The sequence below is a fragment of the Halomonas rhizosphaerae genome (assembly GCF_030012485.1).
GTDB lineage: Bacteria > Pseudomonadota > Gammaproteobacteria > Pseudomonadales > Halomonadaceae > Halomonas > Halomonas rhizosphaerae.
Genome location: NZ_JASCQQ010000037.1, coordinates 1 through 56225, shown reverse-complemented (window position 1 = coordinate 56225; position 56225 = coordinate 1). Strand labels below are relative to the sequence as shown.

Sequence of the window (56225 nt, the reverse complement as noted above, 5' to 3'; positions counted from 1 at the left end):
ATCGTGCGGCTGGGCCCGCTGTTCGCCCTGGAGGGCAGCCAGGCCTGGCTGAGCGAGCTGCTTGACACCCTGATGGATGGTGGCGAGGTGCGGGCCGAGTCCGACGTGATCTTCTGCCCGACCTCGGCGGATGCCGTGGCCATGGCGCTGATCGGCATGCTCCAGCAGCAGCACTGCGGGGCCGAGGCTTGGGGCAGCTATCACCTGGCCGGCACCGAGCCGGTGAGCGCCTACACCTTCGTCTCCATGGTGCGTACCCAACTCGCCACGCGGCTCGAAGGCCGTGGCGAACGGGTCGCGCTGGGCAGCGTCAAGGCGCTGAACCACCATCATGACCAGCCGCTGCGTCGCGTGCTGAACTGCCGGCGGGTACTGGACGTGTTCGGCGTCCATCAGAAGCCCTGGCGCCTGGAGGTCGGGCGCATGCTGGATACCTGGTGCCTGGCGAGGGATGACGGCAAGGCGCAAGAGGAGTCGATGTCACGATGAACGTTATCCGCAGCCTGGTCTTCTATGCCGGCTACTTCCTGGCCATGCTGGTCTGCGGCGTGCTCTTCCTGCCGCCGGCGCCCTTCCTGCCGTTGCGCTCCCGCTATCGCCTGCTCAACCTCTACAACCACTTCATCATCGCCTGGTTCCGCCTGGTCTGCGGGGTGCGCTACGACTTCCACGGCCATGAGCGGTTGCCCGAGGGCCCCTGCGTCATCCTCGCCAACCACCAGTCCGAGTGGGAGACCGTCTATCTGCAGCTGCTCCATCCGCCGGTCTGCACGGTCCTCAAGCGGGAGCTGCTGAACATCCCGATCTTCGGCTGGGGGCTGCAGCTGTTGCATCCCATCGCTCTGGATCGCAGCAGGCCTGCCCGGGCCATGAAGCAGGTGCTCACCCAGGGCAAGTCTCGTCTCGACGAGGGGCTCTCGGTGCTGATCTTCCCCGAGGGTACCCGGGTGGCACCGGGAAGCCGGCGGCGTTACAGCAAGAGTGGTGTGGTGATTGCCTGCCGCGCCGGCGTGCCGGTGGTGCCGGTGGCCCACAATGCCGGGGAACGCTGGCCGGGACGTCACTGGGTCAAGCGCCCGGGGCGTCTGTCGCTGGAGGTGGGCGAGCCCATCGAGACCGCCGGCCGCACCTCCGAGGAGGTGCTGGTCGAGGTGGAGGCGTGGATCGAGGCTCGGCTGGCCGAGATCTCCGAAGTGCCGCGCCCGGCCACGGCCGCACCGCCGGCCACAGAGCAGCCGCTGGCCTGACGCTGATCGCCCCCGCAACGCAAGAGGCGCCCCATGGGGCGCCTCTTGCGTTGTGGTCGGAGCAGCGTGAGGGATCAGTCGCGGAACTTCTCCAGCACCAGGCAGGCGTTGGTGCCGCCGAAGCCGAAGCTGTTGGAGAGGACCCGCTCGACCGTCACGCCATCGCGGCGCTGGGTGACGATATCGAAGCCGTCGGCCTGCTCGTCGAGGGTCTCGACGTTGGCGGAGGCGGCGATGAAGTCGTTCTCCATCATCAGCAGCGAGTAGATCGCCTCCTGCACGCCGGTGGCGCCCAGGGAGTGGCCCGTCAGCGACTTGGTGGAGCTCATCGCCGGCGTGGAGTTGCCGAAGACCTCGCGGATCGCCTTGAGCTCGGCCACGTCGCCCACCGGCGTCGAGGTGCCGTGGGTGTTGATGTAGTCGATCTTGCCGTCGACGGTGGCCATGGCCTGGCGCATGCAGCGCACCGCCCCCTCGCCGGAAGGGGCGACCATGTCGTGGCCGTCGGAGGTGGCGCCGTAGCCGGTCACCTCGGCATAGATCTTCGCGCCGCGGGCCCGGGCGTGCTCCAGCTCCTCGAGCACCAGCATGCCGCCACCGCCGGCGATGACGAAACCGTCGCGGGCCTGGTCATAGGGCCGTGAGGCCTTGTCGGGGGTGTCGTTGTAGTGGGTCGAGAGGGCGCCCATGGCGTCGAACAGGCAGGAGAGGGTCCAGTGCTCCTCCTCGCCACCGCCGGCGAAGACCACGTCCTGCTTGCCCATCTGGATCTGCTCCACGGCGCTGCCGATGCAGTGGGCCGAGGTGGCGCAGGCCGAGGAGATGGAGTAGTTCACGCCCTTGATCCTGAACGGGGTCGCCAGGCAGGCCGAGACGGTGCTGCCCATGGTGCGGGTGACCCGGTAGGGACCCACACGGCGCAGCCCCTTCTCGCGCATCAGATCGGCGGCCTCCACCTGGTTGGCGCTGGAGGCGCCGCCGGAGCCGGCGATCAGCCCGGTGCGCTCGCTGGAGACCATCTCCGGCGCCAGCCCCGAGTCCTCGATGGCCTGGGCCATGGAGACATAGGCGAACGCCGCGGCGTCGCCCATGAAGCGGCGCAGCTTGCGGTCGATCAGGGCGTCCAGGTCGATGTCGACGCTGCCGGCCACCTGGCTGCGGAAGCCTCGCTCGGCATAGTCTTCCTTGAAGCGGATGCCCGAGCGCCCGCTCCTGAGCGCCTCCAGAACCTGTTGTGCGTCGTTGCCCAGGCAGGACACGATGCCCAGGCCGGTGACTACCACTCGTCGCATGGGAGCCTCCTGTTCAGAAATTCGCGGTGGAGGTGAACAGGCCGACGCGCAGGTCGTTGGCCTGGTAGATGTCGCGGCCGTCGACGGATACGGTGCCGTCGGCCATGCCCAGGATCAGGCGCCGGGTGATGATGCGCTTGATATTGATCCGGTAGGTGACCTTCCGGGCGTCGGGCAGGATCTGGCCGCTGAACTTGACCTCGCCGCAGCCCAGGGCGCGGCCCCGACCGGGGTGGCCGAGCCAGCCCAGGTAGAACCCCACCAGTTGCCACATGGCGTCCAGGCCCAGGCAGCCGGGCATCACCGGATCCCCGGGGAAGTGGCAGCCAAAGAACCACAGGTTGGGGTGGATATCCAGCTCGGCGATCAGCTCGCCCTTGCCGTGATCGCCGCCTTCCTCATGGATGTGCATGATGCGATCGAGCATCAGCATGTTGGGGGCCGGCAACTGGGCATTGCCCGGACCGAACAGCTCGCCGCGTGAGCAGGCCAGCAGTTCTTCGCGATCAAAGGAGTGTTGCTTGGTCACTGAATCGTTCCGAGAGTCGAGATCATTGTGTGCCGAAAGCGGCCCGGGGCCGCCGGGCGGCTGTGCCTAGTCTACTGTCCACACACGATGAATGCACGCCGTAGGCGGGAGAGGCGGGGCTGGCCTCAGCGGGCCGGCCTTGTCAGGGCAAGCGGACTGCCGAGGCGTCGACTCAGGACCAGGCAGATCAGCGCCCAGGCCAGCGCCTCCGCGGGCAGCAGCCAGGGGGCGAGTTCCACCCCGGCGAGGCGGGCGCCGGCGTAGTAGGAGAGCGGGCCGCTGGTGGCGCCGCCGAGCACGGCCAGCCAGGGGCTTTGCCAGAGCCAGGCAAGCGAGTGGTGAATCAGGGTCGCGAAGAGGGGCCAGAGCAGCCACAGCCATGGCGGTAGCCCGCCGAGCAGGGGCGACCCGTCAGCGAAGTCGAAGCCGCCGGCCAGCGTCAGGCCGCCGTCCACCACCAGCCCCAGCGCGGCGAAGCCCGCCAGCCAGCGCCATTCCCCGGGGCGCGCCAGCCAGGCCAGGTGCAGGGTGAGGATCACCGCGGCCACCAGCAGGCCGACCCCCGAGCCGCCCAGCACGCAGGCGAACCAGCCCGCCTGGAAGGCGGCCAGGTTGGCCAGCATCTTCACGGGGCTATCGGATCGGGTGACCATCGCGGATCACGCCGCCCCGGTGAGCGGCGCCGGCCGTGCGCCGGGCTTGGCCAGCAGCAGCTGGCAGGTGCCGATGGTGCGCTCCATGAAGCCGCCCTCGCAGTAGCAGAGATAGTAGCGCCACATGCGGATGAAGCGCTCGTCATAGCCGAGTCGGCGCACGGTCTCCAGGCTGGCCTCGAAGCGATGACGCCACTCGCGCAGGGTGCGGGCGTAGTGCTGGCCGATCTCGTCCAGGTCGACGACGTTGAGCGAGGTGTGGCGGGTCAGTCCGTCGAGGATGGCGCGGTGCGACGGCAGGAAGCCCCCCGGGAAGATGTAGCGCTTGATGAAGTCCATCTCGCGCTTAGCCTCCTCGTAGCGCTGGTCGCGTATGGTGATCGCCTGCAGCATCGCCTGGCCGTCATCGGTGAGCAGCCGGTCCAGGGTCGCCAGGTAGGTGCCCAGGTACTGGTGGCCCACCGCCTCGATCATCTCCACCGAGATCAGCCGGTCGTACTGGCCCTCGAGCTCACGGTAATCCTGCTGGAGCAGGGTGATGCGCTCGCCCAGCCCCTCCTCCTCGATGCTCCGCGCCGTGAAGGCATACTGTTCCGCGGAGATGGTGGTGGTGGTCACGCGGCAGCCGCGGGTCTTCGCCGCATGGATGGCCAGCCCGCCCCAGCCGGTGCCGATCTCCAGCAGGTGGTGGTGGGGCTGGACATCGAGCTTCTCGAGCATCAGGTCGAGCTTGTGGGTCGAGGCCTCCTCCAGGCTCGCCTCGGGGTGCGGGAAGACCGCGCTGGAGTACATGCGGTGGTCACGGTCGAGGAAGGTGGCGAACAGCGCATTGCCGATGTCGTAGTGGGCGGCGATGTTGCGCTTCGATCCGCTCAGGCTGTTGCGCTGCAGGCCGTAGAGGGCGCCGAGCAGCCAGCGTCCGAGGCGTGCGGGGCCGTTCTCGATCTCGCCATTGACCCGTTCCAAGTTGGCGGCGAACAGTCGCACCAGGGCCACCGGGTCGTCGGCATCCCAGTCCCCCTCCATGTAGGCCTCGGCCGCGCCCACGGTGCCGCCCAGTGCCAGGCGTTTCCAGGCCCGGTGGTGGCGCACCACCAGGGTGGCCCGCAGCGGCCCTCCCTGGCCCAGGTGATGGCGCTTGTGACCGTCGATCAGGGTGATGTTGCCGCCCTCCAGGCGGTCGAGCTGGGCCAGCACCCGGGGTTTGAGCCAGCGGGTCAGCCGGTCGCCCTCGGGGGCCAGGGGGCGGGCAGTGGCGGAGCGAAGGGTGTTCACGACGAGCTCTCCTCACGGGAAGGGGGGTCCTGGCCGGGATGGTCATGGACGGGAATGCGCTTGAGCCAGAGTCGCAGCGCCTCGAAATGGATGCCGGCGAGGGTCTTCAGGCTCATCCATGGCTGGCGGGCCAGGGTGGCCAGCAGCACGCCGCGGGTGGCCGGTCGGGCCTGCAGGGTCAGGGTGGCGTCGAAGTGGCGCTCGCCGTCCTTCCAGTTCTCCATGTGCATCGACAGGGTCTTGCCGGGGGTGTCGAAGCGCCAGCGGTAGGTCATGTCCATGGGGTTGAAGGGCGAGACGTGCATGACCTTGTCGAACTCGGCGACATGGCCGTGGCGCCGAGGCGACACGGCGCAGGCATAGCGGGTGCGCTCCCCCCAGGGCGTGTTGCTCACCTCGCCGAGCACCGCGCGCAGCTCGCCGCGGGCATCATAGGCGTAGTAGAGCGATACCGGGTTGAAGCCCAGCCCCAGGGTGCGCAGCTGGGTCAGCACGCAGATCCGCCCGTCCGGGGCGCTGCCCAGCTGGCGCTCCAGCTCCTCGCGCACCGCCTGCTTGAGGGGGCGGTCGTGGGGGCCCAGGTAGTCCTCGCGGCGAAAGCGCGCCAGCGCCGGGCGTAGGGCGCTGAAGCCGGGCACGCCGTCGAACAGCTCGGGGAGCTCGTCGAGGTCGAGCCAGGCCATCCAGAGGCCGTACTCGAAGGCATGCGGTCGTGGCAGGAAACGGCGATGGCGCAGGGTGCCACGATAGATGCGCGAGCGCGGCGAGCGGGTCATGCCACGTGCTCCTCGGCGGCCGGTGCCGGCATGGCCGGCTGCACCTCGTGATGGTCGTCCTCGTCGCAGCCCAGGGCGCGGGCCACCCGCAGGGCACTCCAGACACCGTCCTCGTGGAAGCCGTTGCGCCAGTAGGCGCCGCAGTAGTGGGTGCGCTGCTCGGGCCCGGAGATCTCGGCATGGCGGGCCTGGGCCGCCTGGCCGGCCAGGGTGAACTGGGGATGGGCATAGGTGAAGCGGCCCAGCACCCTGGCGGGGTCGATGGCGGCGCTGTCGTTGAGGGTCACGCAAAAGGTATGCGGGGCGGTGATGCGCTGCAGGATGTTCATGTCGTAGGTCACCGAGACCCGGGCGTCGTCGCCGCGTCCATCGAGGCGGTAGTTCCAGCTCGCCCAGGCGCGCCGGCGGCGTGGCAGCAGCCGGGTGTCGGTATGCAGCACCACCTCGTTGTCGGCGTAGGGCAGGGCGCCGAGGATCTCGCGTTCGGCGGCGCTCGGGTCGTCGAGCATCGCCAGCGCCTGGTCGGCGTGGCAGGCCAGCACCACCTGGTCGAAGGCCTGGATGCCGCCCGCGGTGCGCACCTCGACCCAGTCGGCATGGCGGCGGATGCCGCGCACCGGGGTGGCCAGGTGGATGCGGCCGGCGCAGGGCGCGGTCAGCGCCGGGATGTAGCTGCGCGAGCCGCCCACCAGGGTGTGCCACTGGGGCCGGTCGTTGACCGACAGCAGGCCGTGGTGGCGGAAGAAGCGCACGAAGAACAGCAGCGGGAAGTCGCGCAGGTCGCGGATGCTGGCCGACCAGATCGCCGCGCCCATGGGCAGCAGGTAGTGGTGCTGGAAGTCGTCGTTGAAGCCGTTGGCCTCAAGCCAGCCGCCCAGGGTCATGGCGGGGTCGAGCCGGCCCTCCTCCAGTGCCCGGGTCGCCTCGCGGTTGAAGCGCAGGATATCGCGCAGCAGGCGATGGAAGCTGGGTCGCAGCAGGTTGCGCCGCTGGGCGAACAGGCTCGCCAGGGTGTGGCCGTTGTACTCGAAGTCGCGTGCCGTCTCGTGCACCGAGAAGCTCATCTCCGTGGGCTGGCTGGCCACGTCGAGTCTCGCCATCAGCCGCTGGAAATGCGGGTAGGTCCAGTCGTTGAAGACGATGAAGCCGGTGTCTATCGCGTAGTGCCTGCCCGCCAGCTCGACATCGACGGTGGCGGTATGGCCGCCCAGGCGGTCGGCGGCCTCGAACAGCGTCACCTCGTGGCGGCTCGACAGGTACCAGGCGGCGGCCATGCCACCGATGCCACTGCCGATCACGGCAATGCGTCGGGCAGCATGCCGGCGGGCAGCGTCACGGGGCGGGTGCGGCGGTGTGAACGAGGCGGTCATCGGCGGGTCTCCTGGCGTGTCATGCGCCGTCCCAGGCGGAGGCGCAGGCCCGGGGGCAGGATGCCCGCCAGCCGCACCAGCAGCGTGAAGCGTCGCGGGAAGTGGATGTCCAGGCGGCGCCTGGCGAGGCCTTCGAGGATCGCCGTGGCGGCCTCGTCGACGGTCACGCGCATGGGCATGGCGAAGTCGTTGCGGTCGGTCAGCGGGGTCTTGACGAAGCCGGGGTGGATCAGGCTCACGTCGATGCCTTCGGCGGCCAGGTCGAGGCGCAGCGACTCCAGGAAGTGGCTCAGTGCGGCCTTGGAGGCGCCGTAGGCCTCGGCGCGCGGCAGCGGCAGGTAGGCCGCGGCGCTGGAGGTGGCGGCCAGCAGCGGGCGCCCGCCCTCGGCGCGGGCCCGGCGCAGCAGGGGCAGGGCGGCCGCGACGCCGTAGACGGCACCGAAGAAGTTGGGGGCGAAGACCCGCTCGACGAGGTCGACATCGAAGTCGCGGACGTCCAGGTACTCGCAGGTCCCGGCATTGAGGATCACCAGGTCCAGGCCGCCGAATGCCTCGCCCAGCCGCTCGCCGGCTTGGCGCACGGCCTGGCGGTCGGCCACGTCCAGGGGCAGCAGCAGGGCGTTGTCGCGACCGGCGGCGAGTTCACCAAGCGCCGTCTCGCTGCGCGCGCTGAGCGCCACCCGGTGCCCCTCGTCGAGCAGGCGTTCGGCCAGGGCACGGCCGATGCCCGAGGTGGCCCCTGTCAGCCAGATGCGCTGCCTGTCGCTCGCTGTGCTCATGGTCTCTCCCCGTTCTCGGCGGCCGTCAGCGGGCCAGTTGTCGCTTCACCAGTCGTATCGCGCCCCCCAGCAGGGGCAGGCGCTCGTAGAGCAGGGCGCCGGCATCGAAGTAGTCGCGGTGCCTGGCCACCCGGCCGTCCTCCGCGAAGCGCAGGTGCGAGCATCCCTCGACCTCCACCTCGCGTCCGCCGTCGAGGCGGGGATGCACCAGGTGCATCGTCCAGGTGACGAATGCCGTGTCGTGCCGTTGCAGCGTCTCGTGGAAGGTGAAGCGGCACGATGTCACGTTCTCGTACAGGGTGCGGAAGTAGGCCTCCAGCGCCTCCCGACCCCTGATCTGGTGCAGCGGGTCGATGAAGTCGACGTCGTCAGTGTATACCTCGTATAACTTCGTTGTACAGGTCTTGTCCAGTTTATTGAAGAAGGCGCAGAAGGCCTCCAGGTCAGGTGCCTGGCGCATGGCAGGGTCTCCCTTGTCAGATGGCCATTATGCCGCGTTCAGGGCCTTGAAGGCCTCCAGGGCGCGGGCCCGGGCCGCCCGGTGGTCGACGATGGGGGCCGGGTAGTCGAGGCCGCCCAGCAGGTCGCGTGAGGGGGCATGACGGGCCTTCGCCGGCAGCCCGGCCAGCGCCGGCAGCCACTCGGCGAGGAAGCGGCCGTCGGGGTCGAAGCGCGTCGACTGGGTCGTGGGGTTGAAGATACGGAAGTAGGGGGCGGCATCGGTACCGGTGGAGGCGGCCCACTGCCAGCCGCCGTTGTTGGCGCAGAACTCGCCATCCACCAGGTGGCGCAGGAAGAAAGCCTCGCCGCGGCGCCAGTCGATCAGCAGGTGCTTCGCGAGGAACATGGCGGTGACCATGCGCAGGCGGTTGTGCATCCAGCCGGTGGCGACGAGCTGGCGCATGGCGGCATCGACGATGGGATAGCCGGTGCGACCCTCGCACCAGGCGGCGAAACCGGCCTCGTCGTCGCGCCAGGCCAGCCGCTCGGTGTGGCGCTGGAAGGGGCGATGGCGACAGACTCGCGGGAAGCCGACGGCCACGTGGCGATAGAACTCCCGCCACACCAGTTCGTTGACCCAGGCCGTGAGCCCGGCGTCGCCCTCGGCCAGGGCGCCGTCGTTCTCGGCCAGCACCGCCTGCAGGCACTGGCGGTGGGAGATCATGCCCAGCGCCAGGTAGGGCGAGAGCTCGCTGGTGCCGCGGATGGCCGGGAAGTCGCGCTGCGCGGCGTAGTGGCGTCCCCGGAAGCGCAGGAAGCGCTCCAGGCGGTCGGCGGCGGGTCCCTCGCCGGCCGGCCACTGGCGGCCGTCGACGGGCGTGTCCTTCAGTCCGGGAAGCTCGGGCAGCGGGTCAGACGCGATGTCGAGCCGTCCCTGGGGCGGCGGGGTGTCGTGCAGGGCGATCCGTTCCGGCGTCAGCTGGCGGTGCCAGGCCCTGGCGAAGGGGGTGAAGACCCCGTAGTAGTCGCCCTTGCCGGTGAGCAGCTCGCCGGGCGCAAAGGCCACGGCGTCATGGTGGCCGGTGGCGGTGAGGCCCGCCGCGTCGAAGGCCTCGATCACCGCGGCGTCGCGGGCCCGCTCGTCCACCGGGTACTCGCGGTTGAAGTGCAGGGCGGCGGCATCGGTCTCCCGGGCGATGGCCAGCAGGGCCGCCGGGGCCTCGCCGAAGTCGTCGATGTCGCGGTGCAGCAGCGGAATGCCGAGGCCGCCCAGGCTGTCGTGCAGGGCGGCCACCCCGCGGCCCCAGAAGTCGAGCTTGTTGGCGCCGTGCCCGTGGCGCTGCCAGTGGGGGAGGCTGCGCAGGAAGACGGCGATCACGGGCCCCTGGCGGGCGGCCGCGGCCAGGGCGGCGTTGTCCTGGAGGCGCAGGTCGCTGCGGAACCAGGCGATCACGGGGCGGGTCATGGACGGCTCCGGTTCAGCGCACGGGAAGGTGGGCCTGGAGGCGCTCCATGGCCTCGCCGAGGTCATCGCCCAGCAGCTCCACCCGGGTCTCTTCCAGGTCGGCCTCGCGGATGCGGGCCATGGGGCCGCAGGCCATCAGCGGCACCTCGAGCTGCTCGGCGAGGCGCGGCAGCTGGCGCCTTACCAGCTCGGCCTTCTCGGCCTTGCCGCTGGCCAGCAGCAGGGCCGTCGCCTGGAAGCGTTCCACCGCCAGCGGAAGTTCGCTGCAGGGCAGCGGGGCGTCGAAGAGGTGCACCCGATAGCCGCGGTCGCTGGCGGCCAGGGCCGTGAGCAGCACCCACAGCGGGGACGGGTCGTCGGGCAGGGGCGCGACCAGCAGCGTCGGGCCCCTGCCCAGCCGGTTGGCATGCAGGAGCCGGGTGCCGATGCGGGTGCGCAGGAAGGTCTCCAGGGTGCGGCGCTGCAGCACGTCGCCGAGCTGCTCCCCCCAGCCCTCCTCGAGCTGACGGACCACCGGCTGCCAGAGCTCGGCCAGGCAGGTCGGCACCGGGTAGAGCGCCAGCGACTGGTTGAACAGCTCCTCCAGGCGCGTCAGGTCCAGGGCCTGCACGGCGCTCACCAGCAGGCGACGCTGGCCGGGCCAATCACCGGCCGCCGGCGCCGGGGCCTCCGCGGTCTCCGGCTGGTCGAGCAGTTCGCGGACCTGGCTGACCGGCACCCCGCGATTCAGCCACTGCAGGATGCGCTCGACGCGCTCGATATCCTCGCGCGCATAGAGGCGGTGCCCCTTGGGGGTTCGCTGCGGCTTGATCAGGCCGTAGCGTCGCTCCCAGGCGCGCAGGGTGACGGAGTTCACCCCGGTCAGCCGGGAGACCTCGCGGATCGGGTAGAGCGGGGTGTCGGCCGGACGCCTTGCCTCGTCATTCATGAGCGTGCCGACTCCCTTGCCTGCTCGGCGCAGTGTGGGAAGGGGGCCCGCCAGTGCGGGGCGCCGGAGCCGTGGGCGAGCAGGATCTGGGCATAGGACATGGGAGTCTCCAGTCGCGATGGGATCAGGGGGTGTCGGCCGCCAGGGCCTCGCCGAGATGGTGGCCGGAGAGCCAGGCATCCTCGACCCGGGGCCCGCGCCAGCCGTCGCCGCACAGTGCCAGCCCCGAGGACGAGCGGCGGTAGTCGAGGTTGACGGCCTCGCCCGCGGCGAAGACGTCCGGCTGGGCGTGGCGCCATAGGTGGCCCCCCAGGTCGGTGGGCTCGGGCAGCGCGACGCCGCGTGGCAGGCGCCCTCGGAAGGCGTCGAGCAGCGCCCGGGCCACGGCCTCGGCATCGCGCTCGAGGTGGGCCTCGCTCCACTCCAGTCTCGCCAGCAGGCTGAGGCTCTCGCCCTGGCCGTGCCGGCCGGGCTTGTGGTCGTTGCGGCTGACGAAGCGCAGCGCATCGGCGGCCGGCGCCCGGTCCTGGTCGAGGTCCAGGCGTACCGCCTGCCAGTCGTCGTCGACCCCCGGCAGGGACGGCAGCGGCGCATCGAAGCGCGCCCAGGCCGTCCAGCAGGGACGCTGGATCACCGCCTCGCAGGCCTCCGCCAGGGTCGGCTCGTGCCCGGCCAGCAGCGTCGCGGCCTGGGGCGTCGGTACGGCGATGACCACCCGTGCGAAGGGGCCGTGGCGCTCGTCGTGCTGGTCCAGCAGCCACCACTGGCCGTCACGGGATTCGAGGCGCTCGATGCGCGTGTCGGTGGCGACCTCGAGCCCCTCGGCCAGCCGGCGGGTCACGGCACTCATGCGCGGGCTGCCGATGAAACGCTCGACGTCGTCCCGGTGACGCTGCCAGCCCGTCTCGCTCACCTGCCAGAGGGTCTCGGGCCAGGGGGCGACGTGGCCCGCGTCCTGCCAGGCGGTGACCCGGCGACGGAAGGCCGGGTCGCGCACGCTGAAGAACTGCGCGCCCAGGTCGACCACGGCGCCCGGCAGGCGTCGGCTGGACATGCGCCCCCCGGGGCCGCGACCCTTGTCGAAGAGGCGCACCGGCAGGCCGGCCGCTCGCAGGGCCTGGCCGCAGGCGAGGCCGGCGATACCGGCGCCGATGATGGCGGTGGAAACGGGAGGCTGGGGCATGGTCATCTCGTGCAGTCAACGGCGTTCATCGCTAGACTAGCAGAAGTGTACAACGGCTGTATAACTCACGGTGGCTTGGGAGGGATTCCGGATGCGAGTGCTGATCACGGGCGGCAGCGGTTTCGTCGGGCAGCGGCTCTGCCGGCGGCTGAAGGAGGCCGGGCATCGCCTGCTGGTGGTGTCGCGGGAGCCGGAGCAGGTGCGCGACCGCCTACCGGAGGGCTGCGATATCCGCCGTTCGGTGCTGGACTTCGTCGACACGCCGCCGGACGCCATCGTCAACCTGGCCGGCGAGTCGATCGCCGCCCGGCGCTGGAGCGACAACCAGAAGAAGCGCCTGATCGATTCCCGGGTCAACGTCACCGGCGACCTGGTGATGCTCTGCGAGCAGCTCCAGGCCAGCCAGGGCCGGACACCCCGGGTGATGGTCTCGGCCTCGGCGATGGGCTACTACGGCGACCAGGGCGATCGCGAGGTCACCGAAGAGACTCCGCCCCATGACGAGTTCGCCCACCGCCTCTGCAAGCGCTGGGAGGACACCGCCCGGGAGGCGGCGGATTTCGGCGTGCGAGTGGCCCTGCTGCGCATCGGCCTGGTGCTCGATGCCGGCGGCGGCAGCCTGCAGAAGATGCTGCCGCCCTTCAAGCTGGGGCTGGGCGGTCGCTTCGGCGACGGCACGCAGTTCATGCCCTGGGTCCACCGCGAGGACCTGGTCAGCGCGATCCTCTTCCTGCTCGAGCGCGAGGACCTGGAGGGCCCCTTCAACGGCAGCGCGCCCCATCCCGTCACCAATGCCGAGTTCACCCGCACCCTGGCCAAGCAGCTGGGGCGTCCCGCCCTGATGCCGGTGCCGGCCATTGCCCTGGAGACCGCCTTCGGCGAGATGTCGCGGCTGCTGTTGACCGGTGCCGACATGCGCCCGGCCCGGCTGCTCGAGGCGGGCTTCGAGTTCAGGTTCCCGACGCTGGAAAAGGCCCTGGCCGATATTCTGGGCTAGCGGCCAAGCGGCCAAGCGGCCAAGCCGCCAAGTGGGACCGGTAAGCGTCAGGGCGCCGGGCATGACCCTCCGGCTGCGACTTTGGCTTATCCAGCCTACAAGACCTCCCGAAACGCATCGAGGGGCGCCGGGGACAGGTCGAAGAGGAGGTCCTATGCCAGGGATGGCATCGGTAGCGCCCATGGAAGGGTTCACAGCGCCTCCTCGCAGGCCTGTCCCCGGATCAGCCCCGACCCGCGGCGTCAGCGCGTCTCGTCACCAACGGTGACGATCACCCGTACCGCATCGAGGCGTAGCCGGGTGCCCTCGATCGCCTCGTCCAGGGCGGCGCGCTCGGCGCGCAGCGCCTTGAGCTCGTCGGCGCGTACCGCCGGGTTGAGCCGCGAGAGCGCCTCGAGGCGGCTGAGCTCGGCATCGAGCTCGGCCCGCATGCGCACCTGGGCGGCCTCGACGATGCTCGGCAACTCCCGCTCGGCCTCGGTCTCGGCGCCGTCGAGCAGCTCGCGCAGCCGGTCGTGGCGGCTCTTGATCAGGTCGCGGGCGACCGCCTTCTTGACCTTCTGCACCGCCCTGGAAAGGCCGGTAAAGGAGATCTTGTCGGTCAGGTTGGCGCCGGACTCGTCGAGCAGCACGCGCACCGCGGTGGGCGGCAGGAAGCGGTTGAGGTGCAGGCGCTTCGGCGCGGGACAGTGGGTGCGGAAGACCAGCTCGACCATCAGGCGACCGGCGGGAATCGCCGGGTGCCTGAGCAGCGCCAGGGCGGTGTTGCCCATGGGGCCGTCGAGGATCCGGCCCATCATCTCGCGCAGCAGCGGATGCTCCCAGGAGAGGCGCTGGACGTCGTCCCGGGCCAGCGCGCGGGCGCGGGAGAAGGTGGCCGAGAAGCCCTCCTCGCCTTTCACCAGGCCCGGCAGGCCGTCGAGCATCTGCGGGCTCGGCTGCAGGTGCAGGATGTCGCCGCCCAGTTCCTGGCTGTCGACGCCGAAGATGTCCAGCGCCTGGTCCAGGTAGCGGGTCAGGGCCTTGTCGGCGTCGAGCTCGCGGATCGCCTCGATGACCGCATCGGCGCGTTCGTGACGGCAGGCGTTGAGCTCCAGCAGGCGGTTGCGGCCGGCGTCGCGCTCGGCCAGGCGCGCCTCGAACAGCGCCCGCGTCTCCGCGATCACCTCCTCGAGGCTCTCGTCGTCGAGCAGGCTGTCGGCCAGGGCGTCGCCGAAGGCCGCATGGATCTCGCTGCCCAGGCCATGGGGCGCGCTGAAGGCGTCCATGCCCTGGTGGTACCAGCGCAGCAGCTTCTCGCCGGGGCTGCCAGCGAACACCGGCACATGCAGCTCGATGGCGTAACGCTGGCCGATGCGGTCGAGCCGGCCGATGCGCTGTTCGAGCTGGTCGGGGTGCAGCGGTAGGTCGAACATCACCAGGTGGCGGCAGAACTGGAAGTTTCGCCCCTCGGAGCCGATCTCCGAGCAGACCAGCACCTGGCAGCCCTCCTCCTGGTCGGCGAAGGCCGCCGCGGCGCGGTCGCGCTCCACCAGCGAGAGCCCCTCGTGGAACACCGGGGCCTGGTAGCCGCCGAGCACCCGCAGCCCCTCGGCCAGGCCCAGGGCGGTCTCGCGGTCATGGGCGATCACCAGCACCTTGTCATCGGCGAAGCCGCCCTCGCCGTCGTCGGCGAGGCGCTCCAGCAGCCAGGTCACCCGCGGGTCGAACTGCCACCAGGGCTCGGTGTTGAGCGGGTCGTCGGTCAGCGCCCGGTACATGGCATCGGGGTAGATCAGCACCTCGGGATGGTCGAGGCCGGTCTCGATCAGCAGCTCGTCGAGGTAGTCCTCGTCACGCGCCAGGCGGCGCAGCACCCGGCGGTAGGAGGAGGGCGCCTCGAGTTCGGCGATGTACAGGCGGCGCTCCGGGAAGCCGCCCACGTGGCGGCGGCTGTTGCGGAACATCACCCGGCCGGTGCCATGGCGGTCCAGCAGCTGGTCGCGCAGCTGGTCGCGGGCGGCGGCGTGCTGGTCGTCGCCGCGCTCGGGGTCGGCCAGGGTATCGAGCAGGGCCAGGCTGTCGGGCTCGGCGATCACCGCGGCGACCCGCGAGCGGTCGGCGTCATCGCCCGGCAGGCGCTCCAGGGCGTCGATCGCCTCGGCGACCTCCACGTAGTGCTGCTCCTCCTCGCGGAAGGCCTCGAGGCTGTGGTAGCGATCCGGGTCGAGCAGGCGCAGGCGGGCGAAGTGGCTTTCCAGGCCCATCTGCTCCGGGGTGGCGGTGAGCAGCAGGATGCCGGGCACCTGGGCGGCCAGGCGCCCCACGCAGGCATAGCCGGGGCCGCTCTGTTCCGGGCTCCAGTCCAGGTGGTGGGCCTCGTCGACGATCAGCAGGTCCCAGTCGCAGGCCAGCGCCTGCTGCTGGCGATGGGGGTTGGCGAACAGCCAGTCCTGGCTGGCCAGTACCAGCTGGCCGGCGTCGAAGGGGTTGGCGTCGCCGTGGGCCTGGCTCTGCTGCTCGTCGAGCAGGGTGACCTCGAGGGCGAAGCGGCGCAGCAGCTCCACCAGCCACTGGTGGGTCAGGCTCGCGGGCACCAGGATCAGCGCCCGCTCGGCGCGACCGGTGAGCAGCAGGCGATGCAGGATCAGCCCCGCCTCGATGGTCTTGCCCAGCCCCACCTCGTCGGCCAGCAGCACCCTTGGCGCGTGGCGACGGGCCACCTCGTCGGCGATGTAGAGCTGGTGGGGGATCAGGTCGATGCGCGGGCCGGCCAGCCCGAGCGCCGGGTTCTGCTCGATGCGGTGGAAGTGGTGCAGGGTGCGAAAGCGCAGGTCGAACCAGTCGTTGCGGTCGACCTGGCCGGTGAGCAGGCGGTCGCGGGCCTGGTCGAACTGCATGGTGTCGGCGAGCCGCGCCTCGGGCAGCTCGCACAGTTCGCCGGCGTCGTCCTCGCCGATGTAGACGATCAGGCCGCCGACCTCCTTGCTGTCGTCGACGGTCATCTGCCAGCCCTCGGTGGACTGGATGCGGTCGCCGCCGGCGAAGGCCACCCGGGTCAGGGGGGCGTTGCGGCTGCTGTAGGTGCGGGTTTCCTGACTGGCGCCGAAGAGCACGGTGACGCTGCGGGCGTCGACGTTGAGGATAGTGCCCAGGCCGAGTTCGGCCTCGCCGTCGCTGATCCAGCGCTGGCCGGGAGAGTAGTCGCTCATGGTGCCTCGGGGATGCTTGGGATCGGTTCGGTGCCGCTGGCCACACCCGGCCCGGCGGCGACAGGGCGCGGTATCTTACAGCAAAGCCCGGCGCGGCTTAAGCACTCCCTCCGATCAGCGCTCCTCCAGCCATGTCGACAGCTGCGCCCGGGTGAGCTCCCCCACGTGCTGATCCAGGGCGCGCCCCTCGCCATCGAACAGCAGGGTGGTAGGCAGGCCCGGCGACTCGGCCAGCACCATCAGCCGCTGGCGCGGGTCGAGCAGGGCATGGCCGAAGTCGAGGCCCTGGTCGTCGAGGTAGCGCACCACCTGCAGCAGCTCCTCGCCCTGGTTGACGATCACCACGGTGACCCCCTCCCGGGTGTCGGCCTCGGCCAGCAGCGGCATCTCGCGACGGCAGGGTGGGCACCAGGTCGCCCAGAGGTTGACCACCACCCGTTCGCCGGACAGAGACTGCAGGTTCACCTCTTCGCCGTCGAGGTTCTCCAGGGCGAGGTCGGGCAGCTCGCGCAGGGCCATGCCGCCGCCGAGCGGGGCCAGGGTGACCAGCGTCAGCCACAGCAGCGAGGCGCCCAGCGCCAGGCCCATGCCGCCCAGCATCGCCCCGAGCCGGTCGCGCAGCGACCAGGCGGTCCAGCCCAGCGCGGCCAGCAGGCCCCAGAGGCCATGGTAGCCGGGCTGCCACAACTTGAGGATGTCCAGGGGCGCCTCGACATAGGTGCCCAGGTTCATCAGCCCATGCCCCAGGCGGGCGCCGACCAGCCAGGCCAGCAGCAGGCCGTTGAACCAGCGGGCATGGCGGCGCCGGGGCAGGCCGAGCAGGAAGGCGCTGGCCGCCAGCAGGGCCAGGGCGGCAATGAAGGCATAGAGGCGCGGCAGCGCGATCAGCACGGGCCCCAGGGCGATGGCATCCATGTCGTGGCGGTGACTCCCGAGAGGTCGGCGGCGGGCGCCGCAGCGGTTACACTGGGCGAGTTCGATTCGCCAAGCCTACTGCCGGCGGGCAGGGCTGTCATCCAGCGGGAGCACTCATGGCACGACCGGCCTTCGATACCCTGCGCGCCCTGGCGATCGCCAGCCAGGCGACGGGCTTCATCCTGATCATCACCCTGGAGACCCTGATGGGGGATGCCGCGCGCCCCTGGCAGGGCTGGACCCTGGCGGCCATGGTGACGGCCGCCCTGTGGATCGCCCTGGTGCGCCTCTACCGCCGCAACAAGGCGCGCAAGGCCATGGCCAGGCGCCTGGCCGACGATGATGGCGATGTGGACTGACCGGGTCGCAGGGTGCCTGTGGCGGGGTGGGCTGCTGGCGCTGACCCTGCTGCTGGCCGGCTGTGCGGTCTCCCCGGTCGCCCGGGAACACGCCTCGGCCCTGCCCCCCGAGGCGATCGCCTCCACCGCCCTGGGCCGCTGGGCCCTCGACCAGGCCGCGCCCCATGGTCGGCTGAACGGCCTGGCGCTGCTCGCCGACGGCCGCGATGCCTTCGCCGTGCGCTCGCTGCTCGCCGCCCGGGCCGAGCGGCGCCTGGACATCCAGACCTACCTGATGGGCGATGGCATCACCACCCGGGCCCTGCTGCACCGAGTGCTGGAGGCCGCCGAGCGCGGCGTGACGGTGAGGCTGCTGCTCGACGACATCGGGGCCGTCGGCCAGGATGCGCGCCTGGCCGCCCTGGACAGCCACCCGCGCATCCAGGTGCGGGTCTACAACGCCGTGCCGCTGGGGCGGGGCCACTTGGCCAGCCGGGTACTGGTCTCGCTGCCGGTGGCCGGCCGCCAGCACCGGCGCATGCACAACAAGCTGTGGCTCGCCGACAACGCCCTGGGCATCGTCGGCGGGCGCAACCTGGGCGACGAGTATTTCAGCGCGGGCTCTCCGCGCAACTTCGCCGACCTGGACCTGCTGGTCATGGGCCCGGTGATGGAGCCGCTGTCGCGCAGCTTCGACCTCTACTGGAACCATGGCCTGGCCCAGCCCATCGGCCGCTATCGCCAGGCCGACCCCGGCGCTTGGCGGGTGCTGCGCGACCGGCTGGCCGCCTGGCTCGAGGCGCGCAGCGACTCGACCTACTTCATGGCCCTGCGCGAGCGCTACGAGAGCCGTTCCCGCACCCGGCTGGCCGATGCCCTCCACTGGGGAGGGGCCGAGGCCCTCTGGGACCCGCCCGGCAAGCCGGCGCGCCGCGGTCGGCCACCACTGGCCGAGACCATGGCCGGCCAGCTGGCGCAGCGGGTGGCCCCCGAGTCGCGGCTGCTGCTGGTCTCCGCCTATTTCGTGCCCACCGAGGCGGGCAGCCGCCGGCTGCAGGCTCTTGCCGAAGCGGGCGTCGAGGTGACGGTGGTCACCAACTCCCTGGAGGCCTCCGACATGCCGGTCGTCCACGGCGCCTACGCGCCCTACCGGGCGGCGCTGCTGGCGAGTGGCGTGGCGCTCTTCGAGCTGCGCGGCGACCTGGAGGGTGACGGCGACTCGCGCGACGAGCATCTCGGCAGCTCTGGCTCGGTGCTGCACATCAAGGCGCTGGGCATCGATCGGGATCGGCTCTTCGTGGGCTCGGCCAATGCCGATCCCCGTTCGGTGTGGTGGAACACCGAGGTGGGGGTGCTCGCCGAGAGCGGGCCGCTGTTCGACGACTTCATGGCGTTCGTGGCCGAGGGGGCGAGCCCCCAGCAGAGCTATGCCCTCGAGCTCGATGACCGGGGACGGCTGCACTGGCTGACGCTGATCGATGGCCGGCCGGTTCACCTCGAGCGTGAACCGGGCTCGTCGTGGGCGCGTCTGATCGCCTGGCTCAGCGGCGTGCTGGGGCTGGAGCCCTGGCTCTGACGCCTTCCGTCCCCCGTGTATGCTGGGAACAGCCGACGACAGGGAGGAGCCATGTCCGACTCGACGTCCGTGGATGCCCCGGAGGCATCGCCGTCACGCCTGGCGCGCCTCAAGGTCCCGCTGGGGCTGGCGCTGGGGCCGCTGGCCTTCCTGCTGCTGGCGCTGGTGGAAGCGCCGGCACAGATGCCAGCGGCGGCCTGGCAGGTGGTGGCGCTGACCGCCTGGATGGCGATCTGGTGGGTGCTGGAGCCGGTGCCCATCGCGGTCACCGCCCTGCTGCCGGTGGCCGTGCTGCCGCTCATGGGGGTGGCGCCCATCGACCAGGTGGCGGCGCCCTATGCCAATCCGCTGATCTTCCTCTTCCTCGGCGGCTTCCTGTTGGCCGAGGCGATCCAGCGCTGGAGCCTGCACCGCCGCATCGCCATGCTGGTGCTGCGCGTCTCCGGACTGCGTCCGGACCGACTGGTGGGCGGCTTCATGGTCGCCACGGCGGCCCTGAGCATGTGGGTCAGCAATACCGCCACCGCCGCGCTGATGGTGCCCATCGGTATCTCGGTACTGAGCATGCTGGAGCGGGAGGGCGGCGAGGGCGCCAGCCACCACATGGCCCTGACGTTGCTGCTGGGGATCGCCCTGGCCGCCAACATCGGTGGCATGGGCACCCTGATCGGCACGCCGCCCAATGCGCTGCTGGCCGGCTTCATGGCCGACAACTACGACATCGAGATCGGCTTCGCCCAGTGGATGCTGGTGGCCGTGCCCCCCGCCCTGCTGCTGCTGGTGCTCGCCTGGTGGCTGCTGACCCGCTGGATCTACCCGGTGAGCCACGACGAGTTGCCGGGAGTGGCTGAGATGCTCCGCGAGCAGGCCGAGGACCTGGGCCGCATGAGCCGTCCCGAGCAGCGAGTGGCGGCGGTCTTCGCCCTCGTCGCCCTGGCCTGGGTCACCCGCCCGCTGCTGGAATCCTGGCTGCAGGTGTCGCTCAGCGATGCCGGCATCGCCGTGATCGGGGCCCTGCTGCTGTTCGTGGTGCCGGCCCGCTGGCGCCAGCGCCAGTTCCTGATGGACTGGGACAGTGCCCGTCAGCTGCCCTGGGGGGTACTGGTACTGGTCGGCGGTGGGCTCAGCCTGGGCACGGCGATCGAGGGTAGCGGCCTGGCCGCGGTGGTGGCCGAGGGGCTGGGGGCCTTCGGTGCCTGGCCGACCTGGGGCATGGTGGCAATGGTCGTGGTGGTGGTGATGCTGATGAGTCACGTGACCAGCAATACCGCCACCGCGGCGGCGATCCTGCCGCTGACGGCCTCGCTGACCGTGAGCCTCGGTGCCAGCCCGCTGCTTCTCTCCGTGCCGGTGGCCATGGCGGCGAGTTGTGCCTTCATGCTGCCGGTGGCCACCCCGCCCAATGCTGTGGTCTTCGGCAGCGGCCGGCTGAGCGTGGCGGAGATGATGCGCGCCGGGGCCCTGGTGGGGCTGGCGGCGGTCCTGGTCATCACCCTGGTGGTGTTTGCCCTGGCCATGCCGGTGCTGGGTTTCGGCTGGAGCGTTTGATCCAGGACATTGCCGGATTGCCGTCAGCGTCTGGCGCCTGTCGGGTTTGACCGATCGTCGCGAGAGAGACGGATTTCGAGACAAGTTCATCGATCTGATGAGGCGAATAGCCGGCTATTTAACGAATCAGATCGAATGGATTTGGCCGAAAGACCGACCCTCGCAGTAGATTAGCGTTAAGCCCGACAGGCGCCTAGGCTAGGATTCAGGAGGGGTGCCGCGGGGTATCCCGGTATGTCACTGAAAGGACAGAAATCATGTACCAGTCAATCCTCGTTCCCATCGACGGTTCCAGCCATGCCGAGAAGGCACTCCAGGTGGCCGCCCAGCTGGCGAAGGGGACCTCCGCCGTCCTGCACCTGATGACCGTGGCCGAGTTTCCGCCGGACAACATCGGCCTGTTCACCGGTGGCACGGCGGAACCCTTCTCCGAGGAGGAGCGCGAGAAGCTGGCGGCCGGGATGAAGGAGGAGGCCCACAAGGCGATCGACAAGGCGCGCGCCACCGTCGACCTTTCCGGCATCGAGGTCAAGGAGGTGGTGCGCCAGGGGCGCCCGGCGGAGCTGATCACCGGCGAGGCCGAGGAACTCGGTGTCGATGCCATCGTCATGGGCAGCCGCGGCGTCAGCGACGTGCGTGGCATGGTGTTCGGCAGCGTCTCCCACAAGGTCAGCCATACCGCCGGTTGCACCGTCATTACCGTGACCTGATGAGTCAGGGGGCCGGATGCTCGATGGTCTTGCCCCTTCATCAGGCGGTCGGTGCCGGGGCAACGGCACGCACCTGGACATAAGCACCCGGTGCTTCTTCGGATGAGGTCGTCAGGACATGCCCGGCTCTGCTGGTGCATGGCCACGGTCCTTGCGTTCCCGGGTACCCCCACCCTGTAGACTCGCCGCAAGCCATGCGGCATGACGCCCCAGTAAGTCGGGCGACACAAGCGGACCGATAATCCGCTCAGCCAGGCTGCCGAAGCTCTCCCGTTGCCGGGCAAGTCCAGCGGCCATGGCATGAGGGCAAGTATCGGGTCGGCGAGAGTGGGCCAGCGCACCGACACAGATCGCCGGCAAGAGTATCTTGAACCAACCCTGCGTCTCGCTGACTTCAAGCCGAGGTTCAGGCGTCGATAGCCAGTCATTCTCCGGAGAAATATATTATGAAAAAGCGCAAGATCGGAGGCCGAAAGGACGAGGAGTACCAGACGAAATGACGAATAACCCGATGAATATGATGTTTGAGTGGATGAAGGTGGCCTCTTCCTACAACAGGATGACGCTTTCTGCCGGTGAGGTGATCGCCCGTCGCATGATGATGATGGCCAGTGGCGGGATGACCGGCCCCGATGCCATGGGCATGATGATGGAGAAGGCGACGATCTTCGCCACGGCGAGCGAGCGAGCGGCAGTGGCGGCGGCCAGCGGTGCCGATCCCGTACGGATCACGGCGGCGGCGCTGAAGCCCTACAGTACCAAGACGCAGTCTAACGTGCGTAAGCTGCGCCGCTGAGCGGAGTACCTTCATGCGGCGATAACCGCTACCAGGAAGACCAGTAACGCAAAACCGCCACTCGGAATGATCCGTAAGTGGCGGTTTTTTACTGTGTTCTCTGGTCGGAGTAGCAGGATTCGAACCTACGACCTCTGCCTCCCGAAGGCAGCGCTCTACCAAGCTGAGCTATACTCCGATTCTTTCTTGCGTCGGGTCTGTGCTGACCGACGGAGCGCATTATACGCAAGCCTTGCCGGCATGCAAGCCCCTCGAGCGGCTTTGCGCCGCTCAGTTCTGCCGGTCGACGGCCAGTCGGGCGAGCTCGGCCATGCTGTCACGGAAGGGACTCTCGGGCAGCGCGTCGAGCTGTGCCAGGGCCTTGTCGGCCATCTCCTCGGCGCGGGTCCGGGTGTAGTCCAGGGCGCCGGTGTCGCGCACGATGGCCAGCACCTCGTCCAGGTGGTCGAGGCCGCCCTGGCGGATGGCCTGGCGCACCAGGCTGCGCTGCGCGGGGGAGCCGGCGGCCATGGCCTGGATCAGCGGCAGGGTCGGCTTGCCCTCGGCCAGGTCGTCGCCCACGTTCTTGCCCATCGCCTCGGCGTCGCCCTGGTAGTCGAGCAGGTCGTCGATCAGCTGGAAGGCCAGGCCCAGGTAGCGGCCATAATGCTGCAGGGCCGCCTCCTGGTCGGGGCTCGCGTCGGCGAGGATGGCGCCGCTGTGGGAGGCCGCCTCGAAGAGCATGGCGGTCTTGCCCTGGATGGTCTCGAAGTAGGCCGTCTCGTCGGTATCGGGATTGCCCACGTTGGTGAGCTGCTGTACCTCGCCCTCGGCGATGGTGCAGGTGGCCCGCGAGAGCACGTCCATGATGCGCATGGAGCCCACCTCCACCATCATCTGGAAGGAGCGGGAGTAGAGGAAGTCGCCCACCAGGACCGAGGGGGCGTTGCCCCAGGCATCGTTGGCCGTGGCCTTGCCGCGTCGCATGTGGGACTCGTCGACCACGTCGTCATGCAGCAGCGTCGAGGTGTGCATGAACTCGACCAGGGTGGCCAGGGTGATGTGCCGGTCGCCGGCGTAGCCCAGCGAGCGCGCTGCCAGCAGCACCAGCAGAGGGCGCAGCCGCTTGCCGCCGCTCTCGATGATGTACTGGCCGATGGTCTCCACCAGCGGGATGCGCGAGGCGAGCTGGTCCATGATGGTGCGGTTCACGGCGAGGAAATCATCGGCCACCGCGGCATGAAGGGGCGACGCGGGAGCGGGGCGGGATGACGGGGGCGGTGAGGCGTTCGCTGGCATGGAGGCGGTTTCGCGGGTAGGTGGGGCCGGGGCGACGGGCGCCCCTTCTGGCATCGGGTTGCCGGCCATGCTATGGGGCCCCCATGGGGGCGTCAAGCCGGTGCTGGCGGGCCCTCGGCCGGGGTGCCGGCCACGCCCCCGGGAGGGCGCTCCACGGGTTGTGCGGTCGTTCGCCCGCGGTTATAATCCGCGACCCACTCATCACGCTCCCTGTCAGATGGCTGCCGGAAGGGGCGCCACTCGCAGCAGGTCGATGAAGAGCCAACACCCGATGAGTCCTGGAGAGAAAAGCATGTACGCAGTTATCAAGAGCGGTGGCAAGCAGTACCGCGTTCAGGAAGGCCAGACTCTCAAGCTCGAGAAACTGGAAGTGCCGACCGGCGACACCATCGAGTTCGACGAGGTCCTGCTGGTGGGCAATGAGGAGGACGTCACCGTTGGCGCCCCGCTGGTCGACGGTGCCAAGGTGGCGGCCGAGGTCGTCTCCCACGGTCGTGGCGACAAGGTCACCATCATCAAGTTCCGTCGTCGCAAGCACCACATGAAGCGTCAGGGCCACCGCCAGTGGTTCACTGAAGTCAAGATCACCGGGATCTCCGCGTAAGCGGCTGTTCCCCTGAACGAGCGAGGTATTTGCAATGGCTCACAAGAAGGCAGCGGGTTCCACCCGTAACGGTCGCGACAGCGAATCCAAACGCCTCGGCGTCAAGCTGTTCGGCGGCCAGGTCGTCAACCCGGGCAACATCATCGTGCGCCAGCGTGGCACCAAGTTCCACGCCGGCACCGGCGTAGGTATCGGCAAGGACCATACCCTGTTCGCGCTGGACGAGGGCGTGGTCAAGTTCGAGACCAAGGGTCCGAAGAACCGCAAGTTCGTCAGTGTCGTCTCTGCCTGAGGCCCCTGACGCTTGCAGCGAGAAGGCCCCGCCCAGGCGGGGCCTTCTTGTATCATGGCGGCATGGGCCGTCAGGAGAGTAAGAGATGCAGTTCGTCGACGAAGCCTCGATCATCGTGGAAGCCGGCAAGGGCGGCAATGGCTGCCTGAGCTTCCGGCGCGAGAAGTACGTGCCCAAGGGCGGCCCCGACGGCGGCGATGGGGGCCATGGCGGCACCGTCTACCTGATCGGGGACGATGCCCTCAACACCCTCATCGACTTCAAGTACCAGCGCTTCTACAAGGCGCAGAACGGCCAGCCCGGCATGGGTCGGCAGATGAGCGGGCGCGCCGGCGAGGACCTGCACGTCAAGGTGCCGGTGGGCACCACGGTGATCGACGAGGACACCCTCGAGGTGATCGCCGACGTCACGGAGATCGGCCAGGTGGTGCTGGTCGCCCAGGGCGGTCGCCGGGGGCTCGGCAACATCCACTTCAAGTCCTCCACCAACCGGGCGCCGCGGCGCACCACGCCGGGCACCGAGGGCGAGCGCCGCAACCTGCGCCTGGAGATGAAGGTGATGGCCGACGTGGGCCTGCTGGGCCTGCCCAATGCCGGCAAGTCGACGCTGATCCGCTCGGTCTCCGCGGCCAAGCCCAAGGTCGCCAACTACCCGTTCACCACCCTGGTGCCCAACCTGGGCGTGGTGAAGCTTGGCCTGCACGAGCACTTCGTGATGGCCGACGTGCCCGGCCTGATCGAGGGGGCCTCCGACGGCGCCGGCCTGGGGCTGCGCTTCCTCAAGCACCTGACCCGCACCCGGTTGCTGTTCCATGTGGTCGACGTGGCGCCCTTCGACGAGTCCGACCCGGTGGAGGCCGCCGAGGCGATCATCCACGAGCTGGGCGAGTTCTCCCCGGCGCTGGCCGAGCTGCCGCGCTGGCTGGTGCTCAACAAGCTCGACTTGCTGCCGGCCGATGAGCGCGAGGCGGTGGCCGACGAGATCGTCCGTCGTCTGGGCTGGGAAGGGCCGGTGTTCCGCATCTCGGCGATTTCCAGCGACGGCACCGATGCCCTGGTCCAGGCGGCCTATCGCTGGCTCACCGAGCAGCGCCGCCTCGAGAACGAGGACGAGGAGGCCGCCGAGCGGGCCCGTGAGATGCGCGCGCGCATGGAGGACGAGGCGGTGGCCCGCACCGAGGCCCGCCTGGGCCGCAAGCGCAAGCGCGACGACGAGGATGAAGACGACGATTTCGATGACGACGACTATGACGTCGAGGTCGAGTACGCCCCCTGAGGGGCGGTCGATCCGCAAGCTGGGTGCCCGTTGACGGGTGAGCCGAGGAAAGGATGGAAAGCAACGAGCAGGTGGTCGGCCGCGAGGCCCTGAAACGCGCCCGCCGGGTGGTGGTGAAGATCGGCAGCGCACTGCTGACCAACGACGGCCGCGGCCTCGACGAGGCGGCCATCGGCGGCTGGGTGGACCAGATCGCCGCGCTGCATCGCCGGGGCATCGAGGTGGTGCTGGTCTCCTCCGGGGCGGTGGCCGCCGGCATGGTGCGCCTGGGCTGGCAGGCCCGGCCCTCGGCGGTCCACGAGCTCCAGGCCGCGGCGGCGGTGGGCCAGAACGGCCTCACCGAGTGCTACGAGGGCCACTTCGCCCGCCACGGCCTGCTCACCGCCCAGGTGCTGCTCACCCACGACGACCTCTCCAACCGCAAGCGCTACCTCAATGCCCGGTCGGCGCTGCGCACCCTGGTCGCGTTGAGGGTGGTGCCGGTGGTCAACGAGAACGACACCGTGGTCACCGACGAGATCCGCTTCGGCGACAACGACACCCTGGGCGCCCTGGTCGCCAACCTGCTGGAGGCCGACGCCCTGGTGATCCTCACCGACCAGGAGGGGCTGTTCGATGCCGACCCGCGCAGCCATCCCGAGGCGCGGCTGATCGCCGAGGGGCGCGCCGACGACCCCAGCCTGGCCGCGGTGGCCGGCGGTGGCGGGGCGCTCGGTCGCGGTGGCATGACCACCAAGGTGCGCGCGGCCCAGCTGGCGGCCCGCTCCGGTGCGGTCACGGTGATCGCCAGCGGTCGCCAGCCGGACGTGCTCGGCCGCCTGGCCGAGGGCGAGCGGCTGGGTACCCTGCTGCTGCCCGAGCAGGCCCCCATGGCGGCGCGCAAGCGCTGGCTGGCGGGACAGCTGCAGGTGCGCGGCAGCCTGACCCTGGACGCCGGCGCGGTGAAGGTGCTCAAGGGCAGCGGTTCCAGCCTGCTGGCGGTGGGGGTGACCGCGGTCAGCGGCCAGTTCCGCCGCGGCGACATGGTGCTCTGCGTCGACGACCAGGGGCATCGCGTGGCCAAGGGGCTGGTCAACTACGGTGCCGACGAGGCCCGCCAGCTGGTCGGCAAGCCCAGCCACCAGATCGAGGCCATCCTCGGCTACATGGAGGCGCCGGAGTTGATCCACCGCGACAACCTGGTGGTGCTCTAGCAACTACCGGCTGAATCATCGCAGATGGTGGTGACGCTCGAAGCTGTTCCGGCGACAGGCCTGCGAGGGGGCGCTGTGAACCCCTCCTTGGGCGCTACCGACGCCATCCCTGGCGTAGGACCCCCTCTTCGACCCGTCCCCGGCGCTTCTCGCTTTGCACAATCGTTGGGCTATGGCAAGCACGGGGTTGGCGTGATAGGATACGCCATCCTCTCAGACACGGCCCCTAAGCGACTGCGCTCGACGGCGCAGCCGGCAACATGGCCAGGCCGGCGGGGATTTTTTATTTCCCTGTTGGATCATACAGTTATCAAGTGTCGCCCACAGATGGCGACCACAACTTTCTCCAAGGAGACAGTCAGTGGCGAACAGCAAGCAAGCCCGCAAGCGTGCCCGTCAGGCGGAAGGTCGTCGTGTCCTGAAGGCGAGCCAGCGCAGCATGGTCCGCACCTACATCAAGCGCGTCATCAAGGCCATCCAGGGCGGTGACCACGCCCAGGCCATGGACGCCTTCAAGCAGGCGCAGCCGGTCATCGACCGCATCGCCGACAAGGACGTGCTCTCCAAGAAGAAGGCCGCGCGCCTGAAGAGCCGCCTGAACAAGCGCATCAAGGCACTCGCGGCGTAAGTCGGGAGCGCCAGCAGAAAAACCGGCTGCGGCCGGTTTTTTTGTGTCCGCGATTCTTGCCGAGCGCCCGCCGAGGCGCCGAACGAGGAACAGACGGTGACGGATCACGAACAGCCTCCCGAGCCCCGGGACGACGAACGCCAGACACCTGAGGGCGGACCACGCCCGCCGACCGTCGACGACCACGACCGCGCGGTGGCGCCCAAGGCGGGCGGCCTGATGCGCTCCGGCCTGGTGGTCAGCGTGATGACCATGCTCTCGCGGGTGATGGGGCTGGCGCGCGACGTGGTGATCGCCACCCTGTTCGGTGCCGGCAACGGGGCGGACGCCTTCTTCGTCGCCTTCAAGATCCCCAACTTCCTGCGCCGCCTGTTCGCCGAGGGGGCCTTCAACCAGGCCTTCGTGCCGGTGCTCTCGGAATACGCCACCCGAGGCAGCAAGCGCGAGGTGAAGGAGCTGCTCGATGCGGTGGCCGGCAGCCTCACGGCGGTGCTGGCGCTGATCACGGCGCTGGCCATGCTGGCCTCCCCCTGGCTGGTGTGGGCCTTCGCGCCAGGTTTCGGCCGTGACCCGGAGAAGCTGGCGCTGACCGCCGACATGCTGCGGCTGACCTTCCCCTATCTGCTGCTGATCTCGCTCACGGCCTTCGCCGGCAGTACGCTCAACACCTGGAACCGCTTCGCCGTGCCGGCCTTCACCCCGGTGCTGCTCAACCTCTCGCTGATCGGTGCGGCGGTGCTGCTCACGCCGCTGTTCGAGGAGCCGGCCATGGCGCTGGCCTGGGGCGTGCTGATCGCCGGCGGCGCCCAGCTGGCCTTCCAGGTCCCCTTCCTGGCGCGGCTGGGGCTGCTGCCGCGGCCCTGGCCCGACTTCGCCCACAGCGGCGTGCGGCGCATCCTGCGGCTGATGGCGCCGGCGCTGTTCGGCGTCTCGGTCTCCCAGATCAACCTGCTGCTCGACACCGTGCTGGCCTCGCTGCTGGCGGCGGGCAGCGTCTCCTGGCTCTACTACTCGGACCGCCTGGTGGAGCTGCCGCTGGGGGTGTTCGGCATCGCCATCGGCACGGTGATCCTGCCGGCGCTCTCCAAGCGCCATGCCGAGCAGTCCGGCGAGCACTTCGCCGCCATGCTCGACTGGGCAATCCGCGCCGTGCTGCTGCTCGGCCTGCCCGCGGCGCTGGCCCTGGCGGTGCTCGCCGAGCCGCTGCTGATCTCGCTGTTCCACTACGGCGCCATGACCGAGCGCGACATCGCCATGGCGGCAATGAGCCTGCGGGCCTATGCCTTCGGCCTGGTGGCCTTCATGCTGATCAAGGTGCTGGCGCCGGGCTTCTTCGCCCGCCAGGACACCGCCACCCCGGTGAAGGTGGGCATCATCGCCATGGTCGCCAACATGGTGTTCAACCTGATCCTGATCTGGCCCCTGGCCCATGCCGGCCTGGCGCTGGCCACGGCGCTCTCGGCCTTCCTGAATGCCGGCCTGCTGGGCTGGCTGCTGCGCAAGCAGGGCGTACTGGTCTTCCAGCCCGGCTGGGGGCGCTACGGCGTGCAGCTGCTCGGCGGCTGCACGGTGATGGGCGTGGGGCTGGCCTGGCTGGCCCCCGAGTGGCAGGCCTGGCTCGAGTGGAGCGTCTGGACCCGCGCCAGCTGGCTGGCGGTGCTGGTCTCGGCCGGGGTGGCGGTCTACTTCGCCTGGCTGGCGGCCTTCGGGGTGCGGCTTCGCCATTTTCGGATGAAGGGCTGAAGGATGCCAACCAACCGCCGCTCCGCGACGGATCGCGACGCAAGCGTTGCTCCCACAATTCATGGACGGTGGCTGGGGGGCATGTGGGAGCGGTGCTTGCACCGCGATAGAGGCAGCTTCGGATGATCATGGCGGCAAATCGCCGTGCAAGTCGAAGCGTCGAACCGTCTGCTGCCACAATAAGCAGCCGATCACCGGCCTCCACAAGAGGCGGCGGGGAAAGACCAAGCCGCGCCGGCTGTCAAGGGCCCCCCGGTCCGTTATAATCGTGGACTTTATTTCCCAGCGTGATGACGCCCATGCGAGTGATTCGAGGACTGCACAATCTGCGTGACGAGGATCGCGGCTGCGTGGCCACCATCGGCAACTTCGATGGCGTGCACCGCGGCCACCGGGCGATCCTCGACCAGTGCCGCGAGCAGGCCGCCCGGCTCGGCCTGCCCGTCACCGTGGTGGTCTTCGAGCCCCAGCCCCGGGAGTTCTTCGCCGGCGACCAGGCGCCGCCGCGGCTGACCCGGCTGCGCGACAAGGTGGCGCTGCTCGGCGAGTGCGGGGTCGACCGCATCCTCTGCCTGCCCTTCAACGATGCCCTGCGCAGCCTCACCGCCCTGGAGTTCATCGAGCGGGTGCTGGTGGATGGCCTGGGCGTGCGCCACCTGGTGGTGGGTGACGACTTCCGCTTCGGCTGCGACCGTCGCGGCGACTTCCACCTGCTCACCGAGGTGGGCGAGACACGCGGCTTCGGCGTCGAGCATACCCGCACCTTCACCATCGACGACGAGCGGGTCTCCAGCACCCGGGTGCGCACCCTGCTGGCCAGCGGCAACTTCGCCGCCGCGGCGCGCCTGCTGGGCCGCCCCTACCGCCTGGGCGGCCGGGTGGTGCCCGACCGGCAGCTGGGCCGCACCATCGGCGTGCCCACCGCCAACCTGCCGCAGCCGGCCCGGTCGTTGGCCCTGCAGGGCGTCTATGCGGTGGTTACCGAGCTCCCCGACGGGCGCCGCCTGCCCGGCGTGGCCAACATCGGCTGGCGCCCCACGGTGGGCAGCGAGCGGCCGGTGCTCGAGGTGCACCTCTTCGATTTCGACGGCGACCTCTACGGCAGGCGGCTGACGGCGTTCCCCTGCGCCAAGCTGCGCGGCGAGGTGAAGTTCGCCCACTTCGACGAGCTCAAGGCGCAGATCCGCGCCGATCAGGCGCGCGCCCGAGCCTACTTTCGAGAGCACCCCGCTGCCGGTGCCGATTTCGCGGCCCACCCCGTCGCGGCGGATTCCGCGGGCGATGGCAGCGACGATTCTCTTCCTCTGGCATCGGCGCCGCTGGCGCGCGAGGCCGTGACTTCCGATTCCTCGGCGGGTACGCCCGCCGACCACGACGACGGCTGACCCCCAGGATATGAGCGACTACAAGCACACTCTGAACCTGCCAGAAACCGACTTCCCCATGCGCGGCATGCTCCCGAAAAAGGAGCCCGCCCGGGTGGCGCAGTGGAAGGAGATGGACCTCTACCATCGCCTGCGCGAGGAGCGCCGGGGCAGGGAGCTGTTCGTCCTTCACGACGGCCCTCCCTACGCCAACGGCAGCATCCACATCGGTCACGCCGTCAACAAGATCCTCAAGGACATCATCGTCAAGTCGAAGAACCTGGCCGGCTTCGACGCCCCCTACGTGCCCGGCTGGGACTGCCATGGCCTGCCCATCGAGCACAAGGTGGAGACCACCCACGGCAAGCACCTCGAGCCGGCGCGTGCCCGCGAGCTGTGCCGGGAGTACGCCGCCGAGCAGATCCAGGGGCAGCTCAGCGACTTCGTGCGCCTGGGCGTGATCGGCGACTGGGACAACCCCTATCGCTCCATGGACTACGCCAACGAGGCCGGCGAGATCCGCGCGCTGGCCGACATGGTCGAGGCCGGTTATGTGTTCAAGGGGCTCAAGCCCGTGAACTGGTGCTTCGACTGCGGCTCGGCGCTGGCCGAGGCCGAGGTGGAGTACCAGGACAAGAAGTCCGACGCCATCGACGTGGCCTTCCCGGTGGAGGATGCCGACGGCCTGGCCGCCGCCTTCGGCCTCGCAGAGCTGCCCAAGCCGGCGGCGATCGTCATCTGGACCACCACCCCCTGGACCATCCCCGCCAACCAGGCGCTCAATATGCACCCGGCGTTCACCTACGCCCTGGTGGACACCGGCGAGCGGCTGCTGGTGCTGGCCGAGGAGCTGGTGGAGAGCTGCCTCGAGCGCTTCGGTCTCACGGGCGAGGTGATCGCCACCGCCAAGGGCGAGGCCTTCGACGGCATCCGCTTCCGCCACCCCTTCTATGATCGCCTCTCGCCGATCTACCTGGCCGACTACGTCGAGTCCGAGGTGGGCAGCACCGGCATCGTCCACTCCGCCCCGGCCTACGGCGTCGACGACTTCGTCACCTGCCGCGCCCACGGCATGACCTTCGACGAGATCGAGAGTCCGGTGCAGGGTAATGGCGTCTACGCCGACAGCCTGCCGTTCTTCGGCGGCCAGATGATCTGGAAGGCCAACCCGCAGATCGTCGCCAAGCTCGAGGAGGTGGGGGCGCTGCTGGCCCACAAGGTGATCACCCACAGCTACATGCACTGCTGGCGCCACAAGAGCCCGGTGATCTACCGCGCCACCGCCCAGTGGTTCGTGGGCATGGATGTGCAGGGCAAGGACGGCAGGACCCTGCGCGAGCGGGCCCTGGAGGGCATCGAGGCCACCACCTTCACCCCGGCCTGGGGCAAGGCGCGCCTGCACAGCATGATCGCCAACCGCCCTGACTGGTGCATCTCCCGCCAGCGCAACTGGGGCGTGCCGATCCCCTTCTTCCTGCACAAGGCCACCGGCGAGTTGCACCCGCGCACCGTGGCCCTGATGGAAGAGGCCGCCCAGCGCGTGGAGCAGGAGGGCATCGACGCCTGGTTCCGCCTCGACCCGGCGGAGCTGCTGGGCGAGGAGGCCGCCGACTACGACAAGGTCACCGACACCCTGGACGTCTGGTTCGACTCCGGCACCACCCATCGCCACGTGCTGCGCGGCTCGCACCCCCACGGCCACGAGCAGGGGCCGATTGCCGACCTCTACCTGGAAGGCTCCGACCAGCACCGCGGCTGGTTCCACTCCTCGCTGCTGACCGGCTGCGCCATCGACGGCCACCCGCCGTACCGCGGGCTGCTGACCCATGGCTTCACCGTGGACGCCCAGGGCCGCAAGATGTCCAAGTCGGTGGGCAACGTGGTGGCGCCCCAGGAGGTGATGGACAAGCTCGGCGCCGACATCCTGCGCCTGTGGGCGGCCTCCACCGACTACTCCGGCGAGATGGCGGTCTCCGACGAGATCCTCAAGCGCACCGCCGACGTCTACCGGCGCATCCGCAACACCTCGCGCTTCCTGCTCGCCAACCTCAACGGCTTCGCGCCGGACCGCGATGCGCTGCCCTTCGGCGAGATGCTGGCCCTGGACCAGTGGGTGGTGGACCGCGCCGCCCAGTTGCAGGCGCGCATCGAGATCGCCTACGAGGAGTTCCGCTTCCTCGACGTGTACCAGCAGGTGCACGGCTTCTGTGCCCGGGAGCTGGGCGGCTTCTACCTGGACGTGATCAAGGATCGCCAGTACACCACCCAGGCCGACTCCGTGGCGCGCCGCAGCGCCCAGACCGCGCTCTACCACGTGGTGGAGGCGCTGGTGCGCTGGGTGGCGCCGATTCTGTCGTTCACCGCCGAGGAGATCTTCGAGAACATCCCGGGCAAGCGCGGCGACAGCGTGCTGCTGGCCGAGTACTACACGGGCCTCGAGACCCTCGCCGATGACGCCGCCATGGGTCGCGACTTCTGGGAGCAGGTGCTCGAGGTCAAGCAGGCGGTCAACAAGTGCCTGGAGGACGCCCGCAACGCCAAGACCATCAAGGGCAGCCTCGCCGCCGAGGTCACCCTCTACGTGGACGACGCCCTGCAGGCCACGCTCGCCAAGCTGGGCGACGAGCTGCGCTTCGTGATGCTCACCAGCGAGGTCCGCCTGGCACCGCTGGCCGAGGCCCGCGATGCCGAGGCCACCGAGCTCGAGGGGCTCAAGGTGGCCGTGGTCGAGAGCCCCAACAACAAGTGCGAGCGCTGCTGGCACCACCGCGACGACGTGGGCACCCATCCGGCGCATCCGGACCTCTGCGGGCGCTGCATCAGCAACCTGCCGGACGGCCCCGGCGAGACGCGGCAGTTTGCCTGACGGCCTGCAGGAGGAGATGTCGATGTCCGAGGGAAGCGAGGCAAGCATGAGCGACAGCCAGAGCGGCCGGCCCGAGGCCATGCCCATGCACCGCCCCCTGCGCTGGCTTTGGCTGGCGCTGGCGGTGATCGTGCTGGACCTGGCCACCAAGTACGCCGCCAGTGCCTGGCTGGCGTACGCCCGGCCGGTGGAAGTGCTGCCGTTCTTCGACCTGACGCTGCTGCACAACACCGGCGCGGCCTTCAGCTTCCTGGCCGGCCATCCCGGCTGGCAGCGCTGGTTCTTCGCCATCATCGCGGTGGGGGCGAGCATCGGCCTGACGGTCTGGATGCGCCGCCTCAGGCGCGACGAGACGCTGCTGGCCGTATCGCTGGCGCTGATCATCGGCGGGGCGCTGGGCAACCTCTACGACCGGCTGGTGCACGGCTACGTGGTGGACTTCCTCTCCTTCCACGTGGCCGGCTGGTACTACCCGGCCTTCAACGTGGCGGACATCGGCATCACCCTGGGGGCCATCGGCCTGATCTGGGAGTCGCTGTTCGCCGAGCGGCGACGCGCCCGGCGGCGTGGCTGAGGAACCCGCTCGCCGCCCGGCCGTCCAAGCCGCCACACCCTTCGCGACTTTCACGCACGCTTCGAGAGACACGCCATGAGCAACCAGGAACCCCAGGGCCTTCGCATCGACGAGGACATGGAAGTGACCCTGCACTTCACCCTCAGCCTGGAAGACGGCACCGTGGTGGATTCCACCCGTGACAAGGCCCCCGCCACCTTCCAGGTGGGTGACGGCAACCTGCCGCCCGGTTTCGAGCACCCCCTCAAGGGGCTGGCGGTCGGCGATACCGGCAGCTTCGAGATCACCCCCGAGCACGCCTTCGGCCAGCACAATCCCCAGAACATCCAGATGCTCAAGCGCGACGACTTCGAGAGCGACGAGCCGGAGGTGGGCATGGTGATGTCTTTCGCCGATGCCGCCGGCGGCGAGCTGCCCGGGGTGATCAGGAAGATCGAGGGCGAGCAGGTGGAAGTGGACTTCAACCACCCGCTGGCAGGGCGTACCCTGACCTTCGAAGTGGAAGTATTGGACGTGAAGCCCGCCACCACCCACTAGGAAAACACTGACTTCCTGCTGCGCTCGATATCCTGGCCGCCGGCGGTGCTCGTCATCCTCATGTAGCAGGCTACACTCCGGTGACTGTGCTCCGGCGGCGACCAGCCTCTCTTCGCTCACGACGGAACTCAGCGCTTTCCCGCTGTTAATTGGTAGATGCTCAAGCATCAAGGCAAGGCCCCATGCAACCCAACACCATGCAAATCAAGCTGGCCAATCCCCGCGGCTTCTGCGCTGGCGTCGACCGCGCCATCGAGATCGTCAATGGCGCCCTCGACGCCTTCGGCCCGCCGATCTATGTTCGCCACGAGGTGGTCCACAATCGCTTCGTGGTCGACAGCCTGCGCGAGCGGGGAGCGGTCTTCGTCGAGGAGCTCCATGAGGTGCCCGACGACGTCATCGTGATCTTCTCGGCCCACGGGGTCTCCCGCGCCGTGCAGGAGGAGGCCGAGCGCCGGGGCCTCAAGGTGTTCGACGCCACCTGCCCGCTGGTCACCAAGGTGCACCTGGAGGTGCTGCGCTACGCCCGCCGCGGCCAGGAGTGCATCCTGATCGGCCACGAGGGGCATCCCGAGGTGGAAGGCACCATGGGGCGCTACGACACCTCCCATGGCGGGCAGATCTACCTGGTCGAGGACGAGGCGGACGTGGCCAGGCTCGAGGTGAAGGACCCGAGCAAGCTCGCCTTCGTCACCCAGACCACCCTCTCCATGGATGACACCGCCCGGGTGATCGACGCCCTGCGCGAGAAGTTCCCCGAGATCCAGGGACCGCGCAAGGACGACATCTGCTACGCCACCCAGAACCGCCAGGACGCCGTGCGCGAGCTGGCGGACGGCGCCGACCTGGTGCTGGTGGTGGGCAGCCCCAACAGCTCCAACTCCAACCGCCTGCGCGAGCTCTCCGAGCGGGTCGGCACGCCGGCCTACCTGGTCGACAGCGCCGAGCAGGTCGACCCGGCGTGGCTCGACGGGGTCGGCGTGATCGGCGTCACCGCCGGCGCCAGCGCCCCCGAGGTGCTGGTCAAGGGCGTGATCGAGCGGCTGCAGGCCCTGGGGGCCACGGCCCCCGAGGAGCTCGCCGGCCGCGAGGAGACCATCACCTTCTCCATGCCCCGCGAACTGCGCGAGCGGGTCATCGCCAGCGAGTAACGCGCTCCTCGCCCCGCCGACACGAAGACGCCGCCGTCAGGGACCTGACGGCGGCGTTCTTTATATAGGTTAGGGGTTTGCAGGGAAGGGGGTTCGTAGGAGCTCACGGTCCGGCGTTCCGGCTTGCAGCGCGATCCATCGCGCAGCGATGGCGGATCAGAACTGCCAGCCAAGGCTGAGGGCGGCCCCCAGTTGGGACATGCTCAGCTCGATCTCCTGGCCCGGCCCCATGGGGTTCTCGCCCCGCACCGTCTCCTCCGGCGAGTAGAAGGCCATGCCGGAGAGGCTCAAGCCGCTCGGAAGCTCGCGGGTGAAGCCTCCGGTAATGTGCCACTCCTGCACGCCGGGGGCCAGGATGTTGAACAGCACCTCGCTCTCCGGGATCGGCTGCTCGCCGTAGCTCACCCCGGCCCGCCAGGTCTGGCGCGCGTCCTGCTGCCACTGCCAGCCGAGCTTCACCACCGTCATGTCGTCCCAGCCGAAGCCGGAGCCGTCGTCATCCCCCAGGCGCGTGGCGGGATCGAAGGGGTTGCCCACGCTGTTGATCTCGCTGTAGCGGATGTGCTGCACGTCCAGCAGCAGCCAGTGGTCCTCGATGCCCGACCAGGCCAGGCCGGCGTGGAACATCTGCGGGATGTCGAAGTCGCCCTGCTCGGCGAAGAGCCCGCGGTAGTCGTCGAACTCGTTCATCTTCAGTACCTTGCGCCAGCTCAGCCCGCCGCGCAGCTCGTCGGTGAGCTGGCCCTGCCAGCCGAACTGGAAGCCGTAGCCCCAGGCATCGTCGGTGCCGTTGTCGGAGAGGGCGCTCGGGTCGGAGGACATCGCCGCGAAGCTGCCCAGCCCCTCGGCGGAGAAGCGCTGGTAGGCGATCACCGGCGAGATGCCGATGGCCTGCTCCTCGGCGAAGCGCCAGGTCCAGGTGGGGGCGATGAAGCCCTGCTCCAGGTTCACCCCGGCCTTGCCCGCACCGAAGGTGCCCATGTCCTGCCCGCTGAACTCGGTGTTCATGCCGCCGTTGGCGAACACCGAGAGCCCGAGCGTCTGGGTCTCGGTGACCTGGCGGTTGTAGCCGAGATGGGGGATCAGGAAGGCCTCGTTCTCGCTCTCCCGGGTGCCGGGCCTCAGGTAGAAGGTCTGCGGGCTCTGGGGGCCGCCACCCTCGACGCTGTACTCCCGGAGCGGCGAGAAGAGCTCGGCGCCGACATCCGCACGGTCGTCGATGAAGGCCATGCCCGCCGGGTTGGTGGCCGCGACGATGCTGTCCTGGGCCAGGGCTGTGCCGGCGCCGGCCATGCCCTGGTTGATAGTGCCGTAGCCGTGGGAGAAGTAACCGTTGGTCGCCAGTGCCTGGGCCGGGGCGAGGGCCGCCAGCACCAGCAGGGAGTGCTTGAGTCGCATCGTGCTGCCTGTGGGTCAGGGGAGGGGAGTTTTGGGCCTCCTTCTACAGCATGGTGGTTATAATGAAAAGTAATCAGTTTCTATACTGATATGCCCTGAAGCCACCCACTGTGCTGCCATGCCCAAGCCTGTGCAGGGCAAAGGGGCTGCGGGGCCAGTATCGATCGCCGGTTCCTCCCGGCCCTCAGGGTCCGCCCAGACCGGCGTGTCAGCAGCCCCTCACCCGGGCAGCATGGCATTTTTGATCCTGTACACTATCGAAATGCCACATCTTGATACATACTGAAACAAATGCCTTGACCCGCAGGGAGACGCACCGCGTGACCCCCAAGAGCACACGATTCAGGCCCCAGGGCCCCTCAGGCAGCACCCGGCGAAGCGCCGGGTTTACGCTGATCGAGTTGCTGATTGCGGTAGCCGTGATCGGGATTCTGGCGGCGATCGCGATTCCCAATTACCTGAGCTATCTGGAGGGGGCCAGAAGGACGGATGCCCATGCGGGGCTGATGCAGGCTGCCCAGGAGCTGGAAAGATGTTACACGGCAAACTCGGCATATTCAGGGTGCTCGGCCATGAGTACATACCCGAAACCTTCACCAGACGAAATCTATACGATAACTCCGTCCGTTGAAGAAAGTGGTGCTGGTTTTACAGTTACTGCAAGTACAACGGAAGATGATGGTTGTAGTGATAACATTACAATTAACCATCAAGGTGTGAAAAATCCGCCAGGGTGCTGGTAGCTATGCGTCAATCTGGAATTACCTTGATAGAGCTACTGGTTACAGTCGCACTTATTGCCATAATGGCAACAATAGGGATGCCTAATTTTCAGTCGCTTCTAGGTAGCAATCGATTTGCCGGGGATTATAATGAACTGATGGCCCACCTGCACTTTGGCAGGAGTGAAGCTGTAAAGAGACGCTCGGATATTGCTGTAAACGTTTCAAGTAGTGGAGGGGTCTGGAAAGTGGAAGTGAGGGATGAAGATAACATCCTATTGAGAGAAACTAGCGGCCGTGATGGGCAGGTCTCTGTAGCGAGTGGAAGTGTCAGTTTTAACGCCCTCGGCAGAAGGACTGGCTGTACTGGAGAGTGGGATGGTACAACATGCTCTGTTATGGTCACTTCGAATAGCCGTTCCGGATCAATCACTATTACAGCAACGGGAAGGATTGAGTAATAATGATGACCAGCCTAAAACCCCTGAAGCTAACTTATGAAGGAGGGTTTACATTGTTGGAGGCCTTGCTTGCAGTGTTGGTGCTGTCCATCGGGCTCTTGGGAGTGGCTGGTATGCAACTCAAGGCTATGCAGAGCGCCCAGGTTGCCTATCAAAGGTCAATCGCAACTCTTGCTGCTCAGGATGCTGTTGAAAGATTGTGGGCCTCTGTGGCGGCGAATGACGGAATTTGTTCCAGCGCCAGCATCGACGACTGGGCTTCCCAATGGGACCCACACTTTCCCGGTACCCTTTCGGCTCCCTTGGCACAGGATGGTTGCCGATTCGCTATTGATATACAGTGGAGTGATGACCGCTTCCTAATCGACGAAGGAAGCGTGGAGAATGTCTCTAACCTCAAATACCTTGTCCGGGTGCCGGGGAGTGGGAGTTAATCATGTTTGAGCCCATTCTTATAGGCCGAAAAGAAGCTGGCGGATTTTCTCTTGTTGAGTTGATGATTGCCTTGGTTATTGGTTTGATCATCGTGCTTGGAGCTGGCCAGCTTCTGCTTATGGGTGTCCAGTCCTTTCGAGAAATGGAGAGCTTGGCTAAGAGGCAGGAAACCATTCGCTATATGGCAGACGTCTTGTCTGAAGATATTCGTTCGGCTTTCAATCGAGTTTCGCAGAATGAAGTTTCCGTGGATCCCAGCGAAGAGTCTGTTCGTGTCGAGGATGATGGAAAGGTGTTGATATTGGAATATTTCGAAGTAATTGATGATGTGGGGTTTGGACGTGAGGGAATCCCCTACTGTGTTAATGGTGATGAGTTGCGGTGGTTGCGATATACCTTTTCGCAAGGGGAGTTAAGTGTGGCTACCGTCTGTGAGTCGGATGAAGGTGCGGCAGTCGATGACCATGATGTTGCAAATCTCGACAGCGCAACAAGCGAGACCATTATCAGTGGCCTTTCCGATCTGACATTTTCAGACGCTGGCGACACCGAGCCTTCTACCTTCAACGTGCAGGTGTCTTTTCCGGCAATTGGAGATGAGTCCGTAGAAAAGACTTTTAGCTTCTTTGTCGTCAACCGAATAAAGGCGATGGCCAAGATTAACTAGATGAATTGCTGCCGATTTCAGGTGGTGGGACGGAGGTGGAAAATGAACGGTAAAGCACGCCAAGATGGTGTCGCCCTCGTCGTGACGCTTGTCTTCTTGATTGTGGCATTGGTGCTGGGTCTTTCCAGCTATCAGTCGACTCGCCTTGAAGAGTCTATGTCCGGCAACTATCGTGCAGCCAAAAGTGCAGGTATGGCGGCGGAGTATGCCGCGGCCGAAGCTTGGGCAGGTGAGTTCCGGGATAAGGTGGCTCCCGTCCGCGCCGCGGATACACTTCATGCCGTCACTCTGGATGCCTCAGATAGCGGTGATTATTCTCATCTTTCGGCCTATTACTTTTTCACCCCTTTAGTGTCCGGAGGGGAGGACAAGTTCGGTCGTTATCAGGTGGCTGCGATAGGTGAAGTGACGCAAGACCCTCCCGTGTATCGTTATATTGAGTTCCTTGCCGTGCTGGCTTTGGGGCCTGGTGCGCCTTTAGTTGCCGCTTCAGCAGAAGATGAAACGGCCGAGGAGTGTCTGGCAAAGTTTTCGTTTGACCCTCCCAGTTCAAATATGGAGATTGTTGGTGAAGAAGAGGTTTTTGGGAATATCAAAGCAGCCATGCAGGTCGGTTGTCCTGAGGCGTCTGAGGCATTGATTGAATCCATCATTCAGGGTAATAGCAATACATCTGTGGATCACGAGGATTATTCTGACCCGGTGGATGGTCAAGATATATTGGTTTGTGATGCTGGCGTTAATAATAATAGGTTTTGCAATTATCAGGGTGGAGTGCAGTCGAGTATTGATATGGAGATTTTTAAGTCTCCTTCGCTCATGGCGGAATATATAGACAGCCTTAGAAATTCGCTTGGTGAAGGTAATGTTTATAATGATCTTCCGGGCAGCTTGGAAGAAGGTGAAGTCACCTTCGTGACTCCTACTGATTTGCGAAGCTTTGATAGTGATGGTGACGGAGTTGATGATGATGAAGGTTATTTCTGGGTTGATTATTCTGGGTCTGTGATTCTCGATGGTTCTGAGGTGAATGACGGTGATAGACTTCAGAGGATAGATGATTTTGGTGTCGAGTACAGCGAGTCTGAAAACTATGAGTATGATGGATCTACTTATACAAAAGTTTCAAGGGTTACATATTCGCACTCAGGTAATTTTGGCGTTGACCCCGGTGATGATGGCGAGACCAAAGGAGGGGTTCTGATTATTGATGGAAATGTTGAATTTGCGGGGGTCCCAAGCTTTGATGGTCTGATTATCGTGCTAGGCGATTACCAAGTGACCGGTGGTGGCGGCGGCGAATTTAATGGCTCAATTGTTTCGTCCCCCTTGCTTGGTGATAATTCTCCTCAGTTTGATGGATTGTTCGGGAATTCTATTGATTGCTATTTGTCAAACTCATGTCAGTTTGATAAAAAAGTCGTGGCGATAGGCGGTGGTGGGTCATCAAGTTATAACTATGATTTAGAGAAGCTCCTTGATGCTGTCAATCTTCTCGACGCTACCGGTGCATGTGCTGGTGACCCATGCGAAAAAGCTTCAAGTCTCCTCGCGTATGGTAATGGTGAAGAGCCTCTAGGGTATTATGCAACTGACTATCGGCAGTCATTCTCCAGGCCCACTATACTGGATGGGGTGACTTTGCCGAATGATTAAGGATTTGCTTAAGGGAAGTGATGAGAGGCCATGCTATTCACCATTCAAGTGTGGTCGCTCAACACTCGGGTTTGTCGTCACTGCTGCCGGTTCTGACGCGCCCCAGGTTGTTGAGGATTACCTTCACTCCCTTGCCGTCCCGCCCGCAAATCTCGAAGGTACCGTTGTGCCCCCTTGACCAGCCTATACCGCTGTATCGGATGGGGTAGGCACGGTTAAAGGTGACGTTTGGTCGCTGGCTACCCTCGAGTACCTTAAGGATCTTGTCCCCCTCCCCCGATAGATTGCCTCCTGTCGCATGTCCCAGCACTACTGCGATGGGTAGAGACCAGTCTGAGATGTCGCACTCCGTGCTGCCAGGCGTTGAAAGCGGACACACCGAGATTGTCGTCCGCCTCGTCACCGCCGTGTTCCTCGCCAATGCCAGCGCCGTCTTGATGCGCAGCACCTCGGCGGCGACCTCGTTGCGTGCTGAGAAGCGTTGGAGGCTCGGGATAGCCCAGGTGACCATGATGGCGAGCACGGCGATGGCGACGATCAGCTCGATCAGCGTCAGGCCGTGCTGGCGAGAAGAAAGCGGGTATCTGGCAGCAGGGCGCATGGTGCCCTCCCGGCGGTGGCCTGTTCGAAGGGTCCTGTCTTCAGGCTAGCCGGGAGGTAATGCCGTGCCGTAGGCGATCGCCTACAGCGGCTGTGCGCCATCCATGCGGGAGGTCGGCGAGGTCTTCCTCGGTCGAGGGGGCAAGGGAGGGTCAAGCGGGCGAAGACACCTCCCGCCTTGGCCGTGCTTCAGTCGTCCCTTTCCTGCTTGTTCTCTTCCTTCTGCTCTTCTTTTCGTTCTGCCAGGTACTTGTCGCGGTGGTCGCCGGAGCAGAACCAGTCGCCGCGCTCGCGCAGGGCGTCCTCCTCGGGCAGGTGCACCTGGCACCAGCTACAGCGCACCATGCGGTTGCCCTGGTCTCCGTCCTGCTGCGGGCCCTCGCGGTCCAGTTTCCACTCGCGGTACATGCGGTAGAGCTTCAGGCCGGCGAAGAACAGCACGGCGAAGATGATCAGGCGAATCAGCAACAGGTTCATTCCTTGTGGAACTCCCAGGTGGGGGTGGCCGGCTTTGCCACTCGGCCGCCCTTGCGGGACAATGGCGGATATCCATCGATTCTCGAGAGATTTCCAAGCCCATGCAAGACCTGACCCTGGTGATGGCTCAGCTCGACCCGCTGGTCGGCGACATTCCCGGCAACGCCGACCTCGCCATCGAGACCGTGCGCGAGGCACGCATCGAGCATGGTGCCGATATCGTGGTGCTGCCCGAGCTCTTCCTGACCGGCTATCCGCCGGAGGACCTGCTGCTGCGCCCCTCCATGGAGACCCGCCTGCGTCATGCCCGGGCCCACATGGCCGAGAAGATGGCCCGCGACGTAATGGTCATCGTCGGCTATCCGGGGCGCCGGGAGGGGCAGAACTGGAACCTGGCCGGGGTGCTCTACAACGGCGAGTGGCTCGACGAGTACGCCAAGCAGGCGCTGCCCAACTACGAGGTGTTCGACGAGCAACGCTACTTCGCCATCGGCAACCAGCCGCTGGTGGTGGAGCACAAGGGCGCCAGGATCGGCATCCTGATCTGCGAGGACATCTGGAGCGAGAAGCCGGTCCGCCAGGCCCGCGATGCCGGCGCCCAGATCCTCGTCACCCTGAATGCCTCGCCCTTCCACCTGGACAAGCCTGCCGAGCGCCTGGCGCTGCTCGAGGCGCGTGCTCGCGAGGTGGCGCTGCCCATCGTCTACGTCAATCAGATCGGCGGCCAGGACGAGCTGGTCTTCGATGGTGGCTCGGCCTGCGTCGATGCCAAGGGCGAGCTGATGGTGCAGGCGCCCCACTGGGCGGTGGGCCTGATGCCGGTGCAGTTCGTGCGCGACCAGCACCACTGGGTGCCTCAGCCGGGCGAGACCGAGCCCGAGGTCGAGCCGGAGGAGAACCTCTACTGCGCGCTGGTCACCGGCCTGCGCGACTACGTCAACAAGAGCGGCTTCGAGGGCGTGGTGCTGGGGCTCTCCGGCGGCATCGACTCGGCGCTGTCGCTGGCCATCGCCGTGGACGCCCTGGGCCCGCAGCGCGTCCACGCGGTGATGATGCCCTACCACTACACGGCGGATATCTCCCGGCAGGATGCCGCCGAGCAGGCCGAGATGCTGGGCGTAGGCTACGAGGTGCTGCCTATCGAGCCGATGGTCGAGGCCTTCATGACGACCCTGGCCGAGAGCTTCGCCGGTACCGAGCGGGACACCACCGAGGAGAACCTGCAGTCGCGCTGCCGCGGCGTGCTGCTGATGGCCATCTCCAACAAGAAGGGCCTGATGGTGCTGACCACCGGCAACAAGAGCGAGATGGCGGTGGGCTACGCCACCCTCTACGGCGACATGGTGGGCGGCTACAACGCCATCAAGGACGTCTACAAGACCTGGGTCTACCGCCTGGCGCGCTGGCGCAACACCCAGTCGGCGGCGATTCCCGAGCGGGTCATCGAGCGGCCGCCTACCGCCGAGCTCGCCCCGGACCAGCAGGACAGCGACAGCCTGCCGGACTACGACGTGCTCGATGCCATCCTGGTGCGCTATATCGAGGGCGACATGAGCGCCGAGGCGATCATCGAGGCGGGCTTCGAGCGCGAGGATGTCTACAAGGTGGCCAAGCTGGTGGACCGCTGCGAGTACAAGCGGCGCCAGGCACCGGTGGGCGTGCGCGTCACCCGCCGCGGCTTCGGCCGCGACCGCCGCTACCCGATCGTCAACGGCTGGCAGCCGGGGGACTGACGGCGTCAAGCCGCAAGCGCCGGGCCAATAGAAACGAGAAACGCCACCCCCTTTCGGGCGGTGGCGTTCTTCCGTCAAGAGGGCAGGGTCAGTGCGAATGCGAGCCGTGCTGCTCCAGGCGCTCGGCCAGCCAGATCTTGATGATGGACTGGCGGGTGACGCCGAGACGAGCGGCTTCCCGGTCCAGCGAGTCGATCATCCATGTCGGGAAGTCGACATTGACGCGCTTCTGCTTCCTGAGCGGACGACTGGCTTGCGACAGGTCGAGCTCATCGATGATGTCGTCACCTTCATCGAAACGGTTATCGAGATCATGGGCTTTCATAGAGGGCTACCTCACTGCTGCGCGATGCATCGGCGACTCCCTATGTGCCTGGCGGCGCCAATCGCCCAATGAATTCCGTTCCCACAGGGTGCGGAGCCACCGGACAGGTTGTCGTGGGAGCTTTGCTTGCAAAGCGATTGGTACGCCGCTAAGGCCGCCGCTATGCGGCGGATCGCGCTGCAAGCAGCACTCCCACAGGGAACTGTCAGTGCATTCACGCTGATCTGCGAAGAACCTTTGATGATGCCGGATCCGAAACCGGCATCATCCTGCTCGGCGCTCGGCGCTCGGCGCTCGGCGCTCGGCGCTCGGCGGCGTCAGGCCGAGAGGGCGTCGGCCTTGACGTGCTCCGGGCGGAAGGAGCGGCCGCGCAGGCGCTCGTGGTCCGGCGCATTCTCGATCAGCACCTGGAGGGTCTCGCGGGCGCGGTCGCGCATCTCGAGGCCCAGGTAGCCCTCCACCATCACCGCCAGGGCATCATGGGTGGCCTCGGACTGCGGGTAGTTCTCGATCACCCAGCGGCCGCGCTCCACGGCGGCCAGGTAGGCCCCCTTGCGCAGGTAGAAGTCGGCCACGTGCAGCTCGTGGCGGGCCAGCACGTTGCGCAGGTAGACGATGCGCTGCCGGGCGTCCGGGGCGTACTGGCTGTCCGGAAAACGCTGGATCAGCTCCCGGAAGTCGGCGTAGGCATCGCGGGTGGCGCCCGGGTCGCGCTTGGCGATATCGATCAGCCGCAGCCGCTCCAGGCTGAAGCGCCCCGCCTGCCAGGCGGCCAGGCCACGCATGTAGTAGGCGTAGTCCACCTGGGGGTGGTCCGGGTGCAGACGAATGAAGCGGCTGGCGGCGGCGCGGGCGCCTTCCCAGTCGTCGGTCTCGTAGTAGGCGTAGATCAGCTCCAGCTGCGCCTGCTCGGCATGCTCGCCGAAGGGGAAGCGGGTATCGATGGCCTCGAGCCGGTTGATGGCGGTGGTGTAACTGCCATCCTCCAGGGCCTCGCGACCCTCCTCGTAGAGCTGGCGCTCGGCGACGCCATCGAGCTCGTCTTCCTGGGAATCGGTGCTGGCGCAGCCGGCCAGCAGGACGCCGGCCATCAGCAGGGACGCCAGGCGGGCGGGGGAGGTGATAACGCGCATCGTGATCCTCGTGTCTAACAACCCGGACGGCCGTGATAGAATCGGCCGATATCCGCCCACTATAAAGCACCTTGCGGCGAAACGCAGTCATCGCTCCCGGTGCGCAAAGAGCTCTGTCCCGACCCATGTCCCAGACCCTCGACGCACAGCATCGCGTTCCCGAACGCATGGCGGGCCTGCGCCTCGACCAGGCCGCCGCCGAACTCTTCGCCGACTTTTCCCGGGAGCGGCTCAAGGCCTGGATCAAGAGCGGGGCCCTGACCCTGGATGGCCAACCCGCCAAGCCCAAGGACAAGGTCTATGGCGGCGAGGCCCTGGTCCTGGCCGCCGAGATCGAGGACGACACCCGCTTCGAGCCCGAGGACATCCCCCTGACGGTGGTGTACGAGGACGACGAGGTGCTGGTGATCGACAAGCCACCGGGCCTGGTGGTGCATCCCGCCGCCGGCAACCCCGACGGCACCCTGCTCAATGCCCTGCTGCACCACGACCCGCAACTGGCCACCATCCCCCGGGCGGGCATCGTGCACCGCCTGGACAAGGACACCAGCGGGCTGATGGTGGTGGCCAGGACCCTGGCCGCGCAGACCGCCCTGGTCGAGCAGCTCCAGGCGCGCACCGTCTCGCGGGAGTACGATGCCGTGGTGGTCGGGGTGATGACCGCCGGCGGCACCGTGGACGCCCCCATCGGCCGCCACCCGCGCGACCGCAAGCGCCAGGCGGTGAATGCCTCGGGCAAGCCGGCGGTGACCCACTACCGGGTGGTGGAGCGCTTCCGCGCCCATACCCATGCGCGCTGCAAGCTCGAGACCGGCCGCACCCACCAGATCCGCGTGCACATGGCCCATGCGCGCTATCCGCTGATCGGCGACCCGGTCTACGGTGGGCGCCTCAAGCTGCCGGCCGGCGCCGGCGAGACGCTCAAGGAGATCCTGCGCGAGTTCCCCCGCCAGGCGCTGCATGCCCGCAAGCTGGCCTTCGTGCATCCGGTCAGCGGCGAGCGGATGGCCTTCCGTGCGCCGCTGCCGGATGACCTGCTGATGCTGCTCGACTACCTGCGCGAAGACCGCGAGACCATGCGTTAAGGACCCCGTGATGAGCGATACCTTCGACCTGCGCCCGACCCCGATCCTGCCCGACTGGCCGGCGCCGGAGAGCGTGGGCGCCTTCGTCACCACCCGGGAGACCGGCCCCAGCCAGGGCCCCTTCGCCGCCTTCAATCCCGCCGAGAACCTGGGCGACAACCCGGACCATGTGGCGCTGTGCCGCCGGCAGCTGGAGAAGGAGGTCGGCGACGGCCGCCCGCTGCTGTGGCTCGACCAGGTGCACGGTGCCCGGGTACAGCAGGCCTACTCCGATGCCCGGCCCCAGGCGGACGCCGCCGTGGCGATGAGTAGTGACTATGCCTGCGTGGTGCTCACCGCCGACTGCCTGCCGGTGTTTCTCTGCGACCGTCGCGGCGAGCGGGTGGCGGTGGCCCATGCCGGCTGGCGCGGGCTGGCCGGCGGCGTGATCGAGGCGACCGTGGGGGCGATGGGCCTGCCGCCTGAGGAGCTGATGGCCTGGCTGGGCCCGGCGATCTCCAACGCCCAGTTCGAGGTCGGCCCCGAGGTGCAGCAGGCCTTCGTCGGCGTGCACCCGGAGGCCGAGGCCGCCTTCGACCCCAGCCCCTACCGGCTCGGCCACTACATGGGCGACCTCTACAAGCTGGCCCGCCTGCGCCTCGAGCGCCTGGGCGTCTCGCATATCAGCGGTGGCCACTTCTGCACCGCCTGCGAGCCCCGCTTCTACTCCTACCGCCGCGACGACGGCCTCACCGGCCGCATGGCCAGCGTGATCTGGTTGAGATAGCGCCGAGCGCCGAGCTGCAAGCGCCAAGAACCCCCTCGGCTTGCTCTCTGCGCTTTCGAGCCATCCTGGCTTGGCTGCTTGGCTGCTTGGCTGCTTGGCTGCTTGGCCGCTTAGCCGCTCGCTTGACCGCTTGACCAGCGTCAACTCGTCGCGCCCTTTCCCTGGCCGTCGACTTGAAAGCCGCCCAGGCTGACTCCATTGATACCGTCAAGACACATAGACAGGGCCAAACGGTGCGTCCGACCGCGCCGTCACCCCGATGGAGGAAAGCGAATGCGATTCGACAAGTTCACCGCCAAGCTGCAGAACGCCGTGGCGGATGCCCAGTCGCTGGCCGTGGGCCGTGGCCACAACCAGCTGGAGCCCGGCCACCTGCTGCTGGCGTTGCTGGAGGCCACCGATACCGGCGTGAAGGCGCTGGTGCAGAAGGCCGGCGGCGATGCCGCCCGGCTGCGCGACGGCCTGGTGGGCCACTTGGACGACCTGCCCAAGGTCGCCAACTTCGATGGCGAGGTACAGCCCTCCCGCGACCTGATCAAGTTGTTCAACCTCACCGACCGCGAGGCCCAGAAGCGCGGCGACCAGTACATCGCCAGCGAGCTGGTGCTGCTGGCCGCGCTGGAGATGGGCCACGCGGTGACCAAGCTGCTGACCCAGGCCGGGGTGACCCGAAAGGCGCTGGAGAGCGCCGTCGACAGCGTGCGCGGCGGCGAGAAGGTCGACGACCCCAACGCCGAGGACCAGCGCGAGGCGCTGGAGAAGTACACCCTGGACCTCAACGAGCGGGCGACCAGCGGCAAGATCGACCCGGTGATCGGTCGCGACGACGAGATCCGCCGCACCATCCAGGTGCTGCAGCGGCGCACCAAGAACAACCCGGTGCTGATCGGCGAGCCCGGCGTGGGCAAGACCGCCATCGTCGAGGGCCTGGCCCAGCGCATCGTCGACGGCGAGGTGCCGGAAGGGCTCAAGGACAAGCGCGTGCTCTCGCTGGATATGGGCGCGCTGCTGGCCGGGGCCAAGTTCCGCGGCGAGTTCGAGGAACGCCTCAAGTCGGTACTCAAGGAGCTGTCCCAGGAGGAGGGACGGGTGATCCTGTTCATCGACGAGCTGCACACCATGGTCGGCGCCGGCAAGGCCGAGGGCTCAATGGATGCCGGCAACATGTTGAAGCCTGCCCTGGCCCGCGGCGAGCTGCACTGCGTGGGCGCCACCACCCTGGACGAGTATCGCAAGTACATCGAGAAGGACGCCGCCCTGGAGCGCCGCTTCCAGAAGGTGCTGGTGGACGAGCCCTCCGAGGAGGACACCGTGGCGATCCTGCGCGGCCTCAAGGAGCGCTACGAGGTGCACCACGGCGTCGACATCACCGACGGCGCGATCATCGCCGCGGCCAAGCTCTCGACCCGCTACATCACCGACCGCCAGCTGCCCGACAAGGCGATCGACCTGATCGACGAGGCCTCCTCGCGCATCCGCATGGAGCTCGACTCCAAGCCCGAGGAGATGGACCGCCTCGACCGCCGGCTAATCCAGCTGAAGATGGAGCGCGAGCACCTCAAGAAGGAGACCGACGAGGCCTCGAAGAAGCGTCTCGAGAGCCTCGAGGAGCAGATCGGCGAGCTCGAGCGCGAGTACGCCGATCTCGACGAGATCTGGAAGGCCGAGAAGGCCAGCATCCAGGGTGCGGCCCAGTTCAAGGACGCCCTCGACAAGGCCCGCATCGACCTGGAGCAGGCACGTCGCCAGGGCGACCTGGCGCGGATGTCGGAGATCCAGTACGGGGTGATTCCCGACCTGGAGAAGAAGATCGCCGAGGCCAGCGAGGCCGAGGCCGATACCTCCAAGCACCAGCTGCTGCGCTCCAACGTCACCGAGGAGGAGATCGCCGAGGTGGTCTCGCGCTGGACCGGCATCCCCGTGGCCAAGATGCTCGAGGGCGAGCGCGACAAGCTGCTGCGCATGGAGGAGGCGCTGCACGAGCGGGTCATCGGCCAGGACGAGGCGGTGACCGCCGTGGCCAACGCCGTGCGCCGCTCGCGGGCCGGCCTCGCCGACCCCAACCGGCCCAACGGCTCCTTCCTGTTCCTCGGCCCGACCGGGGTGGGCAAGACGGAGCTCTGCAAGTCGCTGGCCAACTTCCTCTTCGACACCGAGGAGGCGATGGTGCGCATCGACATGTCGGAGTTCATGGAGAAGCACTCCGTGGCGCGGCTGATCGGCGCGCCTCCCGGCTATGTCGGCTACGAGGAGGGCGGCTACCTGACCGAGGCGGTGCGCCGCAAGCCCTACTCGGTGCTGCTGCTCGACGAGGTGGAGAAGGCCCATGCCGACGTCTTCAACATCCTGCTGCAGGTGCTGGAGGACGGCCGCCTGACCGACGGCCAGGGCCGCACCGTGGACTTCCGCAACACGGTGATCGTGATGACCTCCAACATGGGCTCGGACATCATCCAGCGCATGGGCGGCGACGACAGCGACTACGCCGAGATGAAGGAGATGGTGATGGCGGTGGTCGGCGACCACTTCCGTCCGGAGCTGATCAACCGCATCGACGAGGTGGTGGTCTTCCACGCCCTCGGCCAGGCGCAGATCCAGGCCATCGCCGAGATCCAGCTCGACCGCCTGCGCGCGCGGCTCGCGGAGCACGACCTGCGCCTCGAGGTCAGCGAGGCCGCACTGGTCCTGCTGGCCGAGGCGGGCTTCGACCCGGTGTTCGGTGCCCGGCCGCTCAAGCGGGCGATCCAGAGCCGCATCGAGAACCCGCTGGCCCAGGACCTGCTGGCCGGGAAGTTCTCGCCGGGCGAGGTCATCCACGTGGAGGCGGAAGGCGACCAGCTGGTGTTCCAGAGCTGAGGCCGCGCACGCCGTAAAGCGGCGTCACATTGCGCCACAAAGCGTTACCTTGCCGCCCGGGCGACCGGGCGGCGACGGTCTAAACTGACATCAGGTTGCGTCCTGTAACCCCCTTGCCCGTCCCTCCCCGCGAGTGGACGGGCTCTTTTGTGGTGGCCCGGGTGACACGACCACCTTGCCGGATGGCCCATCCTGGGCTACCCACGCTGTTTCCGCGGTTGACACTTCCACAGTGCTAATGGAATCTTGAGCCTTCCTGATACGGGCGCGGACTCCAGCGGGCAACCCCCCATTCCCGCGCGAAGGGTGGGCCGAGCGCCTCTACCCGCCGAAGGACTTCCGAATCCGGGCCAACCGCCCGGGTCGGCCAACGCCCCCGACGCGGTGAACCGCCGTGAAGGGAACGGCTGATTCTCGTCGCAATGCATCAGCGTTCCCGAAAGAGTGCAGGCCCCAACAGGGCTTTTTGCCAGGGTTTGGCATCAGGTGCCGGCACGGCCGGCAGCGGCATACCGCCGCACTCGACTTCGTGCCCACACGGTGGGCGCGGATCGCACTCGAGACCTCCAGGGGAGATACATCTGTGGAACTGCTTTCCGGCGCAGACATGATTGCCCGCTTCCTCCAGGATGAGGGCGTCGAATACATCTATGGGTATCCCGGGGGGGCGGCGCTGCACATCTACGACGCGCTGTTCCGCCAGGACAAGGTCAAGCACATCCTGGTCCGCCACGAGCAGGCGGCCACTCATGCCGCCGACGGCTACGCCCGGGCCTCCGGCAAGCCGGGCACGGTGCTGGTGACCTCCGGTCCCGGGGCGACCAACGCCGTCACCGGCATCGCCACCGCCTACATGGACTCGATCCCCATGGTGGTGCTGTGCGGCCAGGTGATGAGCCACCTGATCGGCGACGACGCCTTCCAGGAGACCGACATCATCGGCGTGACGCGGCCGATCGTGAAGCACAGCTTCTCGATCCGGCACCCGACCGAGATTCCCGAGGTCCTCAAGAAGGCCTACTACCTGGCCGCGACCGGTCGGCCCGGCCCGGTGGTGGTGGACATTCCCAAGGACATGACCGCGCCCACCGAGCGCTACGAGTACGTCTACCCGAAGAAGGTGAAGATGCGCTCGTACAACCCGGTCACCCGCGGCCACACCGGCCAGATCAAGAAGGCCGTGGAGCTGATGCTCAAGGCCCGGCGCCCGGTCTTCTACACCGGCGGCGGTGTGGTCACCGGCCACGCCAGCGAGGGGCTGACCGACCTGGTCCAGCGGCTGGGCTATCCCATCACCACCACCCTGATGGGCATCGGCTCCTACCCGCAGAGCGACCGCCAGTGCCTGGGCTGGCTGGGCATGCACGGCTCCTACGAGTCGAACATGGCCATGCACCATGCCGACCTGATCATCGCCATCGGCGCGCGCTTCGACGACCGCGTCACCAACAACACCTCGAAGTTCTGCCCCACGGCCAAGATCATCCATGTGGACATCGACCCGAGCTCCGTCTCCAAGACGGTGCGCGCGGACGTGCCCATCGTCGGCCCGGCCGGCAGCGTGATCAACGAGATGATCAGCATGGTGCAGGGCAAGGAGATCGCCAATCCCGAGGCCCTGGGCGACTGGTGGAAGCAGATCGACGGCTGGCGCGAGGAACGCCGCGACAAGCTCTACGAGCCCTCGAAGCCCGGCGAGCCGATCAAGCCCCAGGAGGTGATCGAGGCGCTGTGCCGGGTGACCCGCGGCGAGGCCTACGTGACCACCGACGTGGGCCAGCACCAGATGTTCGCGGCCCAGTACTACAAGTTCGACAAGCCCAACCGCTTCATCACCTCCGGGGGGCTCGGCACCATGGGCTTCGGCTTCCCGGCGGCCATGGGCATCAAGCACAATTTCCCGGAGGAGCAGGTGATCTGCGTCACCGGCGAGGGCAGCTTCCAGATGATGATGCAGGAGCTCTCGACCTGTAAGCAGTTCGGTGGGGGGGTGAAGATCGTCAACCTCAACAACGCCTCGCTGGGCATGGTGCGCCAGTGGCAGGACCTCAACTACAAGTCCCGCCATGCGCACTCCTACATGGAGTCGCTGCCCGATTTCCAGCAGTTGATCGAAGCATATGGCTTCACCGCGCTGCGGGTGGAGACACTGGCGGATCTCGAGCCGGCACTGGAACGCGCCTTTGCCGACACGCACGAGCTGGTGTTCCTCGACGTTCTCGTCGACCCGCACGAGCACGTCTATCCGATGCAGGTGCCCCTGGGCTCCATGCGTGACATGCTGCTTTCCAAGACGGAGCGGACCTGATGCGCCATATCATCTCGATTCTGATGGAAAACGAACCGGGCGCCCTGTCACGCGTGGTGGGGCTGTTCTCCCAGCGCAACTTCAACATCGAAACGCTGAACGTGGCGCCCACCGAGGACCCGAGCCTGTCGCGGCTGACCGTGACCACCGTGGGGGACGACCGGGTGATCGAGCAGATCACCAAGCACCTCAACAAGCTGATCGACGTGGTCAAGCTGGTGGACCTGACCGAGGGCAACCACATCGAGCGCGAGCTGATGCTGGTCAAGGTCAAGGCGCTGGGCGCGGCCCGCGACGAGGTCAAGCGCACCGTGGACATCTTCCGCGCGCAGATCGTCGACGTGACGCCGAGCCTCTACACGGTGCAGATCACCGGTGACGCTGGCAAGCTGGATGCCTTCCTGCAGGCCATGGCGCCGGTGGGCATCCTCGAGGTGGCGCGCACCGGGGTGTCGGGGATTGCCCGCGGCGACAAGGTTCTTTCCCTGTAAGTGTCCCGGCAAGAGTGCCATCTGCCGCATCGCAAAGGCCGCCCCTCGGGGCGGCCTTCGTCTGTCTCGGGCGGTGGTTCAGTGCTCCACCACCTCGTCCCAGAGGGCGGCGATCAACGGGCTCCTCAGGCGGCGCTCGAGCACGCAGAGCCCGACGTCGTAGTGGGGCAGTTCCGGCTTGACCGGCAGGACCCTGACCCGCTCCGCCAGGGGGCTGGTGTCGAGCACGATCCGCGGCACCACCCCGACGCCAAAGCCCAGTCCCACCATGCTGACGATGGCCTCGTGGCCGGCCACCTGGGCATAGATCCGCGGTGCCACGCCCAGCGCCCGGAACCAGGTGTCGCTGTACTGTCGCGACAGGCCGGCCTCGGAGAGGATCATCGGCACCTCTCGCCACTGCTTGGCGGAGGGCGATTCCGGTGTGGTGGGGATCCAGTCATGGGCCTCGTGGGGTGCGATGAACACCAGCGGCGAGCGAGTCAGCGACTTGAAGGCCAGGGCATCCGGGGCCTGGCGCGGCCGCGGGGTGATCGCCATGTCCTCGTTGCCGGCCAGCACCCGGGGCAGGGACTGGGCCGGGTCCCCGGTGTGCAGCTTGAGCTCGATACCGGGGTAGCGGGTGCGGAACTCGCTGAGCAGCTCGTAGAGGAAACTGTAGCTGGCGGTCACCGAGCAGTAGATGCTGATCTCGCCGGTGAGGGTGCGCGCCTCGCTCATCAGCGACTGGCGCAGCCGTTCCCACTCCTCCAGGGTGTCCCGGGCATAGGCCTGGAAGCTGCGGCCCTGGCGGGTCAGCACCACATGGCGGTTGTCACGCTCGAAGAGCCGCACGCCCAGGCTCTCCTCGAGCTGGCGGATGGTGCGTGAGAGCGTCGAGGGGCTGACGTGGCAGGCCTCGCTGGCGCGGCCGAAGTGCAGGGTCTCGGCCAGGGCGAGGAAGTGCTTGAGGGGGCGCATGTCCATGCCGCCAGTATTGCATATTCCGGGACATGACATTGCAAATATCGCGTTTTACGCAACGCGAGGGCTGGCGTAAGGTGACGTCATCGGCTGCAACGCATCCCAGCGCCGCGACAGACGGCGCGGGTGGCCATCAACGCTGACCTCGTTTCCATTCTTCCGCTTCAGGAGCACCCAACTATGCGCGTCTACTACGACAAGGATTGCGACCTCGCCCTCATCCAGGGCAAGAAGGTGGCCATCGTGGGCTACGGCTCACAGGGCCATGCCCACGCCAACAACCTCAAGGAGTCCGGTGTCGACGTCACCGTCGCCCTGCGTGAAGGCTCCTCCTCTGCGGCCAAGGCCGAGGCCGCCGGCCTCAAGGTCGCCTCCGTCGAGGAAGCCAGCCGCAACGCCGACGTGGTGATGATCCTGGCGCCGGACGAGAACCAGAAGGCGATCTACGAGAACCAGGTCGCGCCGAACCTGGCCCAGGGCGCCACCCTGGCCTTCGCCCACGGCTTCAACATCCACTACAACCAGATCGAGCCGCGCAAGGACCTGGACGTGGTGATGATCGCGCCCAAGGCCCCGGGCCACACCGTGCGCTCCGAGTTCGTGCGCGGCGGCGGTATCCCGGACCTGATCGCCATCCACCAGGACGCCACCGGCAACGCCAAGGAGCTGTCGCTCTCCTACGCGGCGGCCATCGGCGGCGGTCGCAGCGGCATCATCGAGACCACCTTCAAGGACGAGACAGAGACCGACCTGTTCGGCGAGCAGGCCGTGCTCTGCGGCGGTGCCGTGGAACTGGTCAAGGCCGGCTTCGAGACCCTGACCGAGGCGGGCTATGCCCCGGAGATGGCCTACTTCGAGTGCCTGCACGAGCTCAAGCTGATCGTCGACCTGATGTACGAGGGCGGCATCGCCAACATGAACTACTCCATCTCCAACAACGCGGAGTATGGCGAGTACGTGACCGGCACCGAGGTGATCAACGAGCAGTCGCGCGCCGCCATGCGCAATGCGCTCAAGCGCATCCAGACCGGCGAGTACGCCAAGATGTTCATCAACGAGGGCAACAGCAACTACCCCTCGATGACCGCGCGTCGCCGCCTGAACGCCGAGCACCCGATCGAGCAGGTCGGCGAGAAGCTGCGCGGCATGATGCCGTGGATCGCCGCCAACCAGCTGGTCGACAAGTCGAAGAACTGATCCCCGCGATCCGTTCCGGCTGATGCGAGGGCGCGGGTTTCCGCGCCCTCGCTGCGTCCGGGATAGGTAGAGCAATCGCAATTACCCGAAGCGAGAGGCGCCGGGACAGGTCGTAGGGGAGGTCCTATGCCAGGGATGGCATCGGTAGCGCCCAGGGAGGGGTTCACAGCGCCTCCCCGAAGGCCTGTCGCCGGAACAGCCTCGAGCGTTCCTTGCATCTGCGATAGCCCTCAGGGTTGGGGATTGCCGTGAGTCGTCGGCCGCTCTGTGTGTAGAATGGGGCGACACCCAAGCCGATGGAAGAGACAGATGAGTCGGGATGCGCACCACAGCGAGCAACAGCCGGACCAGAAAGGCGACGAGGACCTGGCGAGCACCTTCGTGCGCGAGACGGAAGTGATCGAGGAGTCGGTGGAAGACGGCAAGAAGGTGCGGCGCAAAGGCATCTACCTGCTGCCCAACCTCTTCACCACGTCCGCTCTGTTTGCCGGCTTCTTCGCCGTGGTGGCGGGCATCAACGGCGATTTCACCGCGGCGGCGGTGGCAATCTTCATCGCCATGGTGCTGGATGGCCTGGATGGTCGCGTGGCACGCATGACCAACACCCAGAGCGCTTTCGGCGCCGAGTACGACAGCCTCTCCGACATGCTCTCCTTCGGGGTGGCGCCGGCGCTGGTGGCCTTTACCTGGATCCTCCAGGACATCGGCAAGACCGGCTGGGTGGTGGCCTTCCTCTATGTGGCCTGCGCCGCGCTGCGACTGGCCCGCTTCAACGTGCAGATCGGCAGCGTCGACAAGAAGTGGTTCATCGGCCTGCCCAGCCCCTCGGCGGCGGCCCTGGTCGCGGCCAGTGTCTGGACCTTCCACAGCTTCGATGCCGATGCCTTCGGCTTCAAGCTGCTGATGCTCTTCGTGGTGGGGACCGCGGGGATACTGATGGTCAGCAATATCCGCTATTACAGCTTCAAGGACGTGGATCTCAAGGGACCGGTGCCCTTCGTCTTCCTTCTGGCCATCGTGCTGGGCTTCGTGGTCATCTCCATCGAGCCCTCGGTGATGCTGCTGCTGCTGTTCGGTGCCTACGTGATCTCTGGACCGGCGATGGCGGTGATGCGCAAGCTGAAGCACACGCCGACCACCCGCTGAGCCTGGCCAGTCATGCCCCGATACGCCCGCTTCGCGCGGGCGTTGTCGTCTCTGCCCGCGGGGATGTCATCAACAGCCGGTCGTTGTGACATTTTTCTTCCCGAGGGCCTTGCGCGGCCTCGGGATAATCCGTAAAGTACGCATCCGCTGCCGGCGACGGGCACACGTTGCAGGCGGTGATGAGTGGCAGAAGTGCTTGTTTCTGTTTGGGTTTTTCGGGTTGTTTCGCGAAATTCCCGCTTGACGGAGACGCCGGCTTCGGTAGAATATGCGCCACTCGTGACGAAGGCC

Annotated in this window: 52 protein-coding genes and 1 tRNA gene (1 of these 53 running past the window's edge); 32 read left to right on the top strand and 21 right to left on the bottom strand. The window is 67.4% G+C overall.

From position 1 onward, the window contains the following. Both QLQ86_RS16935 and QLQ86_RS16930 read left to right on the top strand, forming a co-directional pair. On the top strand, positions 1-489 hold the 3' portion of the coding sequence (locus QLQ86_RS16935; protein WP_282734477.1) for a sugar nucleotide-binding protein. The gene continues 402 nt to the left of window position 1, outside the view; only the last 489 of its 891 coding nucleotides appear in the window; its start codon lies off the left edge, out of view; its stop codon occupies positions 487-489. After that, a complete protein-coding gene (locus tag QLQ86_RS16930) occupies positions 486-1247 on the top strand; it encodes a lysophospholipid acyltransferase family protein (protein WP_282734476.1) in 762 nt (253 codons plus the stop codon). The genes QLQ86_RS16935 and QLQ86_RS16930 overlap by 4 nt, the downstream gene beginning before the upstream one ends. A 74-nt stretch (positions 1248-1321) precedes the next feature. Here QLQ86_RS16930 and fabB read toward each other — a convergent pair whose 3' ends face one another. The 11 genes from fabB to QLQ86_RS16875 form a co-directional block, all read right to left on the bottom strand. Beyond that, on the bottom strand, positions 1322-2539 hold the full coding sequence (gene fabB / locus QLQ86_RS16925) for a beta-ketoacyl-ACP synthase I (protein WP_282817750.1): 1218 nt from the start codon (positions 2537-2539) through the stop codon (positions 1322-1324). Between the two features lie 13 nt (positions 2540-2552). Continuing rightward, positions 2553-3068: a 3-hydroxyacyl-[acyl-carrier-protein] dehydratase FabA gene (gene fabA / locus QLQ86_RS16920; protein WP_282734474.1), complete on the bottom strand. Its 516-nt coding sequence runs from the start codon at positions 3066-3068 to the stop codon at positions 2553-2555. Between the two features lie 125 nt (positions 3069-3193). Next, complete coding sequence (locus tag QLQ86_RS16915; protein WP_282817802.1) at positions 3194-3691, bottom strand: DUF2878 domain-containing protein; 498 nt, start codon at positions 3689-3691, stop codon at positions 3194-3196. Between the two features lie 36 nt (positions 3692-3727). Next, the gene (locus QLQ86_RS16910; RefSeq protein ID WP_282817749.1) at positions 3728-4996 is read right to left on the bottom strand and encodes an SAM-dependent methyltransferase; all 1269 of its coding nucleotides are present in this window, start codon (positions 4994-4996) and stop codon (positions 3728-3730) included. Beyond that, positions 4993-5772 (bottom strand): DUF1365 domain-containing protein, encoded by a 780-nt coding sequence (locus tag QLQ86_RS16905; protein ID WP_282817748.1) that lies wholly within the window; start codon positions 5770-5772, stop codon positions 4993-4995. The genes QLQ86_RS16910 and QLQ86_RS16905 overlap by 4 nt, the downstream gene beginning before the upstream one ends. Next, complete coding sequence (locus QLQ86_RS16900; RefSeq protein ID WP_282817747.1) at positions 5769-7142, bottom strand: NAD(P)/FAD-dependent oxidoreductase; 1374 nt, start codon at positions 7140-7142, stop codon at positions 5769-5771. The genes QLQ86_RS16905 and QLQ86_RS16900 overlap by 4 nt, the downstream gene beginning before the upstream one ends. Further along, entirely contained in the window at positions 7139-7921 is a 783-nt protein-coding gene (locus QLQ86_RS16895) for an SDR family NAD(P)-dependent oxidoreductase (protein ID WP_282817746.1), read from the bottom strand. The genes QLQ86_RS16900 and QLQ86_RS16895 overlap by 4 nt, the downstream gene beginning before the upstream one ends. Positions 7922-7946: 25 nt before the next feature. After that, positions 7947-8381, bottom strand: a complete 435-nt coding sequence (locus tag QLQ86_RS16890; RefSeq protein WP_282817745.1) for a nuclear transport factor 2 family protein — start codon at positions 8379-8381, stop codon at positions 7947-7949. A gap of 27 nt (positions 8382-8408) precedes the next feature. After that, a complete protein-coding gene (gene phrB, locus QLQ86_RS16885; protein ID WP_282817744.1) occupies positions 8409-9827 on the bottom strand; it encodes a deoxyribodipyrimidine photo-lyase in 1419 nt (472 codons plus the stop codon). 13 nt (positions 9828-9840) lie between these two features. Further along, positions 9841-10755: a MerR family transcriptional regulator gene (locus QLQ86_RS16880; protein WP_282734466.1), complete on the bottom strand. Its 915-nt coding sequence runs from the start codon at positions 10753-10755 to the stop codon at positions 9841-9843. Between the two features lie 124 nt (positions 10756-10879). After that, the gene (locus QLQ86_RS16875) at positions 10880-11938 is read right to left on the bottom strand and encodes an NAD(P)/FAD-dependent oxidoreductase (RefSeq protein ID WP_282817743.1); all 1059 of its coding nucleotides are present in this window, start codon (positions 11936-11938) and stop codon (positions 10880-10882) included. A gap of 91 nt (positions 11939-12029) precedes the next feature. On the opposite strand from QLQ86_RS16875, the gene QLQ86_RS16870 reads away from it, so the two are divergent. Further along, entirely contained in the window at positions 12030-12935 is a 906-nt protein-coding gene (locus QLQ86_RS16870; protein WP_282734464.1) for a TIGR01777 family oxidoreductase, read from the top strand. 242 nt (positions 12936-13177) lie between these two features. On the opposite strand, the gene rapA is transcribed toward QLQ86_RS16870, so the two are convergent. Together rapA and QLQ86_RS16860 are read right to left on the bottom strand one after the other, a co-directional pair. Then, entirely contained in the window at positions 13178-16126 is a 2949-nt protein-coding gene (gene rapA, locus QLQ86_RS16865; RefSeq protein ID WP_282817742.1) for an RNA polymerase-associated protein RapA, read from the bottom strand. A 114-nt stretch (positions 16127-16240) separates the two neighbouring features. Further along, positions 16241-17041: a TlpA family protein disulfide reductase gene (locus QLQ86_RS16860; RefSeq protein ID WP_282817741.1), complete on the bottom strand. Its 801-nt coding sequence runs from the start codon at positions 17039-17041 to the stop codon at positions 16241-16243. A 116-nt stretch (positions 17042-17157) separates the two neighbouring features. Between QLQ86_RS16860 and QLQ86_RS16855 the strand changes: the two genes are divergently transcribed. From QLQ86_RS16855 to QLQ86_RS16835, 5 genes are all read left to right on the top strand, one after another. Beyond that, the gene (locus QLQ86_RS16855) at positions 17158-17400 is read left to right on the top strand and encodes a hypothetical protein (RefSeq protein WP_282734461.1); all 243 of its coding nucleotides are present in this window, start codon (positions 17158-17160) and stop codon (positions 17398-17400) included. Then, positions 17390-18955 (top strand): phospholipase D family protein, encoded by a 1566-nt coding sequence (locus QLQ86_RS16850; protein WP_282817740.1) that lies wholly within the window; start codon positions 17390-17392, stop codon positions 18953-18955. Before QLQ86_RS16855 ends, QLQ86_RS16850 begins: the two co-directional genes overlap by 11 nt. 51 nt (positions 18956-19006) lie before the next feature. Beyond that, a complete protein-coding gene (locus tag QLQ86_RS16845; protein WP_282817739.1) occupies positions 19007-20503 on the top strand; it encodes an SLC13 family permease in 1497 nt (498 codons plus the stop codon). A 257-nt stretch (positions 20504-20760) separates the two neighbouring features. After that, a complete protein-coding gene (locus QLQ86_RS16840; protein WP_282734458.1) occupies positions 20761-21213 on the top strand; it encodes a universal stress protein in 453 nt (150 codons plus the stop codon). A gap of 496 nt (positions 21214-21709) precedes the next feature. Next, positions 21710-22009 (top strand): hypothetical protein, encoded by a 300-nt coding sequence (locus QLQ86_RS16835; RefSeq protein ID WP_282734457.1) that lies wholly within the window; start codon positions 21710-21712, stop codon positions 22007-22009. Between the two features lie 101 nt (positions 22010-22110). Here the strand turns inward: QLQ86_RS16835 and QLQ86_RS16830 are convergent. Together QLQ86_RS16830 and ispB are read right to left on the bottom strand one after the other, a co-directional pair. After that, a tRNA-Pro gene (locus QLQ86_RS16830) sits at positions 22111-22187 on the bottom strand. Positions 22188-22279: 92 nt separating this feature from the next. Then, positions 22280-23287: an octaprenyl diphosphate synthase gene (gene ispB / locus QLQ86_RS16825; protein ID WP_282817738.1), complete on the bottom strand. Its 1008-nt coding sequence runs from the start codon at positions 23285-23287 to the stop codon at positions 22280-22282. Positions 23288-23579: 292 nt separating this feature from the next. On the opposite strand from ispB, the gene rplU reads away from it, so the two are divergent. From rplU to ispH, 11 genes are all read left to right on the top strand, one after another. Further along, complete coding sequence (gene rplU, locus QLQ86_RS16820) at positions 23580-23891, top strand: 50S ribosomal protein L21 (RefSeq protein WP_282817737.1); 312 nt, start codon at positions 23580-23582, stop codon at positions 23889-23891. 34 nt (positions 23892-23925) lie between these two features. After that, positions 23926-24183 (top strand): 50S ribosomal protein L27, encoded by a 258-nt coding sequence (gene rpmA / locus QLQ86_RS16815; RefSeq protein ID WP_040183062.1) that lies wholly within the window; start codon positions 23926-23928, stop codon positions 24181-24183. A gap of 85 nt (positions 24184-24268) precedes the next feature. Then, the gene (gene cgtA, locus QLQ86_RS16810) at positions 24269-25459 is read left to right on the top strand and encodes an Obg family GTPase CgtA (RefSeq protein ID WP_282817736.1); all 1191 of its coding nucleotides are present in this window, start codon (positions 24269-24271) and stop codon (positions 25457-25459) included. 53 nt (positions 25460-25512) lie between these two features. Continuing rightward, complete coding sequence (gene proB, locus QLQ86_RS16805; RefSeq protein ID WP_282817735.1) at positions 25513-26652, top strand: glutamate 5-kinase; 1140 nt, start codon at positions 25513-25515, stop codon at positions 26650-26652. A 361-nt stretch (positions 26653-27013) separates the two neighbouring features. Next, on the top strand, positions 27014-27280 hold the full coding sequence (rpsT, locus tag QLQ86_RS16800; protein WP_282734453.1) for a 30S ribosomal protein S20: 267 nt from the start codon (positions 27014-27016) through the stop codon (positions 27278-27280). 219 nt (positions 27281-27499) lie between these two features. Then, positions 27500-29023, top strand: coding sequence for a murein biosynthesis integral membrane protein MurJ (murJ, locus tag QLQ86_RS16795; protein WP_282817801.1), 1524 nt, complete (start codon positions 27500-27502; stop codon positions 29021-29023). Positions 29024-29322: 299 nt separating this feature from the next. Next, positions 29323-30408 (top strand): bifunctional riboflavin kinase/FAD synthetase, encoded by a 1086-nt coding sequence (gene ribF, locus QLQ86_RS16790; protein WP_282817734.1) that lies wholly within the window; start codon positions 29323-29325, stop codon positions 30406-30408. A 10-nt stretch (positions 30409-30418) separates the two neighbouring features. Further along, a complete protein-coding gene (ileS, locus tag QLQ86_RS16785; protein ID WP_282817733.1) occupies positions 30419-33253 on the top strand; it encodes an isoleucine--tRNA ligase in 2835 nt (944 codons plus the stop codon). 22 nt (positions 33254-33275) lie between these two features. Then, the gene (lspA, locus tag QLQ86_RS16780; protein WP_407650111.1) at positions 33276-33827 is read left to right on the top strand and encodes a signal peptidase II; all 552 of its coding nucleotides are present in this window, start codon (positions 33276-33278) and stop codon (positions 33825-33827) included. Positions 33828-33902: 75 nt separating this feature from the next. Beyond that, positions 33903-34364, top strand: coding sequence for an FKBP-type peptidyl-prolyl cis-trans isomerase (fkpB, locus tag QLQ86_RS16775; protein ID WP_282817732.1), 462 nt, complete (start codon positions 33903-33905; stop codon positions 34362-34364). Between the two features lie 197 nt (positions 34365-34561). After that, positions 34562-35515, top strand: coding sequence for a 4-hydroxy-3-methylbut-2-enyl diphosphate reductase (gene ispH, locus QLQ86_RS16770; RefSeq protein ID WP_407650114.1), 954 nt, complete (start codon positions 34562-34564; stop codon positions 35513-35515). A 156-nt stretch (positions 35516-35671) separates the two neighbouring features. On the opposite strand, the gene QLQ86_RS16765 is transcribed toward ispH, so the two are convergent. Continuing rightward, positions 35672-36913 carry an OmpP1/FadL family transporter gene (locus QLQ86_RS16765; RefSeq protein WP_282817730.1) on the bottom strand — a complete coding sequence of 414 codons (1242 nt, stop codon included), beginning with the start codon at positions 36911-36913 and terminating at the stop codon, positions 35672-35674. Positions 36914-37233: 320 nt separating this feature from the next. On the opposite strand from QLQ86_RS16765, the gene QLQ86_RS16760 reads away from it, so the two are divergent. Genes QLQ86_RS16760 through QLQ86_RS16745 form a run of 5 tightly spaced genes read left to right on the top strand, consistent with a single transcriptional unit; the run spans position 37234 to position 40854 of the window. Next, complete coding sequence (locus QLQ86_RS16760) at positions 37234-37656, top strand: type IV pilin protein (protein WP_282817729.1); 423 nt, start codon at positions 37234-37236, stop codon at positions 37654-37656. Positions 37657-37658: 2 nt separating this feature from the next. Then, entirely contained in the window at positions 37659-38096 is a 438-nt protein-coding gene (locus tag QLQ86_RS20165) for a GspH/FimT family pseudopilin (RefSeq protein ID WP_407650110.1), read from the top strand. 2 nt (positions 38097-38098) lie between these two features. Next, on the top strand, positions 38099-38530 hold the full coding sequence (gene pilV / locus QLQ86_RS16755) for a type IV pilus modification protein PilV (protein WP_282817728.1): 432 nt from the start codon (positions 38099-38101) through the stop codon (positions 38528-38530). A 2-nt stretch (positions 38531-38532) separates the two neighbouring features. Then, entirely contained in the window at positions 38533-39198 is a 666-nt protein-coding gene (locus QLQ86_RS16750; RefSeq protein ID WP_282817727.1) for a PilW family protein, read from the top strand. A 42-nt stretch (positions 39199-39240) separates the two neighbouring features. Further along, positions 39241-40854: a pilus assembly PilX family protein gene (locus QLQ86_RS16745; RefSeq protein ID WP_282817726.1), complete on the top strand. Its 1614-nt coding sequence runs from the start codon at positions 39241-39243 to the stop codon at positions 40852-40854. Positions 40855-40912: 58 nt separating this feature from the next. Here the strand turns inward: QLQ86_RS16745 and QLQ86_RS16740 are convergent, their stop codons facing one another. After that, positions 40913-41455, bottom strand: a complete 543-nt coding sequence (locus QLQ86_RS16740; RefSeq protein WP_282817725.1) for a GspH/FimT family pseudopilin — start codon at positions 41453-41455, stop codon at positions 40913-40915. Between the two features lie 188 nt (positions 41456-41643). Beyond that, entirely contained in the window at positions 41644-41931 is a 288-nt protein-coding gene (locus tag QLQ86_RS16735) for a PP0621 family protein (protein WP_282817724.1), read from the bottom strand. 101 nt (positions 41932-42032) lie between these two features. Here QLQ86_RS16735 and QLQ86_RS16730 point away from each other — a divergent pair, with 101 nt between their 5' ends. Next, positions 42033-43664: an NAD+ synthase gene (locus QLQ86_RS16730; protein ID WP_282817723.1), complete on the top strand. Its 1632-nt coding sequence runs from the start codon at positions 42033-42035 to the stop codon at positions 43662-43664. Positions 43665-43752: 88 nt separating this feature from the next. Here QLQ86_RS16730 and brnA read toward each other — a convergent pair whose 3' ends face one another. Next, a complete protein-coding gene (brnA, locus tag QLQ86_RS16725; RefSeq protein WP_282734438.1) occupies positions 43753-43989 on the bottom strand; it encodes a type II toxin-antitoxin system BrnA family antitoxin in 237 nt (78 codons plus the stop codon). Positions 43990-44306: 317 nt separating this feature from the next. Continuing rightward, positions 44307-45122, bottom strand: a complete 816-nt coding sequence (locus QLQ86_RS16720; RefSeq protein ID WP_282817722.1) for an outer membrane protein assembly factor BamD — start codon at positions 45120-45122, stop codon at positions 44307-44309. A gap of 125 nt (positions 45123-45247) precedes the next feature. Here QLQ86_RS16720 and rluD point away from each other — a divergent pair, with 125 nt between their 5' ends. From rluD to ilvN, 5 genes are all read left to right on the top strand, one after another. Continuing rightward, entirely contained in the window at positions 45248-46207 is a 960-nt protein-coding gene (rluD, locus tag QLQ86_RS16715; protein WP_282734436.1) for a 23S rRNA pseudouridine(1911/1915/1917) synthase RluD, read from the top strand. A 10-nt stretch (positions 46208-46217) separates the two neighbouring features. Then, positions 46218-46973 (top strand): peptidoglycan editing factor PgeF, encoded by a 756-nt coding sequence (gene pgeF, locus QLQ86_RS16710; RefSeq protein WP_282817721.1) that lies wholly within the window; start codon positions 46218-46220, stop codon positions 46971-46973. A gap of 273 nt (positions 46974-47246) precedes the next feature. After that, the gene (gene clpB / locus QLQ86_RS16705; protein WP_282817720.1) at positions 47247-49829 is read left to right on the top strand and encodes an ATP-dependent chaperone ClpB; all 2583 of its coding nucleotides are present in this window, start codon (positions 47247-47249) and stop codon (positions 49827-49829) included. Positions 49830-50412: 583 nt separating this feature from the next. Continuing rightward, entirely contained in the window at positions 50413-52137 is a 1725-nt protein-coding gene (locus tag QLQ86_RS16700) for an acetolactate synthase 3 large subunit (RefSeq protein ID WP_282734433.1), read from the top strand. Then, entirely contained in the window at positions 52137-52628 is a 492-nt protein-coding gene (gene ilvN / locus QLQ86_RS16695) for an acetolactate synthase small subunit (RefSeq protein WP_040183026.1), read from the top strand. Before QLQ86_RS16700 ends, ilvN begins: the two co-directional genes overlap by 1 nt. Before the next feature lie 78 nt (positions 52629-52706). Here the strand turns inward: ilvN and ilvY are convergent, their stop codons facing one another. Beyond that, positions 52707-53594 (bottom strand): HTH-type transcriptional activator IlvY, encoded by an 888-nt coding sequence (gene ilvY / locus QLQ86_RS16690; RefSeq protein WP_282817719.1) that lies wholly within the window; start codon positions 53592-53594, stop codon positions 52707-52709. A gap of 177 nt (positions 53595-53771) precedes the next feature. Here ilvY and ilvC point away from each other — a divergent pair, with 177 nt between their 5' ends. Both ilvC and pssA read left to right on the top strand, forming a co-directional pair. Then, complete coding sequence (gene ilvC / locus QLQ86_RS16685) at positions 53772-54788, top strand: ketol-acid reductoisomerase (protein ID WP_282817718.1); 1017 nt, start codon at positions 53772-53774, stop codon at positions 54786-54788. Between the two features lie 309 nt (positions 54789-55097). Then, positions 55098-55934, top strand: coding sequence for a CDP-diacylglycerol--serine O-phosphatidyltransferase (gene pssA / locus QLQ86_RS16680; RefSeq protein WP_282817717.1), 837 nt, complete (start codon positions 55098-55100; stop codon positions 55932-55934). Positions 55935-56225 lie beyond the last annotated feature (291 nt).

Coding starts and splice junctions, on each gene's coding strand:
- QLQ86_RS16895 (WP_282817746.1), bottom strand. CDS start 7,921: ATGAGCACAGCGAGCGACAGGCAGCGCATCTGGCTGACAGGGGCCACC.
- cgtA (WP_282817736.1), top strand. CDS start 24,269: ATGCAGTTCGTCGACGAAGCCTCGATCATCGTGGAAGCCGGCAAGGGC.
- proB (WP_282817735.1), top strand. CDS start 25,513: ATGGAAAGCAACGAGCAGGTGGTCGGCCGCGAGGCCCTGAAACGCGCC.
- QLQ86_RS16850 (WP_282817740.1), top strand. CDS start 17,390: ATGTGGACTGACCGGGTCGCAGGGTGCCTGTGGCGGGGTGGGCTGCTG.
- ispH (WP_407650114.1), top strand. CDS start 34,562: ATGCAAATCAAGCTGGCCAATCCCCGCGGCTTCTGCGCTGGCGTCGAC.
- rapA (WP_282817742.1), bottom strand. CDS start 16,126: ATGAGCGACTACTCTCCCGGCCAGCGCTGGATCAGCGACGGCGAGGCC.
- ilvC (WP_282817718.1), top strand. CDS start 53,772: ATGCGCGTCTACTACGACAAGGATTGCGACCTCGCCCTCATCCAGGGC.
- rluD (WP_282734436.1), top strand. CDS start 45,248: ATGTCCCAGACCCTCGACGCACAGCATCGCGTTCCCGAACGCATGGCG.
- QLQ86_RS16720 (WP_282817722.1), bottom strand. CDS start 45,122: ATGCGCGTTATCACCTCCCCCGCCCGCCTGGCGTCCCTGCTGATGGCC.
- phrB (WP_282817744.1), bottom strand. CDS start 9,827: ATGACCCGCCCCGTGATCGCCTGGTTCCGCAGCGACCTGCGCCTCCAG.
- QLQ86_RS16890 (WP_282817745.1), bottom strand. CDS start 8,381: ATGCGCCAGGCACCTGACCTGGAGGCCTTCTGCGCCTTCTTCAATAAA.
- QLQ86_RS16730 (WP_282817723.1), top strand. CDS start 42,033: ATGCAAGACCTGACCCTGGTGATGGCTCAGCTCGACCCGCTGGTCGGC.
- QLQ86_RS16930 (WP_282734476.1), top strand. CDS start 486: ATGAACGTTATCCGCAGCCTGGTCTTCTATGCCGGCTACTTCCTGGCC.
- QLQ86_RS16875 (WP_282817743.1), bottom strand. CDS start 11,938: ATGCCCCAGCCTCCCGTTTCCACCGCCATCATCGGCGCCGGTATCGCC.
- lspA (WP_407650111.1), top strand. CDS start 33,276: ATGTCCGAGGGAAGCGAGGCAAGCATGAGCGACAGCCAGAGCGGCCGG.
- QLQ86_RS16735 (WP_282817724.1), bottom strand. CDS start 41,931: ATGAACCTGTTGCTGATTCGCCTGATCATCTTCGCCGTGCTGTTCTTC.
- ileS (WP_282817733.1), top strand. CDS start 30,419: ATGAGCGACTACAAGCACACTCTGAACCTGCCAGAAACCGACTTCCCC.
- QLQ86_RS16765 (WP_282817730.1), bottom strand. CDS start 36,913: ATGCGACTCAAGCACTCCCTGCTGGTGCTGGCGGCCCTCGCCCCGGCC.
- QLQ86_RS16835 (WP_282734457.1), top strand. CDS start 21,710: ATGACGAATAACCCGATGAATATGATGTTTGAGTGGATGAAGGTGGCC.
- murJ (WP_282817801.1), top strand. CDS start 27,500: ATGCGCTCCGGCCTGGTGGTCAGCGTGATGACCATGCTCTCGCGGGTG.
- clpB (WP_282817720.1), top strand. CDS start 47,247: ATGCGATTCGACAAGTTCACCGCCAAGCTGCAGAACGCCGTGGCGGAT.
- ilvN (WP_040183026.1), top strand. CDS start 52,137: ATGCGCCATATCATCTCGATTCTGATGGAAAACGAACCGGGCGCCCTG.
- ribF (WP_282817734.1), top strand. CDS start 29,323: ATGCGAGTGATTCGAGGACTGCACAATCTGCGTGACGAGGATCGCGGC.
- ilvY (WP_282817719.1), bottom strand. CDS start 53,594: ATGGACATGCGCCCCCTCAAGCACTTCCTCGCCCTGGCCGAGACCCTG.
- QLQ86_RS16905 (WP_282817748.1), bottom strand. CDS start 5,772: ATGACCCGCTCGCCGCGCTCGCGCATCTATCGTGGCACCCTGCGCCAT.
- QLQ86_RS16915 (WP_282817802.1), bottom strand. CDS start 3,691: ATGCTGGCCAACCTGGCCGCCTTCCAGGCGGGCTGGTTCGCCTGCGTG.
- QLQ86_RS16870 (WP_282734464.1), top strand. CDS start 12,030: ATGCGAGTGCTGATCACGGGCGGCAGCGGTTTCGTCGGGCAGCGGCTC.
- QLQ86_RS20165 (WP_407650110.1), top strand. CDS start 37,659: ATGCGTCAATCTGGAATTACCTTGATAGAGCTACTGGTTACAGTCGCA.
- QLQ86_RS16900 (WP_282817747.1), bottom strand. CDS start 7,142: ATGACCGCCTCGTTCACACCGCCGCACCCGCCCCGTGACGCTGCCCGC.
- QLQ86_RS16750 (WP_282817727.1), top strand. CDS start 38,533: ATGTTTGAGCCCATTCTTATAGGCCGAAAAGAAGCTGGCGGATTTTCT.
- rplU (WP_282817737.1), top strand. CDS start 23,580: ATGTACGCAGTTATCAAGAGCGGTGGCAAGCAGTACCGCGTTCAGGAA.
- pilV (WP_282817728.1), top strand. CDS start 38,099: ATGATGACCAGCCTAAAACCCCTGAAGCTAACTTATGAAGGAGGGTTT.
- QLQ86_RS16745 (WP_282817726.1), top strand. CDS start 39,241: ATGAACGGTAAAGCACGCCAAGATGGTGTCGCCCTCGTCGTGACGCTT.
- brnA (WP_282734438.1), bottom strand. CDS start 43,989: ATGAAAGCCCATGATCTCGATAACCGTTTCGATGAAGGTGACGACATC.
- ispB (WP_282817738.1), bottom strand. CDS start 23,287: ATGCCAGCGAACGCCTCACCGCCCCCGTCATCCCGCCCCGCTCCCGCG.
- rpmA (WP_040183062.1), top strand. CDS start 23,926: ATGGCTCACAAGAAGGCAGCGGGTTCCACCCGTAACGGTCGCGACAGC.
- fkpB (WP_282817732.1), top strand. CDS start 33,903: ATGAGCAACCAGGAACCCCAGGGCCTTCGCATCGACGAGGACATGGAA.
- QLQ86_RS16840 (WP_282734458.1), top strand. CDS start 20,761: ATGTACCAGTCAATCCTCGTTCCCATCGACGGTTCCAGCCATGCCGAG.
- QLQ86_RS16845 (WP_282817739.1), top strand. CDS start 19,007: ATGTCCGACTCGACGTCCGTGGATGCCCCGGAGGCATCGCCGTCACGC.
- fabB (WP_282817750.1), bottom strand. CDS start 2,539: ATGCGACGAGTGGTAGTCACCGGCCTGGGCATCGTGTCCTGCCTGGGC.
- pssA (WP_282817717.1), top strand. CDS start 55,098: ATGAGTCGGGATGCGCACCACAGCGAGCAACAGCCGGACCAGAAAGGC.
- pgeF (WP_282817721.1), top strand. CDS start 46,218: ATGAGCGATACCTTCGACCTGCGCCCGACCCCGATCCTGCCCGACTGG.
- QLQ86_RS16860 (WP_282817741.1), bottom strand. CDS start 17,041: ATGGATGCCATCGCCCTGGGGCCCGTGCTGATCGCGCTGCCGCGCCTC.
- QLQ86_RS16880 (WP_282734466.1), bottom strand. CDS start 10,755: ATGAATGACGAGGCAAGGCGTCCGGCCGACACCCCGCTCTACCCGATC.
- QLQ86_RS16740 (WP_282817725.1), bottom strand. CDS start 41,455: ATGCGCCCTGCTGCCAGATACCCGCTTTCTTCTCGCCAGCACGGCCTG.
- QLQ86_RS16855 (WP_282734461.1), top strand. CDS start 17,158: ATGGCACGACCGGCCTTCGATACCCTGCGCGCCCTGGCGATCGCCAGC.